General features: G+C 60.6%; 66 protein-coding genes (1 of these 66 cut by a window edge). 47 read left to right on the top strand and 19 right to left on the bottom strand.

Going from position 1 to position 54301, the window contains the following annotated elements; genetic code table 11:
• Positions 1-614 carry the beginning of a DNA mismatch repair protein MutS gene (mutS, locus tag NR164_RS26470; protein ID WP_026139756.1) on the bottom strand. Its footprint begins 1978 nt before the window's first position, so 614 of the gene's 2592 nt are visible here — the first part of the coding sequence; it begins with the start codon at positions 612-614; its stop codon lies off the left edge, out of view.
• A 197-nt stretch (positions 615-811) separates the two neighbouring features.
• Here mutS and NR164_RS26465 point away from each other — a divergent pair, with 197 nt between their 5' ends.
• From NR164_RS26465 to recX, 39 genes are all read left to right on the top strand, one after another.
• Positions 812-1546, top strand: coding sequence for an XRE family transcriptional regulator (locus tag NR164_RS26465; protein WP_026139757.1), 735 nt, complete (start codon positions 812-814; stop codon positions 1544-1546).
• A gap of 710 nt (positions 1547-2256) precedes the next feature.
• Complete coding sequence (locus NR164_RS26460; protein ID WP_017844641.1) at positions 2257-2601, top strand: phage holin family protein; 345 nt, start codon at positions 2257-2259, stop codon at positions 2599-2601.
• A gap of 20 nt (positions 2602-2621) precedes the next feature.
• On the top strand, positions 2622-3137 hold the full coding sequence (locus NR164_RS26455) for a hypothetical protein (protein WP_046484889.1): 516 nt from the start codon (positions 2622-2624) through the stop codon (positions 3135-3137).
• Positions 3138-3140: 3 nt separating this feature from the next.
• Complete coding sequence (locus NR164_RS26450; RefSeq protein ID WP_079442957.1) at positions 3141-3752, top strand: phage baseplate assembly protein V; 612 nt, start codon at positions 3141-3143, stop codon at positions 3750-3752.
• Between the two features lie 9 nt (positions 3753-3761).
• The gene (locus NR164_RS26445) at positions 3762-4094 is read left to right on the top strand and encodes a phage baseplate protein (RefSeq protein WP_017844644.1); all 333 of its coding nucleotides are present in this window, start codon (positions 3762-3764) and stop codon (positions 4092-4094) included.
• Positions 4091-5086, top strand: coding sequence for a baseplate J/gp47 family protein (locus NR164_RS26440; protein ID WP_079442958.1), 996 nt, complete (start codon positions 4091-4093; stop codon positions 5084-5086). The genes NR164_RS26445 and NR164_RS26440 overlap by 4 nt, the downstream gene beginning before the upstream one ends.
• A complete protein-coding gene (locus NR164_RS26435) occupies positions 5083-5721 on the top strand; it encodes a phage tail protein I (protein WP_046384531.1) in 639 nt (212 codons plus the stop codon). Before NR164_RS26440 ends, NR164_RS26435 begins: the two co-directional genes overlap by 4 nt.
• Complete coding sequence (locus NR164_RS26430) at positions 5718-6260, top strand: phage tail protein (protein ID WP_256823485.1); 543 nt, start codon at positions 5718-5720, stop codon at positions 6258-6260. Before NR164_RS26435 ends, NR164_RS26430 begins: the two co-directional genes overlap by 4 nt.
• Positions 6261-6368: 108 nt before the next feature.
• The gene (locus tag NR164_RS26425) at positions 6369-7220 is read left to right on the top strand and encodes a hypothetical protein (protein WP_256823484.1); all 852 of its coding nucleotides are present in this window, start codon (positions 6369-6371) and stop codon (positions 7218-7220) included.
• Entirely contained in the window at positions 7217-7489 is a 273-nt protein-coding gene (locus NR164_RS26420; RefSeq protein ID WP_128191534.1) for a hypothetical protein, read from the top strand. Before NR164_RS26425 ends, NR164_RS26420 begins: the two co-directional genes overlap by 4 nt.
• Positions 7490-7576: 87 nt before the next feature.
• Positions 7577-7750 (top strand): hypothetical protein, encoded by a 174-nt coding sequence (locus NR164_RS26415; protein WP_017844649.1) that lies wholly within the window; start codon positions 7577-7579, stop codon positions 7748-7750.
• Positions 7751-7752: 2 nt separating this feature from the next.
• Complete coding sequence (locus NR164_RS26410) at positions 7753-8919, top strand: tail protein (RefSeq protein WP_017844650.1); 1167 nt, start codon at positions 7753-7755, stop codon at positions 8917-8919.
• Positions 8919-9425: a phage major tail tube protein gene (locus NR164_RS26405; RefSeq protein WP_017844651.1), complete on the top strand. Its 507-nt coding sequence runs from the start codon at positions 8919-8921 to the stop codon at positions 9423-9425. Before NR164_RS26410 ends, NR164_RS26405 begins: the two co-directional genes overlap by 1 nt.
• Before the next feature lie 51 nt (positions 9426-9476).
• Positions 9477-10049: a phage tail assembly protein gene (locus tag NR164_RS26400; RefSeq protein ID WP_017844652.1), complete on the top strand. Its 573-nt coding sequence runs from the start codon at positions 9477-9479 to the stop codon at positions 10047-10049.
• Complete coding sequence (locus tag NR164_RS26395; protein WP_017844653.1) at positions 10046-10171, top strand: hypothetical protein; 126 nt, start codon at positions 10046-10048, stop codon at positions 10169-10171. Before NR164_RS26400 ends, NR164_RS26395 begins: the two co-directional genes overlap by 4 nt.
• Positions 10172-10176: 5 nt before the next feature.
• Positions 10177-11631, top strand: a complete 1455-nt coding sequence (locus NR164_RS26390; protein ID WP_256823483.1) for a tail tape measure protein — start codon at positions 10177-10179, stop codon at positions 11629-11631.
• The gene (locus tag NR164_RS26385; RefSeq protein WP_046384526.1) at positions 11631-12014 is read left to right on the top strand and encodes a phage tail protein; all 384 of its coding nucleotides are present in this window, start codon (positions 11631-11633) and stop codon (positions 12012-12014) included. The genes NR164_RS26390 and NR164_RS26385 overlap by 1 nt, the downstream gene beginning before the upstream one ends.
• Entirely contained in the window at positions 12007-12219 is a 213-nt protein-coding gene (locus NR164_RS26380; RefSeq protein WP_046384525.1) for a tail protein X, read from the top strand. The genes NR164_RS26385 and NR164_RS26380 overlap by 8 nt, the downstream gene beginning before the upstream one ends.
• 9 nt (positions 12220-12228) lie before the next feature.
• A complete protein-coding gene (locus NR164_RS26375; RefSeq protein ID WP_046384524.1) occupies positions 12229-13239 on the top strand; it encodes a contractile injection system protein, VgrG/Pvc8 family in 1011 nt (336 codons plus the stop codon).
• 59 nt (positions 13240-13298) lie between these two features.
• Positions 13299-13889 (top strand): hypothetical protein, encoded by a 591-nt coding sequence (locus NR164_RS26370; RefSeq protein ID WP_046384523.1) that lies wholly within the window; start codon positions 13299-13301, stop codon positions 13887-13889.
• On the top strand, positions 13886-14068 hold the full coding sequence (locus NR164_RS26365; protein ID WP_046384522.1) for a DUF2635 domain-containing protein: 183 nt from the start codon (positions 13886-13888) through the stop codon (positions 14066-14068). The genes NR164_RS26370 and NR164_RS26365 overlap by 4 nt, the downstream gene beginning before the upstream one ends.
• Complete coding sequence (locus tag NR164_RS26360; RefSeq protein WP_046384521.1) at positions 14068-15564, top strand: phage tail sheath subtilisin-like domain-containing protein; 1497 nt, start codon at positions 14068-14070, stop codon at positions 15562-15564. Before NR164_RS26365 ends, NR164_RS26360 begins: the two co-directional genes overlap by 1 nt.
• Before the next feature lie 63 nt (positions 15565-15627).
• Positions 15628-15975: a phage tail tube protein gene (locus tag NR164_RS26355; protein WP_046384520.1), complete on the top strand. Its 348-nt coding sequence runs from the start codon at positions 15628-15630 to the stop codon at positions 15973-15975.
• The gene (locus NR164_RS26350; RefSeq protein ID WP_046384519.1) at positions 15972-16268 is read left to right on the top strand and encodes a phage tail assembly protein; all 297 of its coding nucleotides are present in this window, start codon (positions 15972-15974) and stop codon (positions 16266-16268) included. Before NR164_RS26355 ends, NR164_RS26350 begins: the two co-directional genes overlap by 4 nt.
• 5 nt (positions 16269-16273) lie before the next feature.
• Entirely contained in the window at positions 16274-16399 is a 126-nt protein-coding gene (locus NR164_RS26345; protein ID WP_046384518.1) for a hypothetical protein, read from the top strand.
• The gene (locus NR164_RS26340) at positions 16399-17892 is read left to right on the top strand and encodes a hypothetical protein (RefSeq protein WP_046384517.1); all 1494 of its coding nucleotides are present in this window, start codon (positions 16399-16401) and stop codon (positions 17890-17892) included. The genes NR164_RS26345 and NR164_RS26340 overlap by 1 nt, the downstream gene beginning before the upstream one ends.
• The gene (locus tag NR164_RS26335) at positions 17879-19117 is read left to right on the top strand and encodes a DNA circularization protein (RefSeq protein ID WP_256823482.1); all 1239 of its coding nucleotides are present in this window, start codon (positions 17879-17881) and stop codon (positions 19115-19117) included. Before NR164_RS26340 ends, NR164_RS26335 begins: the two co-directional genes overlap by 14 nt.
• A 3-nt stretch (positions 19118-19120) precedes the next feature.
• Positions 19121-20158, top strand: a complete 1038-nt coding sequence (locus tag NR164_RS26330; RefSeq protein ID WP_256823481.1) for a phage baseplate assembly protein — start codon at positions 19121-19123, stop codon at positions 20156-20158.
• Positions 20159-20174: 16 nt separating this feature from the next.
• Positions 20175-20684 (top strand): phage baseplate assembly protein V, encoded by a 510-nt coding sequence (locus tag NR164_RS26325; RefSeq protein ID WP_046384514.1) that lies wholly within the window; start codon positions 20175-20177, stop codon positions 20682-20684.
• Positions 20684-21082: a phage GP46 family protein gene (locus NR164_RS26320; protein WP_046384513.1), complete on the top strand. Its 399-nt coding sequence runs from the start codon at positions 20684-20686 to the stop codon at positions 21080-21082. Before NR164_RS26325 ends, NR164_RS26320 begins: the two co-directional genes overlap by 1 nt.
• Complete coding sequence (locus NR164_RS26315) at positions 21072-22112, top strand: baseplate J/gp47 family protein (protein WP_046384512.1); 1041 nt, start codon at positions 21072-21074, stop codon at positions 22110-22112. Before NR164_RS26320 ends, NR164_RS26315 begins: the two co-directional genes overlap by 11 nt.
• Complete coding sequence (locus tag NR164_RS26310) at positions 22100-22699, top strand: YmfQ family protein (RefSeq protein ID WP_046384511.1); 600 nt, start codon at positions 22100-22102, stop codon at positions 22697-22699. The genes NR164_RS26315 and NR164_RS26310 overlap by 13 nt, the downstream gene beginning before the upstream one ends.
• 11 nt (positions 22700-22710) lie before the next feature.
• A complete protein-coding gene (locus NR164_RS26305; RefSeq protein ID WP_052735813.1) occupies positions 22711-23832 on the top strand; it encodes a hypothetical protein in 1122 nt (373 codons plus the stop codon).
• Positions 23832-24293 (top strand): phage tail assembly chaperone, encoded by a 462-nt coding sequence (locus tag NR164_RS26300; protein WP_256823480.1) that lies wholly within the window; start codon positions 23832-23834, stop codon positions 24291-24293. Before NR164_RS26305 ends, NR164_RS26300 begins: the two co-directional genes overlap by 1 nt.
• Positions 24294-24321: 28 nt before the next feature.
• Positions 24322-24879 carry a glycoside hydrolase family 19 protein gene (locus tag NR164_RS26295; RefSeq protein WP_256823479.1) on the top strand — a complete coding sequence of 186 codons (558 nt, stop codon included), beginning with the start codon at positions 24322-24324 and terminating at the stop codon, positions 24877-24879.
• Positions 24867-25367 carry a lysis system i-spanin subunit Rz gene (locus NR164_RS26290; protein ID WP_256823478.1) on the top strand — a complete coding sequence of 167 codons (501 nt, stop codon included), beginning with the start codon at positions 24867-24869 and terminating at the stop codon, positions 25365-25367. The genes NR164_RS26295 and NR164_RS26290 overlap by 13 nt, the downstream gene beginning before the upstream one ends.
• 81 nt (positions 25368-25448) lie before the next feature.
• A complete protein-coding gene (locus NR164_RS26285; protein ID WP_017844660.1) occupies positions 25449-25949 on the top strand; it encodes a CinA family protein in 501 nt (166 codons plus the stop codon).
• 83 nt (positions 25950-26032) lie between these two features.
• Positions 26033-27091, top strand: a complete 1059-nt coding sequence (gene recA / locus NR164_RS26280) for a recombinase RecA (RefSeq protein WP_017844661.1) — start codon at positions 26033-26035, stop codon at positions 27089-27091.
• An 8-nt stretch (positions 27092-27099) separates the two neighbouring features.
• On the top strand, positions 27100-27567 hold the full coding sequence (gene recX, locus NR164_RS26275; RefSeq protein WP_017844662.1) for a recombination regulator RecX: 468 nt from the start codon (positions 27100-27102) through the stop codon (positions 27565-27567).
• A 60-nt stretch (positions 27568-27627) separates the two neighbouring features.
• Here the strand turns inward: recX and NR164_RS26270 are convergent, their stop codons facing one another.
• Positions 27628-28740, bottom strand: coding sequence for a TIGR00730 family Rossman fold protein (locus tag NR164_RS26270; protein ID WP_046384508.1), 1113 nt, complete (start codon positions 28738-28740; stop codon positions 27628-27630).
• Positions 28741-29119: 379 nt separating this feature from the next.
• Positions 29120-29560 (bottom strand): PA3611 family quorum-sensing-regulated virulence factor, encoded by a 441-nt coding sequence (locus NR164_RS26265; protein ID WP_046384507.1) that lies wholly within the window; start codon positions 29558-29560, stop codon positions 29120-29122.
• A gap of 198 nt (positions 29561-29758) precedes the next feature.
• On the opposite strand from NR164_RS26265, the gene NR164_RS26260 reads away from it, so the two are divergent.
• From NR164_RS26260 to NR164_RS26250, 3 genes are all read left to right on the top strand, one after another.
• Positions 29759-30478 carry a tRNA-uridine aminocarboxypropyltransferase gene (locus tag NR164_RS26260; RefSeq protein ID WP_026139758.1) on the top strand — a complete coding sequence of 240 codons (720 nt, stop codon included), beginning with the start codon at positions 29759-29761 and terminating at the stop codon, positions 30476-30478.
• Positions 30479-30730: 252 nt separating this feature from the next.
• The gene (gene erdR, locus NR164_RS26255) at positions 30731-31381 is read left to right on the top strand and encodes a response regulator transcription factor ErdR (RefSeq protein ID WP_017844666.1); all 651 of its coding nucleotides are present in this window, start codon (positions 30731-30733) and stop codon (positions 31379-31381) included.
• 75 nt (positions 31382-31456) lie between these two features.
• Positions 31457-31819: a diacylglycerol kinase gene (locus tag NR164_RS26250; protein ID WP_017137081.1), complete on the top strand. Its 363-nt coding sequence runs from the start codon at positions 31457-31459 to the stop codon at positions 31817-31819.
• 3 nt (positions 31820-31822) lie between these two features.
• Here NR164_RS26250 and NR164_RS26245 read toward each other — a convergent pair whose 3' ends face one another.
• Positions 31823-32749 (bottom strand): LysR family transcriptional regulator, encoded by a 927-nt coding sequence (locus NR164_RS26245; protein WP_046384505.1) that lies wholly within the window; start codon positions 32747-32749, stop codon positions 31823-31825.
• 125 nt (positions 32750-32874) lie between these two features.
• On the opposite strand from NR164_RS26245, the gene fpr reads away from it, so the two are divergent.
• Positions 32875-33654 (top strand): ferredoxin-NADP reductase, encoded by a 780-nt coding sequence (fpr, locus tag NR164_RS26240; protein ID WP_017844669.1) that lies wholly within the window; start codon positions 32875-32877, stop codon positions 33652-33654.
• Between the two features lie 117 nt (positions 33655-33771).
• On the opposite strand, the gene tsaA is transcribed toward fpr, so the two are convergent.
• The 5 genes from tsaA to rimO all read right to left on the bottom strand — a co-directional run bounded on the left by tsaA (position 33772) and on the right by rimO (position 37712).
• Positions 33772-34467: a tRNA (N6-threonylcarbamoyladenosine(37)-N6)-methyltransferase TrmO gene (tsaA, locus tag NR164_RS26235; protein WP_177031376.1), complete on the bottom strand. Its 696-nt coding sequence runs from the start codon at positions 34465-34467 to the stop codon at positions 33772-33774.
• A gap of 3 nt (positions 34468-34470) precedes the next feature.
• Entirely contained in the window at positions 34471-34932 is a 462-nt protein-coding gene (locus NR164_RS26230; RefSeq protein WP_017844671.1) for a DUF1456 family protein, read from the bottom strand.
• A 68-nt stretch (positions 34933-35000) separates the two neighbouring features.
• Complete coding sequence (locus NR164_RS26225) at positions 35001-35711, bottom strand: rRNA pseudouridine synthase (RefSeq protein WP_017844672.1); 711 nt, start codon at positions 35709-35711, stop codon at positions 35001-35003.
• Positions 35712-35782: 71 nt separating this feature from the next.
• Positions 35783-36256 carry a GNAT family N-acetyltransferase gene (locus tag NR164_RS26220; protein WP_256823477.1) on the bottom strand — a complete coding sequence of 158 codons (474 nt, stop codon included), beginning with the start codon at positions 36254-36256 and terminating at the stop codon, positions 35783-35785.
• Positions 36257-36371: 115 nt separating this feature from the next.
• Positions 36372-37712 carry a 30S ribosomal protein S12 methylthiotransferase RimO gene (gene rimO, locus NR164_RS26215; protein ID WP_046384502.1) on the bottom strand — a complete coding sequence of 447 codons (1341 nt, stop codon included), beginning with the start codon at positions 37710-37712 and terminating at the stop codon, positions 36372-36374.
• A 313-nt stretch (positions 37713-38025) separates the two neighbouring features.
• Between rimO and NR164_RS26210 the strand changes: the two genes are divergently transcribed.
• From NR164_RS26210 to NR164_RS26200, 3 genes are all read left to right on the top strand, one after another.
• Entirely contained in the window at positions 38026-39927 is a 1902-nt protein-coding gene (locus NR164_RS26210) for a potassium transporter Kup (RefSeq protein ID WP_046384501.1), read from the top strand.
• 225 nt (positions 39928-40152) lie between these two features.
• Positions 40153-41259, top strand: a complete 1107-nt coding sequence (locus NR164_RS26205; protein WP_017844676.1) for an NADH:flavin oxidoreductase/NADH oxidase — start codon at positions 40153-40155, stop codon at positions 41257-41259.
• 271 nt (positions 41260-41530) lie between these two features.
• Positions 41531-41716 (top strand): hypothetical protein, encoded by a 186-nt coding sequence (locus NR164_RS26200; RefSeq protein ID WP_017844677.1) that lies wholly within the window; start codon positions 41531-41533, stop codon positions 41714-41716.
• A 59-nt stretch (positions 41717-41775) separates the two neighbouring features.
• Here NR164_RS26200 and NR164_RS26195 read toward each other — a convergent pair whose 3' ends face one another.
• From NR164_RS26195 to NR164_RS26160, 8 genes are all read right to left on the bottom strand, one after another.
• Complete coding sequence (locus NR164_RS26195; RefSeq protein ID WP_026139759.1) at positions 41776-43401, bottom strand: glucan biosynthesis protein D; 1626 nt, start codon at positions 43399-43401, stop codon at positions 41776-41778.
• A gap of 355 nt (positions 43402-43756) precedes the next feature.
• Positions 43757-45181, bottom strand: a complete 1425-nt coding sequence (locus NR164_RS26190; protein ID WP_017844679.1) for a gamma-aminobutyraldehyde dehydrogenase — start codon at positions 45179-45181, stop codon at positions 43757-43759.
• A gap of 82 nt (positions 45182-45263) precedes the next feature.
• A complete protein-coding gene (locus tag NR164_RS26185) occupies positions 45264-46073 on the bottom strand; it encodes an ABC transporter permease (protein WP_010563467.1) in 810 nt (269 codons plus the stop codon).
• Entirely contained in the window at positions 46063-46986 is a 924-nt protein-coding gene (locus tag NR164_RS26180) for an ABC transporter permease (RefSeq protein ID WP_057005800.1), read from the bottom strand. Before NR164_RS26180 ends, NR164_RS26185 begins: the two co-directional genes overlap by 11 nt.
• A 1-nt stretch (position 46987) precedes the next feature.
• Positions 46988-48022, bottom strand: a complete 1035-nt coding sequence (locus NR164_RS26175) for an ABC transporter ATP-binding protein (RefSeq protein ID WP_017844681.1) — start codon at positions 48020-48022, stop codon at positions 46988-46990.
• A 120-nt stretch (positions 48023-48142) separates the two neighbouring features.
• The gene (gene ydcS / locus NR164_RS26170) at positions 48143-49294 is read right to left on the bottom strand and encodes a putative ABC transporter substrate-binding protein YdcS (RefSeq protein WP_017844682.1); all 1152 of its coding nucleotides are present in this window, start codon (positions 49292-49294) and stop codon (positions 48143-48145) included.
• Between the two features lie 73 nt (positions 49295-49367).
• Positions 49368-50825 carry a gamma-aminobutyraldehyde dehydrogenase gene (locus NR164_RS26165; protein ID WP_017844683.1) on the bottom strand — a complete coding sequence of 486 codons (1458 nt, stop codon included), beginning with the start codon at positions 50823-50825 and terminating at the stop codon, positions 49368-49370.
• Between the two features lie 132 nt (positions 50826-50957).
• On the bottom strand, positions 50958-51869 hold the full coding sequence (locus tag NR164_RS26160) for a LysR family transcriptional regulator (protein WP_017844684.1): 912 nt from the start codon (positions 51867-51869) through the stop codon (positions 50958-50960).
• Positions 51870-52037: 168 nt separating this feature from the next.
• Between NR164_RS26160 and NR164_RS26155 the strand changes: the two genes are divergently transcribed.
• On the top strand, positions 52038-52748 hold the full coding sequence (locus NR164_RS26155; protein ID WP_017844685.1) for a tellurite resistance TerB family protein: 711 nt from the start codon (positions 52038-52040) through the stop codon (positions 52746-52748).
• 355 nt (positions 52749-53103) lie between these two features.
• Here the strand turns inward: NR164_RS26155 and NR164_RS26150 are convergent, their stop codons facing one another.
• On the bottom strand, positions 53104-53715 hold the full coding sequence (locus NR164_RS26150) for a hypothetical protein (RefSeq protein ID WP_057005795.1): 612 nt from the start codon (positions 53713-53715) through the stop codon (positions 53104-53106).
• The coding region (locus tag NR164_RS26145) for a DUF2515 family protein (RefSeq protein WP_372340304.1) at positions 53712-54301 on the bottom strand (590 nt) is incomplete at its 5' end. The genes NR164_RS26145 and NR164_RS26150, both read right to left, overlap by 4 nt.

Here is a 54301-nt window from a genome sequence, read left to right as displayed (position 1 = left end):
AAATCCCACGGCGCGCGACGCTTGGTCCCACGACGACGTTCCGCCGGCAGGTCCTTTGGCCAATCATCCGGGATCATCAGCTCCACCGGATTGATACGCTCCAGTTCCGCCAGCAGGTTCTCCCAGCCTTTGGTCTCCATCACGCTGAAGTTGCCGCTGGTGATATCCAGCACCGCCAGGCCGAACAAGCGCTCGTCGCCGAGCACTGCAGCGATCAGGTTATCGCGACGCTCATCAAGCAGCGCCTCATCACTCACCGTCCCCGGCGTAATAATACGCACCACCTGACGCTCAACCGGCCCTTTGCTGGTGGCCGGGTCGCCGATCTGCTCGCAGATCACCACCGACTCGCCCAGCTTCACCAGCTTGACGAGGTAGCCTTCCAACGAATGGTAAGGAATCCCACACATCGGAATCGACTGCCCCGCCGACTGCCCACGCGCGGTCAGGGTGATGTCCAGCAACTTGGCGGCTTTCTTCGCGTCTTCGTAGAAGATCTCGTAGAAATCGCCCATGCGATAGAACATCAACTGATCAGGGTGCTGGTTTTTCAGGCGCCAGTACTGCTGCATCATTGGGGTGTGGGAGGACAGATCGGAAGTGGTTTTACTCATCAGATAATTAGCGAATTCGTTAAAAGGAGTGGCAAAGGGGGCGCTTGGCCCGGCTGATTTTGCGATGGCGGCAAGGTTAACACGCGAGGTCGACCCTTCGCAGGCCTGCTCAAAAGACACGGTAAGTGCATAAAAAATGCATGGTCAATGCAAATTAGCATTTGCCAAGCTTCAAATCTGTCGTCACTATCCGCTTTATGCAAAAACGCAACGTTTCTATCGTCTTAAGAGAATTGCTGGACCGCGACCGGATCTCCCCCACGGAGCTTCACCGGCGTACCGGCGTGCCTCAATCCACGCTGTCCCGGATCCTCAGCGGCAAGATCGTTGACCCCTCGGACAAGCACATTTCGCGCATTGCCGAGTACTTCCGCGTCAGCACCGACCAACTGCGCGGGCGCGCGGCGGTGGGCGTTTCGCGGGATGAAGGGCGCGACCCGATGCATTCGGAACTCAAGGACATAAGCCTGTGGGATGACGACACCCCCGTGAATGACGACGAGGTGTCGATCCCCTTTCTGCGTGAGGTTGAATTGGCTGCTGGATCAGGAAGATTCGTCATCGAGGAAAGTGAGAAGGCCAGCCTGCGGTTCGGCAAGCGCAGCCTGCGGCATAACGGTGTGCAGTTCGACCAGGCCAAGTGTGTGACGGTGCGCGGCAACAGCATGTTGCCGGTGCTGCGTGATGGCGCGACGGTGGGGGTGAATGCGGGCAAGAGTGCGATTGGCGACATCGTCGATGGCGACTTGTACGCCATCAATCACAATGGTCAGTTGCGGGTCAAACAGCTCTATCGCCTGCCTTCCGGGATTCGCCTGCGCAGTTTCAACCGCGATGAGCACCCGGACGAAGACTACAGCTTCCAGGACATCCAGGATGAACAGATCAGCATCCTCGGTCATGTCTTCTGGTGGGGCATGTACGCCCGTTAACCTTTTTGTGTAAGACGAAGCCCGCCAATCAGCGGGTTTTTTTTCGTCTGTAGAAAGGCATCAAACCCTTTGCCAGCAAGGCTTCCAATGCATCAGTGCATTTGTTCGGTAAAAATAAATGCATTTGTGCATTGACTGTATATGCATACATGCATATTCTTTGTCTCAAGCCGGCCAACAAGGCTCGGTGGAGGCGGCAAGGATGCTGCCAGGAACGACAAGGAAGGCATGCAACATCGGCACGGACGCCATCGAAGCGATGACAGGGATGCCAGGTAACACCGGCAAGGATGCCGACGCTCTTTAGTTTCACCGTTTTACAAGAACAGGCAGCGATGAACCGGCCTTGACGGTTCAGAGGGTTGGCAACTGACCCGGGTGTGCAGCGTAAAGCACCAGAAGCAGTTATCCGGCAGACAGGGATCGTGGTCGGAAAAACATTGAGGAAAGATCCGTACCGCGCCAGTAGCGCCGAAAGATCGAGTACCCAGCCTCACCCATACTGTTCCTTTTGAAGGCGTCTTTTGTCGCCATGTGGCATTGCCGCTCAACAACAGCCACTCCTCACAAGAGGATCGTATGGGTGAGGCTGGGCACAGGACCGCATTACTGAAAAGCCCGGGCGACCGGGCTTTTTGGAATGCCTACCTATAAATGGATTTACCCAAACGCCGGCATTTTGCCGGCATTGCTCAGCCAGGAGGCGTGACATGACAAACGAGCAGCAAGCGTTAGCGGAAATGCCTATCTGGCTGGTGATCGTACTGGCGCTGATCGGCGGAGTTTCTGGCGAAATGTGGCGCGCCGACAAGGAGGGCGCCCGTGGTTGGTCGCTGATCCGGCGCCTCGCGTTGCGGTCCGGGGCGTGCATGGTCTGCGGGGTCTCGGCGTTGATGCTGTTGTACGCCGCCGGCATGTCGATCTGGACCGCCGGCGCCCTCGGCTGCCTGACAGCCATGGCCGGTGCAGACGTCGCCATTGGCCTTTATGAACGTTGGGCGGCCAAGCGCATTGGCGTCGACGAGGCCCCGCCCTCCCGCCCGGATCAGCAGTAACCGCTGCAAGGACGCGACTGATGACATCTATCGAAAAACCTTCCCAACTGCCCATCGCAATTGGCGAAGCGCTCAAGGGCGCCTTCCCACAATTGCGTGTGGGCAACCACCAGGACTTCCAGGGCACCGGGGATAAAACCGGCGTGCTGATTACCGTGGAACGCAACGGCCCCGGCGTTCGATCCCTTGAAGGACGTAAGGCCCATGCACTGTCGGTGTCACTCATGGCCAGGGTTGTCAGTGGTTCGGCGCCTTACGACGCCTGCGACCTGGCCAGTCAATTGATGGATTTGGCCCTCGATAATCGCTGGGGCCTGCCGTCGGACCAGTGTGACCTGCCAAGCGCCATCGTCGCGGCGCCGACCCTACAGGGCAGTGCCGAAACCGACTACGACAGTTGGACAGTGTCCTTCACCCAAAACATCTACCTCGGCCCGCCGATACTCGAAGATCCCACCGGAAAACCGCTGTTTGCCTGCACGTGGGAAGTCTCGAATATCGACGATCCTGACCAATACCGACCTTTGCAGGAGTAGTCCATGTTCGATGCTTTGTTACGCATGCAACTGGGACCGATCGTCGAGCGCCTGGCGGAAATGGAGGCCCAGCTCGAAGACCTGTACCGACGCGCTGAAAGCTTTTGTCGGATCGGCATATGCCAGCAGGTCGACGCCGCCAGCAATACCTGCATCGTCAGCCACGGCGATTTGCTTACCCCGGCGATTGGTTTTTTCAACCCCAGCGCGGGGGCGCAGACCGAAACGCGCATCCCGTCAGTGGGCGAGCAATGTTTGTTGCTCAACTATGGCGGTGGGGAAGGCGCTGCGCAGTCGGTAGCGCTTTTCGGCCTCAACAGTAGCCTGTTTCCGCCGGTCTCCAGCGTTGCATCGTTGACCCGGCGCCGCCACCAGGACGGAACGCAAAGTGACTATGACGACGCCAGCCACACATTCAACTGGACCAACGGGCCCACCGTGTTCAGCGGTTCCCGCGAACAGATCGAGGCGAAGGTCGGGGCCGCCACGCTGCAGATGAGCGCCAAGCACATCACCTTGCAACTCGGCGCCGTCGGTGTGCTGCTGGATGCCGGCGGCGTGCATTTGAGCGGCCCGCTGGTGGATCACCAAGGCCGCGTGATCAGCACCGCATAAGGATTTGCCATGATCGGAATCGATAGGAATACCGGGGCAGCGGTCGATGACTGGCTGCAATTCGTACAGCGTGCCACCCGAGCGCTGACCACCCCCGTGGGCACTCGCCAGAAGCGCCCGTTGTACGGCTCGCTGATCCCCCAACTGCTCGGGCAGAACCTCGGCGACGACCTCTTGATCCTCGCCCAAAGCCACGCCGCCAAAGCGTTCTACAACGTCGAGAACGGCATCGCCGACTTTCAACCCCAGGTCATCGTCGCCAGTCGCCAGGGCGCCGGTCTGTTGCTGCGGTTTGCCGGCACGTGGAAAAACCGCCAACAATCCTTCGAGGTCATGACATGAGCATGCTGATCCCTGGCCAAAACCAACTGGCGGAGCCGGCTATCATTGCCGTCGACGCGTTCGAGCCGTTGCTGGCGCAATTCAAGGCGTTCGTCATCGACTACGTCGCCGCCCGCGCGCCACAAAGTGCCGCCAAACTCAAGGTCAGCCTCGATAACGAAAGCGAACTGCTGAGCCTGGCCCTGGAAGCGTTTTGCGTGCGTCTGCAAACCCACGAACGCCAGTACAACGCACGCATCAAGCAGATGCTGGCGTGGTGGGCCACCGGCAGTAACCTCGACGCACGCCTGGCCGATATGGGCCTGGAGCGCCAGCTGCTGGACCCCGGCGACCCGGCGGCCTTCCCGCCGGTGCCGCCGACATTGGAAAGCGACGACGACGCACGCTTGCGCTATTACTTGGCGCCCCACGCGCCGGCGGCGGGTTCTCGCATGCAGTATCGCCGCGAGGTGTTCACCCTCGGCGAACGACCTGCGGTCAATGTAGAAAGCGCGACACCGGGTGTGGTCAAGGTCACCTACACCTTCGACCCGGATGGTTATGCGGCTCAGGTCAAGGATGGCAGCGGCCGACGCACCGCCCCCGGTGAGGTGATGGTGACGGTGCTCTCCAGGGACGGCGATGGAAGCGCTTCCGCCGATTTGCTTGACGGCGTGCGCAGACATTTCGCACGCCCCGATGTACGGCCGGAAACTGATCTCGTCACTGTCCAAAGTGCGCAGATCCAACGCTACAAGATTCGCGTGGTGGCCAAGATCAACGCCGGCCCGGACTCGGGCCTGACCCAAGTGGCCGCGCAACGCTTGCTGCAAACCTACGCCGAATCCTGTCACCGCCTGGAAGGGCGCGTCGACCCGAGCTGGATCGACTACGCCATCCACAGTGCCGGAGCGGCGCAGCTGCAAATCCTCGAACCGCTGGCACCGATTGTCTGCTCGGCGTTCCAGGCGCCGTATTGCACGGGTGTCGAGGTGGAGGTACGCACGCTATGAGTGAGCCCAAACCGAGTCTGTTGCCCGCCAATAGCTCACCGCTGGAAAAAGCGTTGGACCTGGGGTTTGGCAGGTTGCTCGAGCGGATTATGCCGCCGTTTCCGGCCTTGATGAACCCGCTGCAAACACCCTCCGAATTCCTTCCTTACCTGGCCGCCGACCGAGGCGTCAGCGAATGGGACGCGGATGCCAGCGAAACGGAAAAGCGCCTCACCGTGGGCTTGTCCTGGCAGATCCAGCGCCAGGCCGGCACGCCCAAGGCTTTGAGCTATGCGGTGGAGTCGCTGGGTTTCAGCCCCAACATCAGCGCCTGGTATCAACAGCGGCCGCAGGGCGTGCCTTACACCTTCGATGTGCAGGCGATCATCGGACGCAGTTGGTCCAGCGGTGACCATAACCGATTGATCCGCCGTATCAACGCCGCGAAGAGCGAGCGCGACCAGGCGACGATTACCGTGGTTCACCAGACACAAGCACGCCTTGGCCTGACCGCGATTGTCCACGCCCCGTTTAACGACAGCGAGTTAAGCCTGCAAGGCGCGTTACCCGAACTTGCCTTGGGCGCTCGACTTAACAGTGCTGGCGTTGCCCGGCACTACACCATTAACGACTACGACCTCAGGGCGCAGCCATGACAGATGACATTACGCGCCTGGTGCGCTTCACCTCCAAGGGTTTGGATGAAGTGCTGCAGGCAAAGAACCAGGGCTTGAAAGGCGAAATCACCCACATCGGCGCCGGCACCGGCCGCTACAACCCAGACGGCACGGAAGTGGCCTTGCGTGACGAGCGCCAGCGGGTGGCGATTGTGGATTACGAGGACTTGGGCGAGCGCCAACTCAGGATGGCCGCGCTGTTCGATGGCGATGGCGAGTATGAGATTGGTGAGTTCGGTTTTTACCTCGCCAGTGGGACGTTGTTGGCGGTGTATTCGGTCGCTGGGAAGTTGCTGACGTATAAAGCGGCTGCGGCTCGGGTGCTGCAGAAGTTTACGTTGGATGTTTCGCCGTTGCCGGCGGAGAGCGTGACGGTGGCGGTGGGATCTGAAAATTTGAATATCCTATTGATTGATGAGTTGGCTGCCATTTCCGCTGCAAATATCGACAATATGACTCGAGGTCTAAGTGTTCTATTTCGGGTGATGGCTTTGGAGGCGAAAGCTGACGCGAGGTGAGTGTGGGGGCGGAGCTGAAAAGGTAAGCCTGCAACTAATGGCTTTAGAGTTGGTGGCGGTATTGAATGATGAACTTGGAAGTTAACAGTGGAATAAGGAGATTAAATTTTGAGTGCAGAACAACAAATTGCAGCGCTTGTAAGTGCTGCGAACGGTTTGACCGCTGCGGTAAATAATAAGGTTGCAGAGATTGATAGTTCGGTGTTGGCTGCGGTTCGCATGATTCCCAATATGTCGAAAGAGTTATTTGTCGATGCCGTGGATGGCAGCGATGTCGCGCTCGGTACGGCCTCGGCACCTTTGAAGACAATCGGCGAAGCAATGTCTAGGACGGGAACAGTACCCTATGTGATGATTAACTTGAAAGCCTCCCAGTCACATGAGTTTTCAGGCCAAAGTGAACAGTATTGCTATCGAGTAGTATCAAATAAGGTTGTCTTTGCACGTTGGGGGAGTGGTAGTAATCCTGTGTTCACTCCGAGAGTTGGTGAATTCTCGCCAGGCACCTCAAATCTGCACTTTATCTCGCTTGAGGGGGGCTCTGTTTACTATCGAGCAGTAGACATCGTTATGCCGACGGTCTTGAAGTCAGGAACTTCGGGTTGGTATTATTTTGGTTCGTCACTTTTCTATCGAGGTCACGGCCTGGAGTCGACAGTACAGGGGGTGGTTTCATTCTCGGGTTCAATACTTCGGTTGGGCGTAGGTAATATTTTTTACTCTGGGTATACGGCAAACTATCGTGTTGATATTAATATGACGACGATTGATACTGCTGTCTCAAATTCCTTTGCGGATCTCACAGGTGGCACGATGGTGCTCTCGACTATAGCCTCTACGATAACAGGGAGCAAAACGTGGGCGCATTTGGTAAAGGGTGTAGTGCGTGACTCGCGTGGAAGCTTGTCCAATTTCCTTAGTAATATTGGCAGTGTTGTGGCGGATGGAGGGCAGCAATGATCAAGGAATTTAAATTTGGCGGTCAGACAACTTACAATGCTACCGCTCAGCAATTGTTGGATATGGGTTTTTTGCAGTCGGATATTGATGCTGCCTTAAAGGCGCAAGACATTGCCGATGTAGACTTTAATCGGCGCCTGGCTTATCGGACTGACTCTGATCCGCTTTATATGGAGTGGCAGTATGACCAGACCGAAACCAAAGAAAAAGAATGGCGTGCGAAGATAGCGGAAATCAAGGCCCGCTTCCCGTTGCCGGAACACAAATAGCCCCTCACCGCGAAAGCGGTTTTTTTTCGTCTCCCCAAAGCCCCTCCCGCAGGGGCTTTGGTGTTTTCCACCCGGAGAATTCAACACATGCCCACTCGCCAAACCTACACCGTCCTAATCCCATTCCCCACCGGCGCCGGCCATTGGTCCACCGCCGGCCAGGAACTGGAACTGCTGGACGTCGAAGCATCCGCCCTGCGCACCGCTGGCCGCTTGGAACTGACCAGCGTCCTCAATACCACCCCCAAGAAGGCTGAATAATCATGGCTGAGGTTTTGAACTTCGAGCACAACGGCATCACTGTGAACGCAACTGAGTCCCCCGAGGCCATGGGTGGCCTGGGGGATAACGTGATCGGCCTGGTCGGCACCGCGCCGAATGCCCACGCGTCGATCCCGAAAAACGCCCCGTTCCGCATCAACAGCTTCACCACCCAGGCGCTGCTGGACCCTACCGGCAGTGAGGCGGGCACGCTGTTTCAGGCGGTGTACCAGATCCTCAAAGTGGTCAAGGTACCGGTCTACGTGGTGATCGTGGAGGAGGGCGCCACCCCGGCTGACACGATCAACCATGTGATCGGCGGTAACGAACCGGTCACCGGGCGCAAACTTGGCCTGGCGGCCCTGAGCAGTGTGCCGGAAGACCTGACCATCATCGGCGCCCCAGGCTTCACCGGCACCAAGGCCGTGGCGAGCGAGTTCGCCGCCTTCGGCAAGCGCATCAAGGCCCGTGTGGTGCTGGATGGCAAGGACGCTTCTGTTGCCGATCAGGTGACCTACAGCGGCGAACTGGGCGGTGCCGATCTCGGTTTCGACCGCTGCCTGCTGGTACACAACATGCCGTCGGTGTACTCCAAGGCCGCGAAGAAGAACGTGTTTCTTTCGCCGTCGTCCCTGGCCATCGCTGCACTGGCCAAGGTCAAGCAGTGGGAAAGCCCGGGTAATCAGGTGACCTTCGCCGAGGACGTTTCCCGCGTGGTCGAGTACAACATTCTCGACACGTCCACCGAAGGCGACCTGCTCAACCGCTACGGCGTGAGCTACTACGCCCGCACCATCCTCGGCGGTTTTTCGCTGCTGGGTAACCGCTCCATCACCGGCAAGTTCATCAGCTACGTCGGCCTGGAAGACGCCATCAGCCGCAAGCTGGTCAAGGCCGGCCAGAAGGCCATGGCCAAGAACCTCACCAAGTCCTTCATGGACCAGGAGGTCAAGCGCATCAACGATTGGCTGCAAACCCTGGTCGCCGACGAAACCATCCCCGGCGGCAGTGTGTACCTGCACCCGGAGTTGAACAGTGTCGAGAAGTACAAGAACGGCACCTGGTTCATCGTTATCGACTACGGCCGTTATGCGCCCAATGAACACATGATTTATCAACTCAACGCCCGCGATGAAATCATCGAGCAGTTCCTGGAGGACGTTCTCTAATGTTTACCAACCGAGTCAGACAGGCCATTGCGGCCACCCTCCAAGGCCTGCCGCTGTCCGCGACCGTGGAAGAGTTCACCCCGCCGAAGATCGAGTTCGACATGGAGTCCATGTCCGGCGGGCGCTTCATTGCCGAGGAAATGGCCAAGAGCGGCAAAGTGCTCAACGCCAAGCTGATCCTGCAAGGCGCCGGCCCGGAAATCATGCTGGCCCTGGGCGTGCGGATGGGGGACGACATTCTGCTGAACGTGCGTGAAGCCGGCCAGGATCAGGACGGCAAGACCTACTTCACCTACCACACAGTGGGCGGCAAGCTCAAATCCCTGGAGGAGGCAAAGCTGAAGATGGGCGAGAAGGCCACCACCACGCTGGAGCTGTCCTGCCGCACCTATAACCGCCTGGAAAACGGCATTTCGGTGATCGACATCGACGTGCGTACCCAGAAGTTCGTCCTCAACGGCGTCGATATTCTGGGCGACGCCCGCCGCGCGGTGTTGATGCCGTAACCCCGCGGGGGCGGGTTCGCTCGCCCCCATACTTGACCAAGGAATTGCCCCATGGCCTGGATGCCACCGCTGCACCTCCTGCTGGCCCCGATCACCGCCGACACCGGCGCGACGATCGAGCAGGTGCAACTCAAACCGCTGTACTACGCCGCGCAAAAAGACGCGCTGGCCCGGGCCGGTGATGACGAGGACGACCAGTTCTTCGAACTGGCGAAACTCGCCACCGGCCTGTCGGAAAAAGAGCTCGACCAACTCAAGCGCCCGGACTACGTAAGCATCGCCCAATACGTACATGAAATGTCGACGCGCCCGGCGTCATTCTTCCTGCAAGCGCCCGAAGCTGCGACCCACGACCGGCCCGTCCACTTGCTGTTGCCCCTCGACGCGGCCGGCCGCACCTGGACCGAGCTGCCCCTGGAAATGCCCGCCCTGCGCGCGACCAAAGTGATGAAAAAACTCGCCACCAACAAAGAGCGCGCCGAGTTCATCACCGCCCACTGCACTGGCCTGATGATCCCCGACCTGGCCGGCCTGACCGTGCCTGACTGGACGGAATTGCAGGAGCGCATCGATGATTTTTTAAACAAACCGGCGGACTTCTTTCGGAGCGCGACATCGAAGTGATCCTCGACGTGGTGCCGCTGATTTACTCGGTCAATGAAGCGGAAATCCTCGACTGGGACGCCGGAAAAGCACTGCGCCGCTACGACATCGCGATCACTCGCCTTGGCGTCAAACAGGAGTAAGCGGGATGCAAGAGACTCAATTTGCGACCAGGCTCGCCCAGGAAGATAGGCACTGGTTGATTGGCGATGCGGACCTCGGCAGTGTGCTGGCGCCGTTCTACGCGGGCCTTGCAGCGCCAGTGAACCTGGATGCGGCGCCGCAACCGCAGCCTCAGTTGGAACTCAGCGCGGCGCTGGTCACCGTCAGTGTCGACCTCAATGCGTTAGCGCTGGAGCAAGTGCGGCTGCGCGAGACGTTGGAGACGCTTAACAGTACGTTGTTCATTAACGGCCATTCGCTGGAAACCAAGGCGGTTGATGTCACGTCGGTTCCCGCGAAAAACCAGCAGAAAGAGCCTGCTTCATCGACAGGCTCCTGGACAGATAAGGGGTTGGAGTACGGAGCGAATGCCGCGAAATTTGTCGGGAAGGAACTGCTCACCAGTCTGTGGGATACGGCCAAAAGCAGAGTCTCTGGCAAAGCGGTGGATGCAATCGCCGAGCGATTTCCTAACGCCGGTAAGTGGCTTAAAAACGATAAAAGCAAGGACGGCTGCTGCCCCGGCTCACCTGTTCCAGGCCCGGCCAGCCCCAGCATTTACCTGCCACCTGACTATCGCCGCACGGAAGAGAAGAAAACCTCTGGCAAGAAACCTGGAAAGCTTCGTACGTGGCTGCGAACGGCGTCGGACAGGTTGGGCAATGGGGCGGGCTACCAACCGCGGGTGGGCTTTCAGGCCGTACCGACGACTCAAGGTGCCGTGAGCAGTGCTCAGCGTTTGAGTGGCAACGCAGGCAAACGACTCGGTCTGATCGATGCGTTGGAGAGGGCACCGGTCGAGAGACCGGGGGTAGCCAGTAGCCCATCGCCTAAGCCTGTTCCTCCCGCAATGTCCACGCCATACCCTGCGCCTGCGCCTGCGCCTGCACCGAATACACCGCATGCCCCAACGTCCCGTCTGGCCGCTGCGATGACCCGGCTGGAGTCCGCTGGCGCCCGCCGTCTTGGCCCGTTGAGGTACGCCGATACGGCCTACGATGTCGTTCAAGGCCTGCGCACCGGTGATACCAAAGCCATCGCCTCTGGCCTCGGCGTTGCTGGCGGCACCTGGGCCGGAGCCTCGGCAGGCGCCGCCATCGGCACGATGATTTTCCCTGGCGTCGGCACCGCCGTAGGCGGCGTTATCGGTGGCTTGCTCGGCGGCGAGGCGGGCACCTGGCTGGGTGACAAGCTGTTTCGCTCAAACGATCGTCTGCCCGCGCCCAATGCCGTCAGCAAGGAACTCAACACCGCCCGCACTGATAACGTGCAGGTCACGATCGCACCAAGCATCCAGATCACCGGCATTACCCCCGCCGATGCCCAGCAAGTCGTCAACAAGGTGATCCAAGCCCTGCAATTCCAATGCATGCCGATGGTCACCGACACCCTCGGCATCCGGCGCAACGCGGCACTGACCGACCCTTCAGGAGGCGATTGATGCGACAACAAATGGTACTGGGCGATTTTATTTTTGGCCTGTCCCGAGGGTTCGCGTATTCCACGCTGATTCGCAACAGTGATGGTGGCTGGGCCGACCTGACGATCATTGCCAGCAAGTCGCAGTCACGCCAGAACGGCCAGAAGCTGGAAAAACTCACGTTCGGCGGCACGGCGATGCACGCCGTGGGCATGCAGCGCCTGGACGAACTGCGCGCCTTGCAAAACGCTCGGGCGCCGTTGCCTCTGGTCGATGGTATCGGTCGCAACTGGGGCCTGTGGCGGATCAATTCGCTGGTGGAAAACCAGCGCAATGTGATCGATGACGGTACCGCCATGGTTATGGCCTGGACCCTTGAGCTGGAGGAATTCGTCAATGCGTAGAGTACGAAGTATTGCCGGTGATTCGGTCAACCTGCTGCTCTACCGCGAGCTGGGTCGTTGCGATGACGCGGCGGAAGAAACCCTCTGGCGGCTGAACCCCGAGCTTGCCGAATATGGCCCGGTGCTGCCGGCCGGCGTGTGGGTGGTCATCCCTGAACTGGCGACGCGGCCGGATGCCATGCGTCCCGTTTCAGCCTGGGATTGAGGAGGCGGCATGGCACAGGGATATACGCCCATCGTGGAGTTCTACGGCGCCAACGCGGCGCTGCTCAATCAACGCCTGATGCACTGGAGCCACACCGATGCCGCCGGCATGCAGACAGATCGACTGGAACTGACCCTTAATATCGAGGGCCTGGAAGGCCTGCCCAGCCTGAGCGGCAAGATCGGCATGCGGGTCGGATATCAGGAATCGGGGCTGGTGGAAAAAGGCGAGTTCGTCATTACCCAGCGCACGCCGGTGTTGTTTCCCATGCGCTTGATGATCGTCGCGACGGCTGCGCCCTTCAGCGTGGCGGACGCCAGTGGCTATCGTCAGCGTCGCTCCGCCAGTTACGGGCCGACGACGCTGGGGGCATTGTTCCGGCAGTTGGTCAGCCGCCACGGTTATTCACCACGTGTGGCGCCTGCGCTGGACGGTATTGCGATTGCTCATATCGACCAGTCCAACGAAAGCGACATGGCGTTCATCACTCGCCTGGCCAAGTGTTATCGCGCGGTGACCAAGCCGATCAACGAACTGTATGTGCTGGCTGAAGCCGGGCGGGTCAACTCGCTCTCCGGCCGGTTGCTACCGGAGGTGAAACTGTCTGTCACCCAGGATAACCGCCCCGGTGAATCTGCCTTCATCACCGCCAGGCTCGATGAAACATCCCGCTCGAAATACATGGGCAGTCGCGTCAGCTGGTGGGATGCCGCAGCGGGCAGGCAGCACGTGGTGCAGGTCGGCATCGCGCCGTTCAAGACCCTGCGCCAGCGTTACCAGAACGAAGCGCAAGCGCGTGCCGTGGCTGAGGCGGAACTGCGCCGTGTCGGGCGTGAGGGCCTGACGCTGATGATCGACTGCCCAGGCAACCCGCTGTTGGCCGCCGAAGGGCTGTTGCTGCTGGATGAGTCCTGGCCGTCCTATATGCAGGGGCGATGGTCGATCACCCAGGTTACCCATGTGGGCGACCCGGCAACGGGTTACCGCAGTTCGATTATCGCCGGTGGCCTGTCGGTGTAGTCGCAACACCTTTATTCAAACCCGCTCCCGAGTGGGTTTTTTATTGCCTGGTGAACCCCATGAAAATCACCCCATTACTGACTCATCTGCGTGAGCATTGCCCGGCCTTCAATCAACAGATCCGCGCCGGGCTTGATCTCGACGCTTTGCAAGGCCTGCCGGTACTCAGTGGCCCGCAGGCGGTGGTTACGCCGATCTGCGACAAAGCCAGCCCCAACCTCGCACAAAACACCACACGCCAACGCCTGCGCGAGGGTTTCGGCGTGGTGCTGGTGCTGGACCTGGTGGAAGGCCAGCAGGCCCAGGCCATGGACCAACTGCACAGCCTGCGCGCTGAGGTTTGGCGTGCGCTGGTCGGCTACAAGCCCGAGCGTCTGTACGAGCCGATCCAGTACGAGGCAGGCGAGTGGCTGTTGCTCAATAAAACGCGGGGACTGTACCGCCTGCGTTTTTTTACCGAGTTCCAGCTGGGGCGCAACCTCAGCTCGCAGCCAGCGGAAACCTGGCACGAGCTGGAGCTGGACGCTTTGCCGTCCTTCAACGGGGTGACGGTGCGGGTCGATGCCATCGACCCGGCCGACCCCAACCTGCAACGCCCAGGCCCCGATGGGCGCCTGGAACTGACGTTTTCTGCCGAGGTAACCCCATGAGCACACGCATCACCGTACTGCCGGTTGCCGGCCGTGCCGTACCCGACCCCGAAGCTGGCGACTTGTTGCCGGCGGCAGGGCGTGAAGTCCCGGACAACGCCTGGTGGCGTCGACGTCTGGCCGATGGCGACATCACAACCAACACCGTGAAAACGGCAAAACCACAGGGAGACAAATAATGGCGATTGGATTCAGTCACATTCCGGCGGACATTCGTGTGCCGCTGTTCTATGCCGAGATGGACAATTCGGCAGCCAACAGTGCCCAGTCGACTTTGCGTCGACTGATCGTGGGCCAGGTCAATGACAGTGTTGCGGGCGCCGAGGCTGGCAGCCTGGTGCTGGTCTCCAGCGTGGCCATGGCCAAGCGTATCGGTGGCCAGGGTTCAATGCTGGCGTCGATGTACGAGACCTTTCGCAAAAGCGATCCGGTGGGCGAGATCTGGTGCCTGCCGTTGCAGAGCACCGCAGGCACTGCGGCAAAGGCCGACCTCAAGCTGTCTGGTACCGCGACCCAAGGCGGTGTACTCAGTCTGTATATCGGTGGTGTGCGGGTGCAGGCTGCTGTGGTCACTGGTGCAACGGCAGCGGTAGCGGCCAGCGCGCTGACCCTGAAAATCAACGCCAGCGCCGATTTGCCGGTCACGGCTATCGCAGCCGAGGACACTGTCACCCTGACCGCCAAATGGCGCGGCGACAGCGGCAACGACATTAATTTGCAACTTAACCGCCTGGGCCAGACCAACGGCGAGGAGGTCCCTGATGGCCTGACCGCGACCCTCGGCAAGATGGCAACCGGCAGTGGTGTACCCGATCAACTCGCCGCACTGGCGGCGTTGGGTGATGAGCCCTTCGAGTTCATCTGCATGCCCTGGGCCGATACGGCGAGCCTCAACGCTTGGCAAGCGGTGATGGACGACAACAGCGGCCGCTGGTCGTGGGCCAAGCAACTGTTCGGTCACGTTTATACCGCCAAGCGTGGCACCGTCGGTACCTTGGTCGCGGCGGGGCAAGCGCGTAATGACCAGCATGTGACCATTCAGGCCATGGAACCGGGTGTGCCGCAACCGTTCTGGGTGCAGGCCGCGGCACTGGCCGCGCGCACGGCGGTGTTCATTTCGGCCGATGCCAGCCGTCCAACCCAGAGCGGCAGCCTGCCCGGTCTCGACCCGGCCGCCGCCAGCGAGCGTTTCACCCTGACCGAGCGCCAGTCGCTGCTCAATTACGGTATTGCCACGGCTTACTACGAGGGTGGCTACGTGCGTATTCAGCGGGCGATTACCACCTACCAGAAGAACGCGTTCGGCCAGGCCGACAACTCCTACCTGGACAGCGAAACCCTGCACCAGTCGGCCTTCATCGTACGCCGCTTGCAAAGCGTGATTACCAGCAAGTATGGGCGCCACAAACTGGCCAGCGACGGCACGCGCTTTGGCGCCGGCCAGCCGATCGTGACCCCGAGCACGATCCGCGGTGAGTTGATCGCCCAGTACGCCAAACTCGAACTGGAAGGGCACGTGGAAAACGCTGAGTTGTTCGCCGAGCACTTGATTGTCGAGCGCGACAGCCAGGACCCGAGCCGCGTCAACGTGCTGTTCCCGCCGGACTATATCAACGGGCTGCGGGTATTTGCGCTGCTCAATCAATTCCGTTTGCAGTACGACGCGGCGGTCTGAGCCCCGCGTTTGCGCAACTGATTCCAGCCCGCCGTGTGCGGGCTTATTTTTGGGAGAAACATCATGGGTCAACTGATTGCGGGCACCTGCTACGTCAAAGTGGACGGCGCTCAACTGACCATCAGCGGCGGCTGCGAAGCGCCGTTGATGGCCGTCAAACGGGAAACCGTCGTGCCAGGCTTCTATAAGGAAACCGACATTGCGCCGTCGTTCAAAGTCAGCGCGCTGCACACCCCGGATTTTCCGTTGAAGCAACTGATCGCCGGCACCGACATGACCGTCACTTGCGAATTCAACAACGGCAAGGTTTACGTGCTGGCCGGCGCCTACTTGGTTGAAGAACCGGTGGCCAAGGGTGACGACGCGGTGATCGAGCTGAAATTCGAAGGTATCAAGGGGACCTGGCAATGACCGACACCGTGACGTTGCACGTGGCCATTGAGGCCCACGGCGAGGCCCTGAACGAACTCACCCTGCGCCGCCCGACCGTGCAGGAAGTGCGGGCGATCAAGGCGCTGCCTTACAAGATCGACAAGGGCGAAGACGTCACGCTCGACCTCGACGTCGCCGCCAAATACATCGCGGTCTGTGCGGGTATTCCGCCGTCATCGGTCAACCAGTTGGACCTGGTTGACTTCAACGCACTGAGCTGGGCGGTCGCCGGTTTTTTCATGAGTGCGGCGCAAGCACCGTCGCCGAGCTGATTGCGGTGGCCTACGACCTGGCCTGGTTCTGGAAGGTTGACCCCGAACAGATGCTGGCCAGGCCTTTGGATGTGCTTCGGGAGTCTCTGGAGCATGCGCAACGGATCAATGCGATGCAGCAGGTGCAGTGATGGCAGAGGCTCAGAAAATAGAAAACACCGCAGTGCGACTGAAAGGTATCGACGAGCTGTCGCCCAAGCTGGCCGCGCTGCGTGAGACGGTTGGGCGTTTCAAGCGGAACGTGGAGCAGACCGGTCTCGGTAAACTGGATATTTCCGGTTTGCTCAAGGGCGGTGGCCTGGCGGCGCCATTTGTCAGTGGAATTGCGTCAGTCCTGGCGTTCAAGAACGAAGTGGCTGACGTTGGTGCGGCGGTGAATACCAGCGTGCCCCAAGCCGCCGCGCAGGGGCTGAAGCAGTTCAGTGCGTCCATGGATCAGGTTTCCATGGCCTTTGGTACAGCGTTGTTGCCAGCCGTGACGGCGGTTGTCGTTGGTCTTGAACCTTTGTTGACGACGGTCGCGCAAGTGCTCACCGACAACCCACAACTGGTACAGGGCCTGGCAGCCGGCGCGGTAGCCTTTACCGCCATTCAGGCAGCGATCACCGGAGCGTCCCAGGCGTTGGGGCTGATGCAGTTGGCGCTCGGTGCCAATCCGATTGTGCTGGTGGCTGTGGGGATTGCGGTGGCGGCGGGTTTGATCGTCGCACACTGGAAACCGATTTCGGCGTTTTTCATCCGCCTTGGCGACAGCGTCGCAACGGCGGTGTCGTCCATGGGTGAGGTACTCAAAACCTTGTTTTCCTGGTCGCCGCTGGGGCTCATCATCGCCAATTGGACACCCTTGACCGGTCTCTTCTCGGCTATCTGGGATTTGCTCAAGGCATTGAGTGTGCCGGTCGTGGAGTTTATGAAGGGCATGTTCCGTTGGTCACCCTTAGGGCAAATCATCGCGAACTGGGGCGTTATCAGTGAGGTTTTTTCGGCCATCTGGAGTGATTTCAAGCGCTCGGCCCTGGCCGCGTTCGCGGTTGTTGGCGCGTTGTTCGATTGGTCGCCCATGGAGAAAGTCGCAGCAGTCTGGGGCGCGGTCACCGATGTGTTCGCGTCGATCTGGAGCAATCTGAAGCTGCAAGCTTTGGCGACATTCGCCGTGTTGGGCCACGTGTTTGATTGGTCGCCGATGGAACAATTACAGACGTTGTGGGCGCCGGTGTTGACGTGGTTCTCGGGGCTTTCGGAAAAGCTCCAGGTCATCATTGCGCCCATCAGGAAGTTGTTGAATGGCACGTTTGGGGAGGCAATCAACAGCCTCACCGGCGGTGTGGTGGAACTGACGACTCAACAGAAGGAGCGCAACGCTGAAAGTGCGAGCGCTCCCTCGGTGTTTCGCAAAGGGCCGGCCCCTTGGGTATCGCCGTTGGCCGCCACTTCCTCTTCGCTGCTGCAACAAACCGCTGCCAATAACCGTACCCAACTCAATGGCGACCTGCGCGTCAGTTTCGACAACGCACCGGCCGGCCTGCGGGTCGCCCAACCTCAAACCAATCAGCCCGGCCTGAGCGTAACGCCTCGCGTCGGTTACCGTTCCCTGTCCCTTGGAGGCTCCAATGAGCTGGCGTGATCGTTTGTTGCCGGCGTCGTTTCGAGGCGTCGGGTTTTGGGTCGACCAGGCGAAAACCCCGGTCGGCAAGAAAGGCCAGTTGCATGAATATCCCCAGCGTGATCTGCCGTTTTTCGAAAGCCTGGGCCAACAGTCCAGGGTGCATGAGCTGACGGCATTTGTGGTCGGCACCGATTGCCTGGAGCAGCGTGACCGGTTGCTCAAGGCCCTGGAGGAAGGCGCCGGGGAGCTGGTGCATCCGTGGCTGGGACGGTTGCCGGTCAAGGTCGGTGAGTGCGAGATGACCCAGACTCGTCAGGACGGTGGGCTGGTCACTTTTGCCCTGAAGTTCTACCCCGACGAACCCTTGAAGTTTCCCACGGCCGCGATCAACACCCGTCAGCAATTGCAGGTATCGGCGGACAGTTTGCTGGGGGCGGCAGTGTTGCGTTTCGAGCAGGCGATGGCGTTGGTCAAGCAGGCGCGGGTCGGCATACAGGCGCTGCGCAATGGCCTGGCCGAGGTGTTCCAGGTGATCGAGCAGCAGTTCAAACCGTTGATTGCGTTGTATGCGGACTTGAATGCGCTGGTCAAAGGTATCAAGGAACTGCCTCGGGAACTGAGCGCCGAGTTCAAGGGTTTGCTGGGTGATGTTAAAGAGCTGGGTGAGTTTGCCCGCAGCGGCTATCGCGGCATGTTGAGCAACCTCTCCCAGCAGGTGGATGCGGCGCGGCGGGTCGATACACCCCGGCTGACCACCGGCAAGGACAGTGTGGCGGCTGCCCAGGCCACCGCCAACCTGGTGCAGGACGCGCTATGGGTGCAGATTGCCCATTGGCTGGCCGACATGCCGGTGGCGAGCAAGGCGGTCACGCTGACGACCACGCCTTCCCTGGCGCAACAGGCCGCGCAACCGGTGCAACGTCGCGAAGTGCCGGTGGCCGATGATGTGCTGGTGCTGCGCGATCAACTCAACGAAGCCCTCTGGCAAGCCGCCCTCAAGGCCGATGTCGGGCATTACGTGGCCCTGAACACCCTGCGCCAGCAGTTGTTCGCGCACCTCACGTCGGTGGCCTCATCTGGCGTGCGGCTGGTCAACCTGACGCCGATGCGCAGCATGCCGGCGCTGGTTTTGGCCTATCAACGCTTTGGTGATGCGACGCGTGTGGGCGAGGTGGTGCAGCGCAATCGCGTGGCCCATCCGGGTTTCCTGCCGCCGGCCGATCTGCAAGTGGTCAGGGAGTAAGCCATGAACGAGCTGGACAATACCGTCACCCTGAGTGTTGACGGCCTGGACTATGGCGGGTGGAAAAGCGTAGAGATCAGCGCCGACCTGGAGCGCCAGTTCCGCACTTTCAGTCTCAACATCACCTGGCAATGGCCCGGCCAGACCTTGACCGCGCCGATCAAACCCGGTGCCCGCTGCCAAGTGCGCATCGGTTGTGATCTGGTCCTGACCGGTTTTGTGTTCCAAGCGCCTGTCAGCTACGACGGCACGCACATCAGCCTGAGTATCGATGGCGGCTCATTGACCCAGGACCTGGCGGACTGCGCCGCAATCAACCGGCCTGGTCAGTGGCGCGGACAAAATCTGCTGAGCATCGTCCGTGCCTTGACGGCGCCCTACGGCGTGCAGGTCATCAACGAAATTGCCGAGACCCAACGCTTGCACACCCACAGCATCGTGCCGGGGGAGACGGTGTTTCAATCCATCGACCGTCTGCTGACGCTGTATCGCGTGTTCTCCACCGATGACGCGCAGGGCCGCCTGGTGCTGGCCCAACCTGGCAGCGCAGGGCGTGCCACGGATGCACTGGAACTGGGTAAGAACATTCTCTCGGCCAATGCATCGATGGATTACAGCTCGGTATTTTCCGAGTACCGAGTGATCGGCCAGCACAAAGGCGGCGATCAGCAGACGGCGGCAGCGGTGAGTGAGGTGTCGGGGACTTCTCTGGATGCCAGGGCCGCGCGAAAACGGGTCACGGTGATCAATGAGCCGACGCAACTCACCCCCGAACTGGCCCAGCAACGCGCCGATTGGGAGCGGGCTACGCGCGTTGGCAAGGCCCGGGCCACCACCTACCGCGTGCAAGGCTGGCGCCAATCCAACGGTGACCTGTGGCGTCATAACATGCTGGTGCGGGTGGTCGATCCGGTGCTGGGGTTTGATCAGGACATGCTGATCTCCAAGGTCACCTGGTCGCTGTCCGAACAAGGTTCGATCACCACCCTGCAGGTCGCGCCGCCTTCCACGTTCGACGCCATTCCGTCCCCTCCTGCCTGATAATCAAGGAATGTCCATGAGCCTACTGACTCGCCTGCTGGCGCGCGGCACTGTCGTGCTCGCCCACTCGGCCTCTAAGCTGCAATCGCTGCAAATGCGCCTTACCGCTGGCGAAGTGAACGACGACATGGAGCACTTCGAACCCTACGGATTCACCAGCAACCCGCTGGCGGGAGCGGAAGGCATTGTCACATTCCTGGGCGGTGACCGTTCCCACGCCGTGGTGCTGGTGGTGGCCGACCGACGTTACCGGCTGCAGTCCCTGGCACCGGGTGAAGTCGCGATCTACACCGACGAAGGCGACAAAGTGCACTTCAAGCGCGGGCGTGTGATTGAGATTGAAACCGGCACGCTGAACATCCGCGCCAGCAGCGCGGTGAATTTCGACACGCCGACGCTGACCCAGAGCGGCAAGATCATTTCCCAGGGCGACCAGATTGCCGGCGGCATCAGCCAGATGCAGCACGTACATGTGGGCGTGCAGGCCGGCAATGATCAGACCGGTGCGCCGGCGGGAGGGCAGTGATGTTTGTATCGGACAATTTGAAAAACGCCCTGACCCGCGCGGTGCTGATCAGCCTGTTCACCTGGCGCCGTGCCGCACCCGATGACGCTGTCGAGGATGACGAGCGCTTTGGCTGGTGGGGCGACAGTTTCCCTGCGGTCGCCGATGACCGCATCGGCTCCAGGTTATGGCTGCTGCGGCGGGTCAAGCTGACCCGGCAGACGCAGCTGGATGCCGAATTTTACGCCCGCGAGGCCCTGCAATGGCTGATTGATGATGGTCATTGCAGCGTCATCGAAGTCCTCAGCGAACGCCTCGATGCCCAGCGCCTCAACCTGCGCACGCGGTTGACCCTGGCCGATGGCGAGCGCCTGGACATCAACCCTGATAACAGTTGGCAGGTGATCTATGCCGTTTGAAACCCCTTCGCTGCCGGTGCTGATCAACCGCACCCAAAGCGACCTGGCCGGCGATTCGCTGCGCCAGTCCGATGCCCAGGTCCTGGCGCGCACCCTCAGTGGGGCGGCGTTCGGCCTGTACGGGTATCTCGATTGGATCGCCGAGCAGATCCTGCCGGATACCGCTGATGAGTCCACGTTGGAACGCATCGCCGCGCTGCGGTTGAACCAACCGCGCAAGACGGCGTTGGCGGCCAGTGGCAGCGTCAGCTTTACCGCCGGTGCGGGCGCGGTGCTGGATGTGGGCACGGTGCTGCAAGCCAGCGATGGGCGCGGCTTCAGTGTCACCACTGCCGTTACTGCCCATGCTGGCGTCAATACCGCCATCGTACAGGCGATTGACGCCGGCACCCTGGGCAACGCCGACGCGGGCTTGAGCCTGTTGGCGGTCCAGCCACTGCAAGGGATCGGTTCGACGTTTACGGTGCTGGCACCGGGGCTGACGGGTGGCCTTGCTCGGGAAAGCCTGGAATCGCTACGGGTGCGGGTGATTCGTTCCTATCGTGTGATTCCCCAGGGCGGCTCGGCCCGGGACTACGAGACCTGGGCGCTGGAAGTAGCGGGCATTACGCGCGCCTGGTGCCGTGGCAACTACCTGGGGCCGGGCACGGTCGGGCTGTTCGTGATGCGTGACGATGACCTGCAACCGATTCCCAATGCTGCGCAATTGGCGGCTGTGCAGGCACACCTCGAACCCTTGCGACCGGTCACGGCGGATGTGTATGTGCTGGCGCCGCTGATGAAACCGGTGACTTATCAACTCCGACTCACCCCCGACACGAGCGCAGTGCGTGCTGCGGTCGAAGCTCAGTTGCGCGACCTGCATAACCGCGAAGCCGGTTTGGGGGAGACGCTGTTGCTCAGTCATATCGCAGAGGCCATCAGCAGCGCCAGCGGTGAGACCGACCACCTGCTGGCGAGCCCCGTGGCGGACGTCAGCGCGGCCGATAACCAACTGCTGGTGTTTGGAGGTATCACATGGCTGGAATGAGAAGCGCCGAGCAATACCAACAGCAGTTGGTGTCGCTGCTGCCCAGCGGCCCAGCCTGGGACTTGGAGGCGTTGCCGCAACTGGGCCAGGTACTCGATGGCATCGCCATTGAGCTGGCACGCATTGACGCTCGTGCCTGGGCCCTGCAAAACGAGATGGACCCGGCCACCGTCAGCGAACTGGTGCCGGAATGGGAGCGGGTGATGCAACTGCCCGACCCATGCCTGGGCCCCAATCCGCTGTACGACGATCGCCGCCTGGCCGTGCGCCGACGCTTACTGGCCGTGGGCAGCCAGCGCGCCGCCTACTACCTCGAAATCGCCCGCAGCCAGGGCTACCCCGACGCCAGCATCTCCGAACACCGCGCCCCCCGCATGGGGCGCGCACGCTTTGGTGCTTCGCGCTTCGGCACCTGGCAGGCCCACTTCATGTGGACCCTCAACACTGGAGGCCGCCAACACCTTGGTCGCCGCTTCGGCGCCAGCTATTGGGGCGAACGCTTCGGTGTCAACCCAGGCAGCGCCCTGGAATGCCTGATCCATCGCAGCGCACCTGCGCATACGCGGGTGTACATAAATTATGACTAGGAGATAGAGGAATGGATTATCCAAAGAGTGTGCCCAGCGTCGGGCTGGTGAATGGGAAATTTGTGGATGAAAACCCGGTGACGGGTACGCCGGGGAGTTTGGTGCCGGCGAGTTGGGGCAATGGGGTGACCCAGGAGATTTTGAATGTGCTGGCGGCGGCTGGGATTACGCCGGAGGAGCAGAAGACGGATCAGCTTGCCCTGGCGTTGAGTGTTTTGAATGACTGGGTGAAGTTGAAGAACAAACCGACGACGTTGGCTGGGTATGGGATTACGGATGCCCTGCAGGTGGGGCGTACAAGCAGGCAGCGGCCTAGTTTGTCTGCGATGGACTTGACTGATGCGGGGACGGGGCTGGGTGGGGCTTTAGAGATTCGAGAGGCTCAAGAGGTGGGTGCAACCCAGACGCGTTATGAATATGCACCTAAAATCCTCTTTCATTGGCAAGGGCTGGTCGCTAAAAGCCTGGCTATGAATTCCGATGGTGAGTTGGCGTGGGCCGGGCAGAAGCTTTGGAATGCTGCAAATTTCAATCCGGATGGTAAAGCCAACAAAGCGACAACACTTGCGGGCTACGGAATCACCGATGGCCTGTCGCTGGGCTCCGGCGGCCTTCTTGCTACGCCCGCACCCGTCCAGGGGAAAATTTCTGACCTGTCTTCCAGCCAGTTTGTTACAGCTACCGACGGGACGTCCGACAAACCTGCTGCATTGAGTTATGGCTCCGGGCTCCATGTGAAGTATCCCGGTGGCAAATACGGCTTCGATCTTTTGTCGGGCATCACCAATGAGTGGTTCGGGGTTCGTAAGGTTGCGGAAGATGGGAGCGGCGTCTGGCGTGCGTTGTGGCATGACGGAAATTTTAATCCTGCCGTCAAAGCCGATAAAGCCACGACGCTGGCAGGGTATGGAATCACCGATGGGGTCTCGGCCCTGAGTTTCCTTAAACCTGTCGCAGGACAATGGGTTCTATTGGGCGGAAGTGGTGTGCTTCCCGCTGGCGGGACGTGGGCCTTTTACTGCACTAATTATAATGGCAACGGCGCGGCACTCGGTGGTAACGCCGGTGTTGCAGCCGGAGGGACTGCCACCGGTAACGGAAACTGTGTTGGCTTTGCATGGAGGATCCAGTAATGGACAACAAAGCAACGGTTGAGGCCGTCGATACTGCCTCGTCTATGTCTTACAAGATTGAAGATATCTACCTGAAGAACGATGGCAGTTATCTCGTTACTCTGGATGGCTATCCATATCACGCTACCGAGGCTGAAACATCAGAGGTTTATTACGCAGTACGTTCTTTGATTGATTCTGGTGTGCAGTGTCAGGCTTACACCCCGCCAGTCACCTCCGATGCCGAGATACAAAGAAATGAACGCCTGTGGCGCGATGCGGAAATTCAGCGCGTCAGTTGGCTGCGCGAGCGCCACCGTGACCAGTTGGACATGGGATTGAAGGCCGCACTATCGAGTGAACAATTCAGCGCATTGCTGGATTACATCCAGGCACTGCGCGACTGGCCTCAGGTCGATAGTTTTCCGGCCACTGCCAAGCGACCCGTCACATTGCCCTGGCTCGCTGCAATCACCCAATGATAAGTCCTGCACTCAGGAGTGAATGCCAATGTTGATAGCACTTGATCAACTTCTCCAAGTACTGCCAGGAGCCCGCCTTAGAGCGGGTTTTTTTTTACCCTCTTTAAACACCGCGATCGCTAAGTTTGAAATTGATCGTCCCAAACGCACCGCCGCCTTCCTCGCCCAAATTGGCCATGAATCCGGCGAATTGCGCTACGTCCGCGAACTGGGCAGCGATCAATACCTGAGCAAATACGACACCGGCAGCCTGGCCGTTCGCCTGGGCAACACCCCCGAAGCCGACGGCGACGGTCAGAAGTACCGGGGCAGGGGGCTGATCCAGATTACCGGGCGTCGCAATTACCTGGCATGCAGCCAGGCGCTGTTTGGCGACGATCGTTTGTTGCTGCAACCGGAACTGTTGGAACAGCCGCAATGGGCCGCCGAATCCGCCGCCTGGTTCTGGCACAGCAACGGCCTGAACGAACTGGCGGACAACGACCAGTTCACCACCATCACTCGGCGTATCAACGGCGGGCTCAATGGTTTGGAAAACCGCCTGCAGCTGTGGGCACGGGCGAAGGCGGTGTTATGCGTTTCCTAGGGGCTTGGCGCCTGATCGGTGTGTGCCTGTTGGTGGCGCTGACTTGGCAGGTGCAGGCCTGGCGATTGGGTGCGCAGATGGAGCGGCAATCAACTGCCCATGCCCAGGCGCTCAGTCAGCAAAATCAGGCGGCCTTGCGTCAACAACAGGCCGAATACGACAAACGGCTGGCGCTTGAGCAACAAATCAGCGCCATTGACCAACAACATGCTCGGGAGTTGAGCGATGCACAACGTCATCAGGCCGCTCTGCGCGATCGCCTGGCCACTGCTGATGTGCGGTTGTCAGTCCTTCTCGACGCCAGCGACAGCGCCAGTGGTTGCGCAATGCCTGCCGCCACCGCCGCCGGCGGCGTGGTTCATGCAGCCACGCGAGCCCGACTTGACCCGGCGCATGCTCAGCGAATTATCGCCATCACCGACGACGCGGATAACGCCGTGATCGCCTTGCGCGCCTGTCAGGCGTATGTGCGGGCCATCGTGCGTTAGTGTCTTGATGCACGCTGCAACTTGCATGGCCGATGGGCTCATGTAGGGTAGGCCAATGCCCGCTCATTCCAGGAGACCTCCGTGAAAGAAATCACCCAACTGGCCGCTGAACTGGGTCGCCGTCTACAGGTGCTCAATGCCCACGTCACCACCGCCGAGTCCTGTACCGGCGGCGGCATCGCCGAAGCCATCACGCGCATACCGGGGAGTTCGGCGTGGTTCGAGGCGGGATATGTCACCTATTCCAACCGGCAGAAAACTCGGCAGCTGGATGTGCCGGAGGCACTGTTCGGCAAAGTGGGGGCGGTCAGCCGCGAGGTGGTGGAGGCCATGGTCAGGGGCGCCCAGGAAAAAAGCCTGGCGCGCTTTGCCGTGGCGGTCAGCGGCGTGGCCGGGCCTGATGGCGGCTCGCCGGAAAAACCGGTGGGCACGGTATGGCTGGCGTTCGGCGTGGGTGACGAGGTCACGGCCGAGCGCCAGCACTTCCCCGGCAACCGCGATGAGGTCCGCCGACAAACGGTAAAGGCCGCGCTAGAGGGCTTGTTGCGACGAGCTGCAGCAGAAATAGAAAATCAGGGGTAGGCGATCTCCGATCTTTGTGGAACAATACTGTCTACTTATACAGGTGTTGGCCGTCAGGCCTTATTGATTACGTGAGGACTTTAATGGACGAGAACAAGAAGAAAGCCTTGGCTGCGGCCCTGGGTCAGATCGAACGTCAATTCGGCAAGGGTGCCGTAATGCGTATGGGCGATCACGACCGTCAGGCGATCCCGGCTATTTCCACTGGCTCTCTGGGTCTGGACATCGCGCTCGGCATTGGCGGCCTGCCAAAAGGCCGTATCGTTGAAATCTACGGTCCTGAATCTTCCGGTAAAACCACCCTGACGCTGTCGGTGATTGCCCAGGCGCAAAAGATGGGCGCGACCTGCGCGTTCGTCGACGCTGAGCACGCCCTGGACCCTGAATACGCCGGCAAGCTGGGCGTGAATGTTGACGACCTGCTGGTTTCCCAGCCGGACACCGGTGAGCAAGCCCTGGAAATCACCGACATGCTGGTGCGCTCCAACGCCATCGACGTGATCGTGGTCGACTCCGTGGCGGCCCTGGTGCCAAAAGCTGAAATCGAAGGCGAAATGGGCGACATGCACGTCGGCCTGCAGGCCCGTCTGATGTCCCAGGCGCTGCGTAAAATCACCGGTAACATCAAGAACGCCAACTGCCTGGTGATCTTCATCAACCAGATCCGGATGAAGATTGGCGTCATGTTCGGCAGCCCGGAAACCACCACCGGTGGTAACGCGCTGAAGTTCTACGCGTCGGTCCGTCTGGACATCCGCCGTACCGGCGCGGTGAAGGAAGGTGACGAGGTTGTCGGTAGCGAAACCCGCGTCAAAGTCGTTAAGAACAAAGTGGCCCCGCCATTCCGTCAGGCTGAGTTCCAGATTCTCTACGGCAAGGGTATCTACCTGAACGGTGAGATGATCGACCTGGGCGTGCTGCACGGTTTCGTCGAGAAATCCGGTGCCTGGTATGCCTACAACGGCAGCAAGATCGGTCAGGGCAAGGCCAACTCGGCCAAGTTCCTGGCGGACAACCCGGATGTCGCCGCCGCGCTTGAGAAGCAGATCCGCGACAAGCTGCTGACCCCCGCGCCGGACGTGAAAGCTGCAGCCAACCGTGCGCCGGTTGACGAAATGGAAGAAGTCGACACTGACGTCTGAAGCAAACGATGACCGTTGTGCTGGATACACTCGTCGCCGTTCGGCGCACTGCGATGGACCTGCTCGCGCGTCGCGAGCATGGTCGAGTCGAACTGACGCGTAAACTGCGTCAGCGCGGTGCGTCCGCCGAGATGATCGACACTGCCCTCGACCGGTTGACGGAAGAAGGGCTGTTGTCGGAAGCCCGTTACCTCGAAAGTTTTGTGTCCTACCGAGCGCGCTCCGGCTACGGTCCCGCGCGAATTCGTGAAGAGCTGAGCCAGCGCGGCCTGCAACGCGCCGACATCGACCTCGCCCTGCGCGAGTGCGGTATCAGCTGGCAGTCACAGCTGGAAGATACCTGGCGTCGCAAGTTTTCTGGGCATCTTCCGATTGATGCCAGGGAACGCGCGAAACAAGGGCGCTTCCTGAGTTATCGCGGGTTTTCGATGGAAATGATCAATCGGTTGTTCAGCGGTCGGGACATGGACGACTGAACAACGCAAAAAATAAAAGGCCCGCTATGAAAATAGCGGGCCTTTTTTTTTGCTCAAAAATCACGCCGGCTCCGGCGCCACCCGTTGTTGTGTCTTGCCCTGAGCCTGCGCCCAGTTCTCCGGCAAGTTGATGTAGTCCACCAACTCCCGCAACCGGCCCTGATCACGCCCGTTGAAGTTGAACACCAGTCGCGTCAGATGACTGAACTGCGGCTCATCGTGCTCTTCTCCGGTGTAGGCGAGCTGCTGAAAGTCTCCACTCAGTCGCAGGCTGGCGAACTCTTTTTGCACCTGAGCCAGCGCCCGCTCACTGAGCGGATGATTCATACGTATCACAAACTCACGCTTCAGCCAGCGGGTAGAGTGGAAGTTGGCATAAAACTGGTTGATCTCGTCCACCGCAGCTTCAGCGCTGTACACCAGGCGCATCAGCTTCAGGTCGGTGGGCAGCACATAGCGATTGGCTTCCAGCTGGCTGCGGATAAAGTCCAGGGCGCCTTGCCAGAAACCGCCACCTGGTGCATCGAGTAACACCACCGGCACCAGTGGGCTCTTGCCGGTCTGGATCAGCGTCAGTACTTCAAGCGCTTCATCCAGGGTGCCGAAACCGCCGGGGCACAACACCAGCGCATCGGCCTCCTTGACGAAGAACAGCTTGCGCGTAAAGAAGAAGTGGAACGACAGCAGGTTCTCGGTGCCGTCGATGGTCGGGTTGGCATGCTGTTCGAACGGCAGGGTAATGTTGAAGCCCAGGCTGTGCTCCAGGCCGGCACCTTCGTGGGCGGCGGCCATGATCCCGCCGCCGCCGCCGGTGATCACCATCAGATCGGAGCGCGCCAGTGCCGCGCCCACTTCCCGGGCCAAGGCATAGAGCGGGCTTTCCACCGGCGTGCGCGCCGAGCCGAACACCGTGACTTTGCGCCGCCCCTTGAACTGTTCCAGCACGCGGAAGGCGTGGTCCAGTTCGCGGATGGCTTGCAAGGTGATTTTGGCGTTCCAGCGGCTGCGGTCGTCCTGTGCCATGCGTAGCGCGGTGAGGATCATGTCGCGATAAAGGGGGATATTCGGGCTGTTGGGTGCGATCAACTGGAGTTGAGCTTCGACCTGCTGCGTGAGGTCGACCCCGTTTGCTTCAAAATGCTGGAGCAGGCGGTCATTCGGTTCGTAAGGCATTCAACTTCTCCTTCTTCACAGAGCCTGGGCGGGCGGCGAAATATTCGTCCGTGGCCACGACACTGCATGTGTCGCTGCATGCCCATGGCATTGCACAGTGTTCGCCAAGCGGCAAAGCGCGACTCTGTATGTTCCTTGTGATTTAAAAACCTTTGCACTGCACATGGCAGGAGGACAACTCTGTTTTGCCCTGAAAATGTTACAGAACAGCATGGGAACTGGGCTGAGCGGGTTGTGGGAATGAGACGATCATGGGCCGAAAAACCCTTGGCTGGCAACCGCTTATTGGTCTCACGTCACAGCGTGCAGCGTTCGGCGGCAAACACAAACGAGGGAATTGCGCGCCACTGGACAGCAGCGCGCGGGGGGCATGCGCGAGTTACTTTTTCTTCTTCGCCGCAGTCGGTGCCGGGCAGTCTGCTTCGACGAATTTCACCGAAGCCACCGGGCGGTTGGTCTTGTTTTCGGTGATCTCGTAGCGCATCACCGCGCCCTTGGCCATCAGCTCGCGGTAGCCGTGGTTCAGGCACACGCTTTGTCCGAGCTGGAAATACACCGCCTTGGGGTTGGCACGCATCTGTTCGGCACGATCGGGCAGCACGCTGAGGTGATCGATCAACTGCATGCCTTCAACGGTGTAGGCCACTTCCAGGGTTTTTTCATCGATTTCCCGGGGCAGGTCTTTGTTGCTTTCAGCCGCGACGCTTTGCAGCTTCTTGTTCATTTGGGCCTCCAGCAGCGAGGCCGCCTGGGCGCCAACAGGCAAGACCAGCGCGAGGGCGACGGATGGGGCGACAAGACGCAGCATGGAACGCAGCATGAAACTCTCCTGATTCGGTTACTGGTGCATAGACCAGCCACTGGGCTGTGCGTTCAGTGGCGCGCAATTATAGGTGAGCCCTGGCCGGTACAGCCAGGCGTATTGCTGGGAAGTGCGTGTGGCTCTGGTAAACTGCGGCCACTTAAGCCTTCCTCGAGTTCCCCCAGTGTCGATTTTCCTTTCCGTGCGGCGCATCCGATGAGCCACGCCGTCTCTCGTCTGCGTACCCAGCGCCTGGCGCGCGCCATCAGGCCTTTCGTCAATCGGGGTTCGCGTGCCGAGCGCTGCCCCGGCTGCCGGGTGATCCCCGCGTATTGCTTGTGTGCCTGGCGGCCCAAGGTCCAGGCCCGGTCTGCGATGTGCCTGTTGATGCACGACGTCGAACCGATGAAGCCCAGCAACACCGGCTGGCTGATCGCCGATGTGATTGACGACACCAGCGCGTTTGCCTGGTCACGCACCGAGGTCGACCCCGGGCTGCTCACTTTGCTGGCTGATCCGCAGTGGCAGCCCTACATCGTGTTCCCCGGCGAATTCGTCGCGCCGGAACGGGTTGTCAGTGAGGTCAAGGTGGGGGAGGGCAAGCGCCCGCTGTTTATCCTGCTGGACGGCACGTGGAGCGAAGCGCGCAAGATGTTCCGCAAAAGTCCCTATTTGGAGCATTTGCCGGTCCTCAGCCTGGCCCCCGAGCAGCTGTCGCGCTACAAACTGCGTCGTTCCAAGCGGGATGATCATTTCTGTACCGCCGAAGTCGCCGCGCTGTGCCTGGAGCTGGCCGACGACGGCGCGGCCAGCGAAGTGCTGGACGCTTACCTCGACGTGTTCAGCACCCATTATCTGGCCGCCAAGTTCCAGTTACCGCTGGACTCGACGGATATCGTCCATACTCGTCTAGCGCCCTACATCCCGGCGGTATAACCAGACGACGTTTGCATGATGGCACCGTAAATCCGACAACCGCTAAACTGCCCATTGGCGTAGTGCTTGACCACCCAGGCTACGCTGGGCATGCTGGGCGCCGATCAGGGCGCAACCGTGAATTTCCAACGTCGTTTCAGGTGCTTTTGACGTTGAGCATGCCCTGTGGTGATGGCTGCCTGGCCGTTACCTTGTGTATTGGCGAACCCTGAACCCATCAGGGCTGCCATAAAAAACAGGATCATTTAATCAATGGCCACATACGAAATCCTGATAGCTGATGACCACCCGCTGTTTCGCAGTGCGCTGCATCAGGCAGTAACGCTGGGCTTGGGCCCCGATGTCCGTCTGGTTGAAGTGGCCAGCATTGCCGAGCTGGAAACCCGCCTCACCGAAAAATCCGACTGGGACCTGGTGCTGCTCGACCTGAACATGCCTGGCGCCTATGGGTTTTCGGGGCTGGTGCTGTTGCGCGGGCAATACCCGCAGATTCCCGTGGTGATGGTCTCGGCTCAGGAAGAAGCCGATGTAGTGGTGCGCTCCAAGGAGTTTGGCGCCAGCGGTTTCATTCCCAAGTCGAGCTCCATGGAAGAGATCCAGAAAGCCGTGCGCGCGGTGCTGGAGGGCGATGTGTCCTGGCCGCCGCAAGCGTTTGAAGAGATCAACGTGTCCGACGAAGCGAAGGCTGCCCGCGATGGCCTGGCCAGCTTGACGCCCCAGCAGTTCCGGGTGCTCACCATGGTCTGCGAAGGCTTGTTGAACAAGCAGATCGCTTACGAGTTGAGCGTGTCGGAAGCGACCATCAAGGCCCATGTCACCGCGATCTTTCGCAAGCTGGGGGTGCGAACGCGAACCCAGGCGGCGTTGCTCTTGCAACAACTTGAGTCAATTTCGCAGCATTAAGCTATTGTCGATTCACGCTTTTTTGACTTCGCGTGATCTAGTTTTCCCACTTCTTTGGTTCAGTTGCCTACATCTATGTCGCCTTTCAAGGGTCAAACCGGTATCAAACGTATCTTCAACGCAGGGGGCTATTCCCTGGATGGCCTGCGCGCAGCCTTCACCGGTGAGGCGGCCTTCCGTCAGTTGGTGTTGCTGAACGTCATCCTGATCCCGCTGAGTTTTTTCCTGCATGTCAGCCGCGTCGAACGGGCGCTGTTGATTGCGGTGTGCCTGCTTGCGTTGATCGTCGAGTTGCTCAACTCGGCCGTGGAAGCGGCCATCGACCGCATTTCCCTGGACCGTCACCCACTGTCGAAAAACGCCAAGGACATGGGCAGCGCCGCGCAATTCGTGGCACTGACCATGATCACCCTGGTGTGGGCCGTGATCCTGATCTAAGCCTCAGGCAATGTTCGGCAGCACGATTTCGTCGCTGCGCTGAACCCCGGCGGTGAAGGCGCGGCACAGCTCGAGAAACTCGCGCATCGCCGAGGTTTGGTACTTTTGCTTGTGCCAGATGAAGTAGAACTGCCGGGCCAGGTCCAGGTCCGGGGTTTCTACCGGTACCAGGCTGCCGCGGCGGAAAGCATCGCGCAGCGCCAGCCGGGAAATGCAGCCAATCCCCAGCCCCGACTCCACCGCACGCTTGATCGCTTCGGTGTGTTCCAGCTCGAGGCGAATGTTCAGCGCGCTGCGATGATGGCGCATGGCCTGATCAAAGGTCAGGCGCGTGCCCGAGCCCTGTTCGCGCAGGATCCACGCTTCGTGGGTCAATTCTTCCATGCTGGCGACACCGCGCTGGGCCAGGTGATGCTGAGGCGCGCAAAATACCACCAGCTCATCTTCCACCCAGGTCTGCACTTCGATATCCGGGTGGCTGCAGTCGCCTTCGATTAGACCCAAGTCAATTTCATAATGCGCAACCTGGTGCACGATATGTGCAGTGTTCTGCACGTGCAGCTTCACCTGGCTCTCGGGGTGCTGCTGCATGAAGCTGCCGATCAGCAGCGTGGCCAGGTAATTGCCGATGGTCAGCGTGGCGCCGACGGCCAGTGAACCGAAGCCAGACTTGCCGTTGAGCAGGTCTTCGATCTCCTTGGCCTGGTCCAGCAGGGCTACCGCCTGGGGCAACAACTGACGGCCGAGGGCGTTGAGGCTCAGGCGTTTACCCGCCCGGTCGAACAACTGACAGCTGGATTGACGCTCCAGCTCGGTGATTGAGGTGCTGGCGGCGGATTGAGATAAGGCCAGAAGGCCAGCAGCGCGTGAGACGCTTTCCTGCTGGGCGACGGCGACGAAGACTTGCAGCTGACGGAGAGTAAATCGCATATCGATATAACCGATAACCCTTATCTTAATAATCCAGTTAACAGATATTGTCGCCGCCATTAGAATGCTGTGCAATTGCGCACTTATCATTTTGGCGCAGACCCATCTCCAGGAGTCCCCCGTACATGAGCAACATGAACCACGAGCGTGTCCTCAGTGTTCATCACTGGAACGACACTCTGTTCAGCTTCAAGTGCACCCGCGATCCGGGCTTGCGCTTCGAGAACGGTCAGTTCGTGATGATCGGCCTGCAACAACCCAACGGCCGCCCGCTCATGCGCGCTTATTCGATTGCCAGCCCGAACTGGGAAGAGCATCTGGAGTTCTTCAGCATCAAGGTGCCTGATGGCCCGCTGACCTCCCAGTTGCAGCATCTGAAGGAAGGCGACGAGATCATCATCAGCAAAAAACCGACAGGCACCCTGGTGCTTGACGATTTGAAGCCGGGTAAACACCTGTACCTGCTCAGCACCGGTACCGGCCTTGCGCCATTTATGAGCGTGATCCAGGACCCGGAAACCTACGAGCGTTTCGAAAAAGTGATCCTGTGCCACGGCGTGCGTTACGTCAACGAAGTCGCCTACCGCGAATTCATCACCAAGCACCTGCCGCAGAATGAATTCTTCGGCGAAGCCCTGCGTGAAAAGTTGATCTACTACCCCACCGTGACCCGCGAACCGTTCGAAAACCAAGGCCGTCTGACCGATCTGATGCGCAGTGGCAAGCTGTTCCGCGATATCGGCCTGCCACCGATCAACCCCCAGGACGACCGCGCCATGCTGTGCGGCAGCCCAAGCATGTTGGACGAGACCAGCGAAGTGTTGAACAGCTTCGGCCTGAAAGTTTCGCCACGCATGCGTGAGCCGGGTGACTATCTGATCGAACGCGCCTTCGTCGAGAAGTAAACGAGGTCAAAAAAATGTGGGAGGGAGCTTGCTCCCGATTGCTGAGTGTCAGTCAATGCATCCGGTGACTGACCCGCCGCTATCGGGAGCAAGCGCCCTCCCACATTGGTTTTTGGTTTATTTAGCTGCAATCACTTCCAGCACACAGATGACGCCCGTCTCGGGATAGTGCCAGCGCACATCCACGTCCCAGAACTGCGCGCCATATTCCCGCTCGGGCCCGGGCGTCTGATAGGCCGGCCGCGGGTCTTGTGCCAAACACTGTTCGATCAACGCCACCAGCGGTTCAGCAAGGCGCTGAGCGTGGCCTTGCGCCTGGTGCAGAGCCGTCTTCAGCCACTGCACGGGAATCAGTGGCGGCGTGCCATTGGCGATGCCGTTGGTGGCGTTGTCGACAATGTCGGCATACGGCACATACGGCTTGATATCCAGCACCGGCGTGCCATCGAGCAGATCGATCCCGGAGATCCACAACCGGCCCGGTTCGACCTTGTCCAGCTTCACCACCGACTGGCCAATTCCGTTGGGCCGATGGGTCGCACGGGTGGCAAACACGCCCATGGACTTGTTTCCGCCCAGACGGGGCGGGCGCACTTTCAGACGGGGTTTGTCTTCCAGGGCCTGGTGGAACAGAAACAGCAGCCACACATGGCTGACCTGCTCCAGGCCCTGCACCGCCTCGCCGTGGTCGAACGGCGCGACCAGCTCCAGCACGCCGCGGGCGGCAGGCGCCAGTTGCGGTTGGCGCGGGATGGCGAACTTCTCCTTGAAGCAGGAGCGCACGAAGCCGACGGGCGAGACCTGGTAACTCATGGCTTACGCGCGAACCCGCAGGGTCAGGCCCTTGAGGAAGTTGCGCAGCAACTGGTCGCCGCAGGTGCGGTAATTGGTGTGGCCGAACTTGCGGAACAGCGCGCTCAGCTCAGGCTTGGACACCGGGAACTCGGCAGCCTTGAGGATGGCGTGCATGTCGTCTTCCTTCAGTTCGAAGGCCACGCGCAGCTTCTTGAGGATGATGTTGTTGGTCACCGGGGTTTCGATCGGTTGCGGCGGACGGCTGTCGTCCTTGCCGCGCTTGAAAATCACCAGGCCGTCAAGGAAGTGCGCCATGACCTCGTCCGGGCAGAACACAAAGCCTTCTTCCTCGTCTTTCTTGAGGTAAGTCAGCAGGTCTTCCTTGGTCACGTCCATGCCGCCGAGTTTGATCAGCTCGACCATCTTGTTGTCGCTGATGTCGAGCATGTAGCGCACGCTGCGCAGTACGTCGTTGTGAATCATGGTGGGCAATCCTGGTTTTCAACGGTGGACACCGCCCACGCAGGCGGTGTCGAAAAAGGGGGAGTGGCTCAGAACTTCTCTTTGCCGGACAGGTAACGCCATTGGCCGACCGGCACCTTGCCGATGGACACGCCACCGATGCGGATACGACGGATGGCGATGACTTTCAAGCCGACAGCTTCGCAGAACAAGGCGATCACCCCCGGTTGCGGGTTTTTCATCGCAAAGCGCAGGCGGTTTTCGTTCTGCCAGCTGGCTTTCACCGGCGGCAGCTCTTTGCCTTTGTAGGTCAGGCCATGGTTGAGGCGGTTCAGGCCGTGAGCAACCATGTCACCTTCGACCTCCACCACGTATTCCTGCTCGATCTTGGCGGCATCGGCGGTCAGTTTGCGCAGAATCTTCCAATCCTGGGTGAACACCAGCAGGCCGCTGGCCTTGGCTTGCAGGTCAGCGCTGGCGGTCAGGCGCAGGAAGTGGCCCTTGAGCGGGCGCTTGCTGAAGCGGTGTTCTTCCGACAGCGTTTCGGCGCTGATCGACGCCATTGCCGTCTCGGCATCCACGCCCACCGGCGCGTGCAGCAGGATGGTCACAGGCTCTGGCGCGGTGGCCTTGGCCTCGGGGTCCAGTTCGACCTTCTGGGTGGTGACCTTGAACTGTGGCTCGTCGATCACTTCACCGTCCACCGAGACCCAGCCGCCTTCGATAAACAGCTCAGCCTCCCGACGGGAGCAACCGACCAGTTCGATAAGGCGTTTGGAGAGGCGTATGGGGTCAGTCATGACAAGGGCCGTAGCAAAAGGGGGCCGCTATTGTACCTGTGTGGGCGCGGTTAATCCCGGCCCCATTTCATTTAGCCCTGACGCGCCTCTTGCTGCACCTGGCGCAAACGCATGTGCAGCAGCGGATAAGGCTGCCCCAGGCCATCATGCTCCGTGCGGCCGATGACTTCAAAGCCTTGCTTGAAGTAAAAGCCCAGCGCCTGCGGGTTCTGTTCGTTGACGTCCAGCTCATCGGCGTTCATGCGCTCGAGCGCGTAACGCAGCAATTGCCGGCCGAGGCCCTGGCCACGGTGCTGCGGGTCGATGAACAGCATCTCGACCTTGCCCGCGGCCACCCCGGCGAACCCGGTGATGCGCTGGCGCGTGTCCTTGGTGCAGATCAGCATCACCGCATCGAGGTAGCGGGTCAGCACCAGGTTTTTCAGCAGCGTGATGTAGCTGTCCGGCAGAAAGTCATGGGTGGCGCGCACCGACGCCTCCCAGATCCGCGCCAACTCGGCGTAGTCGCTGGTTTTAGGGGTGTGGATAACCGAATGCTGACGCATGCCCGCTGCCCTTTGTGGATGTTCGGTGTCGATGGGCAAAACGATAGACCTAAAAAAGCCCCGCATCTTGTCCAGAAGCAGGGCTTTTTCACTTTTTTATCCGCGCCTGATGCGATCAGTCGCGCTTTTCGGCCCACAGGTCGTATTCGTCGGCATCGGTCACCGTACACCAGACCTTGTCGCCGGGTTTCAAACCGCTGGCATCGTCGATAAATACGTTACCGTCGATTTCCGGCGCGTCGAAGAAGCAGCGGCCTACGGCGCCTTGCTCGTCGACTTCGTCGATCAGCACTTCGATTTCCTTGCCGATGCGCAGTTGCAGGCGCGCCGAGCTGATCGCCTGCTGGTGCGCCATGAAGCGCTCCCAACGGTCTTGCTTGACGTCATCCGGTACTACGGCCAGGTCCAGCAGGTTGGCCGGGGCGCCTTCGACCGGCGAGTACTGGAAGCAGCCGACGCGGTCCAGTTGGGCTTCGGTCAGCCAGTCGAGCAGGTACTGGAAGTCTTCTTCGGTTTCGCCCGGGAAGCCGACGATGAAGGTCGAACGGATGATCAGTTCCGGGCAGATCTCGCGCCAGTTCTTGATGCGCGCCAGGGTCTTGTCTTCGAAGGCCGGGCGTTTCATGGCCTTGAGCACTTTCGGGCTGGCGTGCTGGAACGGGATGTCCAGGTACGGCAGGATCTTGCCGGCGGCCATCAACGGGATCAGCTCGTCCACGTGCGGGTACGGGTACACGTAATGCAGGCGCACCCACACGCCCAGGCTGCTGAGGGCTTCGCACAGCTCGGTCATGCGGGTTTTCACCGGCGCACCGTTCCAGAAACCGGTGCGGTATTTCACGTCGACGCCGTAGGCGCTGGTGTCCTGGGAGATCACCAGCAGTTCTTTAACGCCGGATTTGACCAGGCGCTGGGCTTCGTCCAGCACATCGCCCACCGGGCGGCTGACCAGCTTGCCGCGCATCGACGGGATGATGCAGAAGCTGCAACTGTGGTTGCAGCCTTCGGAAATCTTCAGGTACGCGTAGTGGCGCGGGGTCAGCTTGATGCCTTGCGGCGGCACCAGGTCGATCAGCGGGTTGTGGTCCTGGCGCGGCGGCACCACTTGATGCACGGCGTTGACCACCTGCTCGTACTGCTGCGGACCGGTCACGGCCAGCACGCTCGGGTGTACGTTGCGGATATTGCCTTCTTCCACGCCCATGCAGCCGGTGACGATGACCTTGCCGTTTTCCTTGATGGCCTCGCCGATCACTTCCAGGGATTCCGCCTTGGCCGAGTCGATGAAGCCACAGGTGTTGACCACCACCACGTCCGCGTCCTGGTAAGTGGACACGACGTCATAACCTTCCATGCGCAGTTGCGTCAGGATGCGTTCGGAGTCGACCAGAGCCTTCGGGCAGCCCAGGGAAACAAAGCCGACCTTGGGGTTGGCTTTTGCGATGGTGGTGGACATGTCTAACCTCGGTATTGAATGACGCCGCCAGTCGGGCACGACAAGGCGGTAGACGGGCACTTAGCGCGCTCGTAAAAGAGCATGCTTTTGTGCCTCTGATCAAAAAGTGCGCAATTCTAGCGACGGGCAACGCACTTGACCAGCTTTATGCAGGGAAATACGACGAGTGCTGCGCTATGCTTCGCGCCGTTGCGAACGGGTGAAATCCTTGGGTCAACAAAACGTCTGTTACGAGAAGTAAAACAGCGCATGCTAAGGTCAGCTTAGATGCGTTGTTTATAAGAGACCTCAGGTCATAGGGCAGGAGTGGTTGATGGGTCAGGCAAGTAGTCAGGCAGCGGGTGCCGAGCATTCCAATGCCAAGCCGATTGGCATGCTGGTGGCAGCGGTCGGGGTGGTTTATGGCGATATCGGGACCAGCCCGCTCTATACCCTTAAAGAGGTGTTCGGTGGAGGGTATGGGGTTCAGGTCAACCAGGACGGAGTCTTCGGGATCCTGGCGCTGATCTTCTGGTCGCTGATCTGGGTCGTTTCGATCAAGTACGTGTTGTTCATCCTGCGCGCCGACAACCAGGGCGAGGGCGGGATCATGGCCCTCACTGCGTTGGCGCGGCGAGCGGCGTCGCCGTATCCGAAGCTGCGTTCGGTGCTGGTGATTCTCGGGTTGATCGGCGCTGCGCTGTTTTACGGCGACAGCATGATCACCCCGGCAATCTCGGTGCTCTCGGCGGTAGAAGGCCTGGAACTGGCCTTCGAAGGGCTTGAACGCTGGGTCGTGCCGCTGTCGCTGGTGGTGCTGGTGGGGCTGTTCCTGATCCAGAAACATGGCACCGACCGTATCGGCAAGCTGTTCGGGCCGGTCATGGTGTTGTGGTTCCTGGTGCTGGCGGGCCTGGGCGTGCATGGCATCAGCCAGCATCCGGAAGTGCTCAACGCATTGAACCCGGTGTGGGGTGTGCGTTTCTTCATGGTCCACCCTGGCATGGGTGTGGCGATTCTCGGCGCCGTGGTGCTGGCATTGACCGGTGCCGAAGCGCTGTACGCCGACATGGGCCACTTCGGGCGCAAACCCATTGCCCGTGCCTGGTTCGCCCTGGTGCTGCCGGCGCTGGTGCTCAACTATTTCGGCCAAGGTGCGTTGCTGCTGGAAAACCCCGAAGCGGCGCGTAACCCGTTCTACCTGCTCGCACCGAGCTGGGCGCTGATTCCGTTGGTGGTGTTGTCTACCCTGGCCACGGTGATTGCGTCCCAGGCGGTGATTTCCGGCGCGTTCTCCCTGACCCGTCAGGCGATCCAACTGGGTTACATCCCGCGCATGCACATTCAGCATACGTCCAGCGCCGAACAGGGCCAGATCTATATCGGCGCGGTGAATTGGTCGCTGATGGTCGGCGTGATCCTGCTGGTGCTGGGCTTCGAGTCGTCCAACGCACTGGCTTCGGCCTACGGCGTGGCGGTGACCGGCACCATGCTGATCACCAGCATCCTGGTGTCGGCAGTGATGCTGTTGCTGTGGAAATGGCCACCGGTGTTGGCGATTCCGGTGCTGATCGGTTTCCTGTTGGTCGACGGGCTGTTCTTCGCCGCCAACGTGCCGAAAATCGTCCAGGGCGGTGCATTCCCGGTATTGGCGGGGATTGTGCTGTTTATCCTGATGACGACGTGGAAACGCGGCAAGGAACTGCTGATGGACCGCCTCGACGAAGGCGGCCTGCCGCTGCCGATCTTTATCAGCAGTATCCGCGTGCAGCCGCCCCATCGCGTGCAGGGCACCGCGGTGTTCCTCACCGCGCGGCCCGACGCGGTGCCCCATGCGCTGTTGCATAACCTGCTGCATAACCAGGTGTTGCACGAGCAAGTGGTGTTGCTGACGGTGGTCTACGAAGACATTCCCCGCGTCCCCGCCGCACGGCGCTTCGAGGTGGATGCCTACGGTGAAGGGTTCTTCCGCGTGATCCTGCACTTCGGTTTCACCGACGAGCCGGACGTGCCCGAAGCGCTGAAGCTGTGCCACCTGGATGATCTGGATTTCAGCCCGATGCGTACTACGTACTTCCTCAGCCGCGAAACGGTCATCGCCTCGCGCATCAAAGGCATGGCCCGTTGGCGCGAAGGCTTGTTCGCGTTCATGTTGAAGAACGCCAACGGCAACCTGCGGTTCTTCAAACTCCCGGTCAACCGGGTGATCGAGCTGGGTACCCAGGTCGAAATGTAAGCGGTTGTTGGACGGGAGCCGGCAATCGGCTCCCGCTTTGTCTTCTGAACCCTGTGCAATCCCCCGTTGTCGACTAGGCTCTAAGCACTGTTGTGTAGGAGCGGGCTTGCCCGCGAAAAACCTTAACGGTAACGCGTCGATCCTGGATAAACGCGGCACCCATGAGGCTTTCGCGAGCAAGCGCGCTCCTACAGAAGTGCCCAAAAAGCCAAGAAGAGGTGCGCCATGAGTCAGTTGCTCGAACCGTATACCCTGCGCCAATTGACCCTGCTCAATCGCATTGCCGTGTCGCCGATGTGCCAGTACTCCAGCGTCGATGGCCTGGCCAACGACTGGCACCTGGTCCACCTCGGCAGCCGCGCTGTCGGCGGGGCGGGGCTGATTTTCACCGAAGCCACCGCCGTGACCGCCGAGGGCCGTATCACCGCCGAAGACCTGGGCCTGTGGAACGACGCACAGATCGCCCCGCTGCAACGCATCACGCGCTTTATCACTGCCCAGGGCGCCGTGGCCGGGATTCAACTGGCTCACGCCGGGCGCAAGGCCAGCACCCATCGGCCGTGGATCGGCAAACACGGCAGCCTCAAGCCGCAAGACGGCGGCTGGGTGCCGGTGGGGCCCTCGCCGATTGCCTTTGACCCGAACCACACGCAGCCCAGGTCGCTGGACGAGGCGCAGATCGAGCAAGTGATCGCCGACTTCGTCGCCGCCGCCAAGCGCGCGTTGACCGCCGGTTTCAAAGTGGTGGAGATCCACGCCGCTCACGGTTACCTGCTGCATCAATTCCTCTCGCCCATCAGCAATCAGCGTCAGGACCAGTACGGCGGCACCTTTGAAAACCGTATCCGCCTGGTGCTGCAAGTCACCGAAGCGGTGCGCGAAGTCTGGCCGCAAGACCTGCCGCTGTTTGTGCGGGTGTCAGCCACCGATTGGGTGGAGGACGGCTGGAACCCTGATGAAACCGTGGAACTGGCACGTCGCCTGAAAGCTTTGGGGGTCGACCTGATCGACGTGTCCTCCGGCGGCACCGCCGCCAACGCCGAGATCCCCATCGGCCCCGGCTACCAGACGCGGTTTGCCGAGCGTGTGCGCAAAGAGTCGGGCATCGCTACCGGCACCGTGGGCATGATTACCGAGCCGGCCCAGGCCGAACACATCCTGCGCACCTGCCAGGCCGACATCATCTTCCTCGCCCGCGAGCTGTTGCGTGACCCGTATTGGCCATTGCATGCCGACGATGACCTGGGCGGGCGCAAGGCGACCTGGCCGGCCCAGTACCAGCGGGCGACCCATCGGGAGCAGCCGATTCATGAGTCTGATCTCAGGGATTGAGCCTTCTTAGGTTCCAACAAAACCCACCCTTATCCGGTGGGTTTTTTTTGCCAGGAGCTGTGGGATAGGGCTGTAGGTATTTATTCCTGACCCAATTATTTAAGTGAATACTCTAAAAAAATCCCACACGTCATGAGATTGTTTCTACGCTTAGAGTACGCCTGATTTCTGGCCCAGGGAGCCAGTCGGTTTGTCTACCGAGGCATTGCGCTTCACGGCAGGCGGGTAATGGGCACACGGAGTTTTTGATCGATATCAGGAGAAACAGTCCATGGCCAAGTCCTATGGTGTAGCGGGTGTGGTGGCGTCTTTTCTGACCCGCAGGGTGTCCTTGCGTGCCCGAAGGTTGAGTTCCGATGAAGCTGAATTGCTCGCACAGTATCGCGCCCTGACCGAGAACGATCAGGTGGCGATGCGCTATTTGATTGGGGCGATGAAGAGTGTGTCGCGGTTCTGAGCGGGCTGTGACCCCATGTGGGGGCGGGCAAGCCCGCGCTCACATGGTCGGTCACGGTGTCAGGTGTATTTACGCTGCTCCGGTGCCGGCGGGAAGTACTGATACAACCAGGTTTCACTCAAGGTGCGGTCCTGCGTGCGGATAAACAGGCGCAGTTCCACTGGCTCCACGCTGTCGCTGGTCGGGTACCAGTCGAAGAGGATGCGATAGCCCTTGATGCTGTCGAGCACCAGCACGCTGAAGTCTTTCACCTCGCCGTGGGAACAGGTCACCACCGGCTCGATCCCGGTGCCGGCTGCCAGGCGATCCAGGCCGCCGCCCTTGAAGTCCACGGCAAACCGCCGCGCCCAGACTGGCGGGTAATGTTCGCCCGGTGCCCAGCCTTCGGTGAAGCCGCCCATGCCTGAACGCGTGGCGTCGACTTGCGCCAACGGCGTGCTCACTGGTGGCAGGGCGCTCCAGTACAACTTGTAGCCATAGTTGAGTGAATCACCGGCGGCCACCGGTTTTTTCGGGGTCCAGAAGGCCACGATATTGTCCAGGGTCTCGCCGGTGGTCGGGATCTCCAGCAGGTCGATCGAGCCTTCGCCCCACGCGGTGGTCGGTTCGACCCACAGGCTTGGGCGCTTGCTATACCAGTCGACGGTGTCCTGGTAGCTGGCGAATTCATGGTCGGTCTGCACCAGGCCGAAGCCTTTCGGGTCGGTGTCGGCGAACGCATTGAATTGCAGCTTGGCCGGGTTGTTCAGCGGGCGGCAGATCCACTCGCCGTTGCCGCGCCACATTGCCAGGCGGTCCGAGTCGTGGATCTGCGGGTGGATGGTGTCGCACATGCGCCGCTCGTGGGTGCCGCAACTGAACATGCTGGTCATCGGCGCGATGCCCAGTTGTTCGATGGCGGTGCGCGCATTGATATGGGCGTCGATTGCCATGACCACCTGGTTGGCCTGGCAGTCGATATCGAAACGGTAGGCGCCGGTGGCGCTCGGCGAGTCGAGCAGGGCGTAGACCACAAAGCGCGTGGCATTTTTATCCGGGGTTTCGAACCAGAACTGCGTGAAGTCGGGGAATTCCTCGCGCTTTTTCGCGTAGGTATCGATCGCCAGGCCGCGTGCGGAAAGGCCATATTGCCCCGTGGAATCCACCGCGCGGAAGTAACTGGCGCCGAGAAACGACAGCACGTCATGGCGATCCAGTTCCGGCGCTTTGAACAGCTTGAAGCCGGAGAAACCCAGGTCGCCGGTCAGTTGTTGGGTGTCGACCGTGGTTTTTTCATAGTTGAACAGCGAAGGGCGGAAATGCACTTCGCGGGCCTCGCGGGTCGTGGGGTCGACGGCGTGCATGCGAACGGGCGTCTTGAAGCCCATGCCGACGTGGAAAAACTGCACGTCCAACTGGCCGTTCACTTCCTTCCACAGCGAGTGTTTGCCGTCGTAGCCGATGGCGTTGAAATTTTGCGGGGTCATGGTCGCCAGGGTGGGCGGCAGCACCTGTTTGGTGTCTTTATACGCGGTCCCGGCGAGTTGCCTGGCCTGGGTCTTCAGCGTTTCGAAATCGAACGCCACGGCCTTGCCGTCGGCGGCGCGGTTCCCGGCCCAGGCTTGCGCAGCCAACAGGCCGCTGGCCGATAAACCGGTGTAAGCCGCAATGGCCATGGACGCTTTAAGCAAATTCCTGCGGTGCATAGAGACAACCTGTCGTGAGCAAATCCCGCGCCGGCCCTGGCGCGTGCTGGATCAAAGATAACGGTTCGGACATGCCTTCGGCCAAACGCAACGGACATTAAACAGACGCCGCATAGCTTAAGCGGTTCGATGGCGTAGGAAAAATGATTGATGGCGGGATGATGGCTTGGCAAATGAGACAAGACATTTCCGGGCTTTGAGTGAGCACATTACCCAGGAATTATGAAGATCCAATGTGGGCGGGGGCTTGCTCGCGACAGGCGCCTGGACACCGCGTTTAATCGGATGCCCCGCATTATCGTTGGCGTTCTTCGCGAGCAAGCTTGCTCCTACAGTCAAGGTATCAGGGCGAGCTTCAGTGCTTGAACATCACATGGCGCACGGTGGTGTAGTCCTCCAGCCCGTACATGGACATGTCCTTGCCATACCCCGACAGTTTCTGACCGCCGTGAGGCATTTCGCTGACGAGCATGAAGTGGGTGTTCACCCAGGTGCAGCCATATTGCAAGCGCGCAGCCAAGCGATGGGCGCGTCCCACGTCGGCGGTCCATACGGATGACGCCAGACCGTAGTCCGAATCGTTGGCCCAGCCCAGCACCTGTGCCTCATCGGCGAACTTGGTCACCGACACCACCGGCCCGAACACCTCGCGGCGCACGATTTCGTCGTCCTGCTGCGCATCGGCCAAAACCGTCGGCTCAAAGAAGAAGCCATTGCCTTCCACCGCCTTGCCACCAGTCACCAGACGGATATGCGGCTGCGCCACGGCACGTTCGACGAAACCGGCCACGCGGTCGCGGTGTTGCGCGGTGATCAGCGGGCCCAGCTCGGTGGTCGGGTCATCCTGCAAGCCGTACTTGATACTGGCGACTGCCGCGCCGAGCTTCTCGACGAACGCGTCATAGATTTCCGCTTGGGCATAGATACGGCACGCCGCGGTGCAATCCTGGCCGGCGTTGTAGAAACCGAAGGTGCGGATGCCTTCCACCGCCGCGTCGATGTCCGCGTCGTTGAAGATGATCACCGGCGCCTTGCCGCCCAGTTCCATGTGCATGCGCTTCACGCGGTCGGCGGTGTTGGAAATGATGTTGGCGCCCGTGGCGATGGAGCCGGTCAGCGACACCATGCGTACTTTCGGGTGGTTCACCAACGGGCTGCCCACGGTGGGCCCACGGCCGAAGACCAGGTTGAGCACGCCGGCCGGGAAGATCTCCGACGCCAGTTCGACCATACGCAACGCGGTCAGCGGGGTTTGTTCCGACGGCTTGAGCACCACGGTATTACCGGCGGCCAGGGCTGGGGCGATTTTCCAGGCGACCATCATCAGCGGGTAGTTCCACGGGGCGATGGAGGCGATCACGCCCACCGGATCGCGGCGGATCATCGAGGTGTGGCCCGGCAGGTATTCACCGCCGGCCGAGCCGCTCATGCAGCGGCTGGCACCGGCAAAAAAGCGGAACACGTCGGCAATCGCCGGGATCTCGTCGTTCAGTGCGGCGCTGTAGGGTTTGCCGCAGTTGTCCGATTCCAGCTTGGCCAGTTCTTCGCCGTGGGCTTCGATCACGTCCGCCAGTTTCAGCAGCAACAGCGAGCGATCCTTGGGCGTGGTCTGTGACCAGCTTTCAAACGCTGCATCGGCGGCCCGCACGGCGGCGTCGACCTGGGCTTCGCTGGCTTCGTTGATTTCCACCAGCACACGGCCCAACGCCGGGTTGAATACGGCCTGCGCCGGGCCTTCGCCTTTGACCAGTTGGCCGTTGATCAAGAGTTTGGTTTGCATGGTTCACTCCTCCAAAAAACTGTTGTTATTGCCCTGAAGAAACCGGCTCTGAGTGTGGGGGGGCACTTCTCCAATACCCACATTATTTACCGCCACTGCCTGCCACGCTTTCACCGCCGCGGGTCAGGTAATAGGCACCCAGAATCGGGAACATCGTCACGATCATCACCAGCATCGCCACCACGTTGGTCACCGGCACATCCCGTGGGCGACTCAACTGGTTGAGCAGCCACAGCGGCAAGGTGCGCTCATGCCCGGCGGTGAAGGTGGTGACGATGATTTCGTCGAATGACAGCGCAAACGCCAGCATGCCGCCGGCCAGCAGCGCCGAGCCGAGGTTGGGCATGATGATGTAGCGGAAGGTCTGCCAGCCGTCGGCGCCCAGGTCCATCGAGGCTTCGATCAGGCTGTGGGAGGTGCGGCGCAAGCGGGCGATGACGTTGTTGTAGACGATCACCACGCAGAAGGTCGCGTGGCCGACGATGATGGTGAACATCCCCGGCTCGATGCCCAGCGTCTTGAACGTCGCCAGCAGGGCGATACCGGTGATGATCCCCGGCAGCGCGATCGGCAGGATCAGCATCAGCGACACGCCTTGCTTGCCGAAGAACTCGCGGCGATACAGCGCGGCTGAAGCGAGGGTACCGAGGACCATGGCGATCAGGGTAGCGATCGCCGCGATCTGCAGCGACAGCTTGATCGCTTCGAGCACGTCCGGGCGGGCGAACGCCACGCTGAACCACCTCAGGGTGAAGCCCTGGGGTGGAAAGCTGAATGCCGCCTCTTCGGTGTTGAAGGCGTAAAGGAAGATGATCAGGATCGGGAAGTGCAGAAACACCAAGCCGCCCCAGGCCGCGATCTTCAAGCCGATGGATGATTTCTCAGAGTGCATCGAAGGCCCCCAGACGTTTGACGATGGACAGGTAAACCGCGATCAGTACGATCGGCACCAGGGTGAACGCCGCGGCCATGGGCATGTTGCCGATGGCACCTTGCTGGGCGTACACCATGCCGCCGACGAAGTAACCCGGCGGCCCGACCAGCTGCGGCACGATGAAGTCGCCCAGGGTCAGCGAAAACGTAAAGATCGAACCGGCGGCAATCCCCGGCACCGACAGCGGCAGGATCACCTGCATGAAGGTCTGGCGCGGCTTGGCGCCCAGGTCCGCCGAGGCTTGCAGCAACGACGGCGGCAAACGCTCCAGCGACGCCTGGATCGGCAGGATCATGAACGGCAGCCAGATGTAGACGAACACCATGAACCGCCCCAGGTGCGAGGTGCTCAAGGTGCTGCCGCCCACGCCGGGGATTCCCAGCACGAACTGCAACAGCGGCTCCAGCCCCAGGTGCTGCACAAACCATTGCGCCACGCCGCCCTTGGCCAGCAGCAGGGTCCAGGCATATGCCTTGACGATATAGCTGGCCCACATCGGCATCATCACCGCGATATAGAAGAACGCCTTGGTCTTGCCCGTGGTGTAGCGCGCCATGTAATAGGCGATGGGGAAGGCGACGATGGCGCTGGCGAGCGACACCACAATCGCCATGCTCAGGGTGCGCAGGATGATGTCGAAGTTCGACGGCTGGAACAGTGCGGCAAAGTTGGCCAGGGTCAGGTCCGGCGTGACCGCCATGGTGAAGTCATCGAACGTGTAGAAGCCTTGCCACAGCAAGGTCAGCAACGAGCCCAGGTAGATCGCGCCGAACCAGATCAGCGGCGGTATCAGCAGCATTGCCAGGTAGAGGTTGGGTCTGCGATACAGCAGGTTGGAAAACCTGCGCATCGGCGCTTGGGTCAGGCTCATGTCACACCTCGCCTGCGTGGTCGGTCAGGGTGGTCATGGCGGCCCGCGCCCAGCGTGCAGTGATGGGCTGGCCGACCTGATAGCCGTTGCTGATGTCCAGCCACTGGTTATTCGCCTGGCTGATGTTCAACGCCTGGCCGTTCGCCAGTTTCAGTTCGTAGCGGGTGGCGCTGCCCTGGTACTGGATGTCATGCAACAGGCCGCTGATTTCCACTTCGTCGGCCGCCAGCGGGCCTTCGGCAAAGCGCACGTGCTCCGGGCGGATCGAGAACGGCTGCGGGCTGCCGCTGAGGCGCTGGGCCAAATCGCCGCGAATCACATTGGAGGTGCCGACGAATTCGGCGACGAACGCGGTGGCCGGTTTCATATAGAGGTTGCGCGGGGTGTCGACCTGTTCGATGCGGCCCTTGTTGAACACGGCCACGCGGTCGGACATCGACAGCGCTTCGGTCTGGTCGTGGGTCACGAAGATAAACGTGATGCCGAGCTGGCGTTGCAGCTTTTTCAGCTCGCTTTGCATCTGTTCGCGCAGCTTGAGGTCGAGGGCACCCAGCGGTTCATCCAGCAGCAACACGCGCGGGCGATTGACTAGCGCGCGGGCCAGGGCGACCCGTTGGCGCTGGCCGCCGGAGAGCTGCACCGGCTTGCGCTCGCCGTAGCCGCCGAGGGCGACCATGGTCAGGGCTTCTTCGGCGCGGTCGAGGCGTTCGGTCTTGCCCACGCCTTTGACTTTCAGGCCGTAGGCCACGTTGTCGCGCACATTCATGTGGGGGAACAGCGCGTAATCCTGGAATACCGTGTTGACGTCACGCTGATACGGCGGCAAGCCGGCGGCTTCCTCGCCATGAATCCGGATCGAGCCTGCGCTCGGTTGCTCGAACCCGGCGATCAGGCGCAGGCAGGTGGTCTTGCCCGAGCCGGAAGGGCCGAGCATGGAAAAGAACTCGCCGTCCTGGATATCGATGGAAACCCGGTCAACGGCTTTCACTTCGCCGAACTGACGGGAAACGTGGGTGAATTGGACTGCAAGCGTCATGGTGCGGTGCTCCCAAAAGGCGCGGGTCGTCGCAGCGGCCCGGCCTGGACTTCTGAAAAAACAGAACATCGGTGAATGTGCTCAATGTGGGAGGGAGCAAGCCCCCTCCCACAGGGGGGATTAGCGCCCGCCCATGATCGCAATGTAATCCTGGGTCCAGCGACTGTACGGCACGAACTTGCCGCCCTCAGCCTGCGGGGTTTTCCAGAAGGCGATCTTGTCGAACTGGTCGAAGCCGTTGGTCTTGCAGCCCTCGGCGCCGAGCAATTCGCTACCGGTGCAGGCCGCCGGCACCGCCGGCAGGGAGCCGAACCAGGCGGCGACATCGCCCTGGACCTTCGGCTGCAGCGACCAGTCCATCCATTTGTAGGCGCAGTTCGGGTGCTTGGCCTCGCTGTGCAGCATGGTGGTGTCGGCCCAGCCGGTGGCGCCTTCCTTGGGAATGGTCGAGGCAATCGGCTGCTTCTCGTTGATCAGGCCGTTGACCTGATACGGCCAGGCGCTGGAGGCGACCACGCCTTCGTTCTTGAAGTCACTCATCTGCACGGTGGTGTCGTGCCAGTAGCGGTGGATCAACGGTTGCTGTGCGCGCAACAGGTCGAGCACGGCTTTGTACTGGGTTTCGGTCAGCTCGTAGGGGCTCTGGATGCCCAGCTCCGGCTTGGTCGACTTGAGGTACAGCGCCGCATCGGCGATGTAGATCGGGCCGTCGTAGGCTTGCACGCGGCCTTTGTTCGGCTTGCCGTCCGGCAGGTTCTGCGCCTCGAACAGCACATTCCAACTGGTGGGCGCGGTCTTGAACACGTTGGTGTTGTACATCAGCACGTTCGGCCCCCACTGGTACGGAGTACCGTAGGTTTGCTGGCCGACCACGTACCACGGCGCGTCTTTCAGGCGCGGGTCGATAGTCTTCCAGTTGGGAATCAACGCGGTATTGATCGGCTGCACCCGCTTGCCGACGATCAACCGCAGCGACGCATCGCCTGACGCGGTGACCAGGTCGTAACCGCCCTTGGCCATCAAGCTGACCATTTCGTCAGAGGTAGCGGCGGTTTTCACATTGACCTTGCAGCCGGTTTCCTTCTCGAAACCTGTGACCCAGTCGTAAGCCTTGTCGCTTTCGCCCCGTTCGATATAGCCGGGCCAGGCGACGATATCCAGCTGGCCTTCGCCGGCGCCTACCGCTTTGAGCGGTTCGGCGGCCTGCAGGCTGGCGCTGGCCAGCAGCGCGGTGGTCAGGGCACTGAGCAGTGCGGTCTTATGCGCGGACATGGGGAATCCCTCTTCTTTAATTATGGTCGGGGCAGTTTTTTGCAGCCGGTGACGCTTGAGCTTAGTTGTTGTTTTAAAGGTGCTGGCCGTGGCGAGCCATGATGTGCCGCACCACGCTGTAGTCCTGTAGCGAATCGCTGGACAGATCTTTGCCATACCCGGAGCGCTTCAAGCCGCCGTGGGGCATTTCGCTGACCAGCATGAAATGGCTGTTGATCCAGGTGCAGCCGTATTGCAGGCGCGCCGCGACCTGCATGGCCTTGTCCAGGTTCTGTGTCCACACCGACGAGGCCAGGCCGTATTCGGAGTCGTTGGCCCAGTCCACCGCTTGTTCCAGTTCGTCGAAGCGGGTCACGGTGACCACCGGGCCGAACACTTCGCGCTGGACGATTTCATCACTTTGTTTACAGCCGGCGAGCAAGGTCGGCTGATAAAAGAAGCCCGCGCCGGAATGCACGGCGGCGCCGGTGACGCGTTCGATATGCGGCTGGCCGAGGGCGCGTTCGACAAAGCTGGCGACGCGGTCGCGCTGGCGCGTGCTGATCAGCGGGCCGAGTTCGTTGTCGGCATCGCGCTTGCCGGCAAAGCGCAGGCTGCTGACCGCCGCGCCCAGGTCGGCGACCAATTTGTCGTGAATCCCCGCCTGGGCGTAGATGCGGCACGCGGCGGTGCAGTCCTGGCCGGCGTTGTAGTAACCGTAGGCGCGCACGCCTTCGACCACGGCTTGCAGGTCGGCGTCGTTGCACACAATCACTGGCGCCTTGCCGCCCAGTTCCAGGTGCGTGCGTTTAAGGGTTTTCGACGCGGCTTGCAGGATCTTTTGTCCGGTGACGATATCGCCGGTCAACGACACCATCCGCACCTTCGGGTGGCTGACCAGATGGCTGCCGACGCCTTCGCCGCCGCCGCACACAATGTTGATCACCCCGCGCGGCAACAACTGGTTGAGCGCTGGAGCTAGGGCGAGGATCGACAGCGGCGTGTGTTCCGACGGCTTGAACACCAGGGTATTACCGGCGGCCAGGGCGGGGGCGATCTTCCACGCGGCCATCATCAGCGGGTAATTCCACGGCGCAATCGAGGCCACCACGCCAATCGGGTCACGCCGCACCATGCTGGTGTAGCCCGGCAGGTATTCGCCGCTGAGCTGGCCGGTCTGGCAGCGCACGGCGCCGGCAAAGAAGCGGAACACATCGACGGTGGCGCTCAAGTCATCCTGGCGGGCCAGGTGCAACGGTTTGCCGCAGTTCAGGGATTCGAGGCGGGCCAGGTAGTCGGCTTGGTGCTCGATGGCATCGGCGATGCCCAGCAGAATGTTCGAACGTTGCTGCGGCGTGGTGCGGGACCAGCCGGCAAATGCGCGGTGGGCGGCGAGGATCGCGGCTTCGACCTGTTCGATGCTGGCTTCGGCGATCTGAGTCAGCACTTCGCCCGTGGCTGGGTTGAGAATCGGTTCGACAAAGCCCTGGCCCTGGACCAGTTCGCCGTCGATCAGCAACGCAGTGAGCAGCGGGGTGGGCGCAGCGGACATTTTTCGCGATCTCTTTTCTTGTGTGGCCATGGGCGTTCTCTTACAAGGCGCCCGACTTTCTCTTATGGATGCACAGAGACTAGAGGTCAGGCGCGAGGTCAACAAATACTAAATACTGAATGCAGCATTCGATTAAATAGATGGCTTGCGTGGGTGCGGCTGTTCCCGCGCCACGGTCAGGAACGGGTCGACCAGCGCCGGGCGCGCGGTGCCACGGCGCCAGGCGAGGCCGACGTCGAGGGTCTGGCTGAGGTCGGCGATGGGGCGCGCTTCGATAATGTCGCCCTCCAGGGACCAGGGGCGGTAGGTCATGTCCGGCTGGATCGACACGCCCAGGCCGGCGGCCACCAGGCTGCGCACGGCTTCGGTGGAGGCGGTGCGCAAAGTGACGTGTGGTTGCAGGCAGGCAGAGGCCCACATGCGTTGAGCGTTGTGGCCCATTTCGTCGACGTTCAGCTGAATCAACGGCTCACGCGCCACATCGGCCAGGTTGATGCTGTCGTGCTCCAGCAGCGGATGTTGCGCCGGCAGCCACAGGCGGTGGGGCGAATGGGTGAGTACTTCGGTCTGCAGGGCGTGGCGGTCTTCGAGGTTGGAGAGGATCAACACGCCCACATCGATCTCGCCGCTGACCAGCAAATGCTCGATGTACGGGCGCTCATCCTCCATCACGCGGATTTCCACATTGGGGTAGGCGCGTTGGAAGCGGGTGAGCAGGTCGGCCAGGTAATAACCGGCCACCAGGCTGGTCACGCCGACGATCAATTGCCCGGCCACCTGGTCGGTGCTCTGCTGCAGGCTGCGCTTGGCGTTGTCGACGGTGGCCAGGATCAAGTGCGCCTGGCGCAGGAACTGATGGCCCTGGTGGGTCAGGGTCATGCCCTTGGCGTGGCGGTTGAACAGGTTGACGCCGATTTCCTGCTCCAGTTGCTGGATCGCCAGGGTCAGGGTCGACTGCGAAATAAACGCGGTTTGCGCAGCGGCGGAGATCGAACCGGTCTCGGCCACGGCGATGAAGTGGCGGATCTGACGCAAGGTCATCATGCTGGAATTACCAGTGGGGTGTTTTTATCGATTTGCTCGAGTGTATATCGATTTAACCGAAGGATAGCCGCGTTACATCTGGAAGCACTCTAGATCGGGGTTTTTTGGCGCTAAGTTTTACGCTGGGAGTCTATTGGTCTTATGAACCCTGGTGTCTGGAGGCTACGCATGAATACCCGTGGATTACTCGAACAACTGCTCAAGTCTGGTCAGGACATGTTGCAGAACAAGGCCGGCGGCCAGCGCAAATCCGACGACAAAGGCGCGCTCGGCGGCCTGCTCGGCAGTGGCGGGCTCGGCAGTTTGCTCGGCGGCGCTGGCGGCGGGGCCCTGGCCGCTGGGGCCATGGGCCTGCTGCTGGGCAATAAAAAGGCGCGCAAATTCGGCGGCAAGGCCCTGACCTATGGCGGGTTGGCGGCATTGGGCGTGATCGCCTACAAAGCCTATGGCAACTGGCAGGCGCAACAGGCCAGCGCGCCCCAAGGCGAGCCGCAGACCATCGACCGCCTGCCGCCAGCCCAGGTCGAGCAACACAGCCAGGGCATCCTCAAGGCGTTGGTGGCGGCGGCCAAGGCCGACGGGCATGTGGATGAGCGTGAGCGCGCGCTGATCGAAGGTGAATTCAACAAGCTGGATAACGACCGTGAATTGCAAAGCTGGCTGCACGGCGAGCTGAACAAACCCCTCGACCCGGCCGACGTGGCGCGGGCCGCCGGCACCCCGGAAATGGCCGCCGAGATGTACATCGCCAGTGTGATGCTGGTGGATGAGGAGAACTTTATGGAGAAGGCGTACCTGGATGAGCTGGCGCGGCAGCTCAAGTTGGAGCCCGGTTTGAAGGTTGAATTGGAGAAACAGGTGCGCCAGGCGACGCTTTAGGGATCGTTCCTCCTCATAAATGTTCTGGCGCGACCGCAAGCAGGTCTCAAGTGAGCCCAACCCCCGGTCCTCACCTTCAAGGGCGATGTCCACTTGGGTGATGCGAAAGCCCGTCAAACCGCCGACGACGGTCCCGCCAGCGGTGGTCTTGGCTCCTCGGGTAATCAAATAGCGGCGCATGCCAGCGATGTCCTTTTGTTAGCAGGGACCAGCACGCTAGGCTCGGCGAGAAAAGCCTGGTAGTCGGACGCTGTAGGTTGGTTCTGTGAAAGGGTGCCTCAGGCCACCCTCTAGGCATGCCTGCGCACGATGAAGATCGTTCTCACGTTCTGTGGAAACGATTTAACAAATCTATTTATGGCAGCCCCCACGGTCTGGATAATTCCAGTGTAATGAGGTACCGCTCTTCTGTGGGATGCCGATAGTCCTTGAAGCGCCCAACTACCAACATGACTTGGTATTTGTTTTCTGCCCGCCAGTAAGACTTGCCACCCCGGTTCACATTTCGCAATCGAGCACGCCATTCAGGTGTGTCGGCGAATGGAGGGTTGGAGGCGACTCGGATGGGCAGCCAGCCGGCATTGCTCCATTGTTTTTGCAAATACAGCACGACGTTGAGGGTGTCATCGAGCAATAGCGGTTCGATTTGGGGGGACATGCGGATACTACCAACGCGCTCCTTGTCGAAACTTACCGCGAGGAAGCGGGCAGGCGGGGTAACGAATCCATATTGAGGGTCTATGAAGCGTAGACGGGCGTCGGACTTTGGTAGCCTCCCCCATATTTCTCCGGGAATAGCAGGGGCGATTGCTGCACTGGAGCGCTGACGCATGTCTTCCCAAGGCTCCCCAAGCATCAGTGCGATTTCTGGCGTACTGGTGAAGAAACGTATCATTCCTACCAGTAGTACGGCAGCGAACAATACAAGTGCGGCATGTCGCCAGTTTACTTGTGAGAGCCGGTTCATCGCATGCCCCGACCTGCAGCGACATCATCCAGCGCTTGTTCGATTCGATGCCGCTCACCGCTATTTAACAGCTTGTCAAATTGCGCCGCGGCCTTGAGCACAAAGGTCATGCGTTGATCGATATCGGCCAAGTTGGCGATGGGGTTGTTGCTGAACTCAATGACCCTGCCGTCATCAACAGAGCGGCATTGGCTTGCCAGCGTTAGCTCAATGGCCTGTGCTGCTCCGGACGGTATGCCCGTGACGTATGAAAGATGGTTGCTACGTAGCAGAGCCACTAATTTTTGGTCGGTATACATGGTTGGCTGAAGGATATTTTGCTGTTCATGCCAAGCCAGATACTTAACACTTTCGGCGATATTTCCTTCGTCAATGGCCTGAAAGGCTTGCAGAATGTAGTCGTGGTCAAGCCCAAACCTTAAATTTTCCTGCCCCACCGGCCACAACACCCGCTGCAGCCCATCCTCAAAAATGTTCTGGCGCGAGGACAGGCAGGTCTCAAGCAACCCCAATCCCCGCTCCTTATAAAACGCATGCAACGGAAACACATCCAAAAACAGCGTGGTATTGCCCATCGCCATCATCT

It is taken from the genome of Pseudomonas sp. Pse79 (assembly GCF_024519615.1).
In the GTDB taxonomy this organism is placed as follows: domain Bacteria; phylum Pseudomonadota; class Gammaproteobacteria; order Pseudomonadales; family Pseudomonadaceae; genus Aquipseudomonas; species Aquipseudomonas veronii.
The sequence above is the reverse complement of the archived record's forward strand: the minus strand, read 5'-3'. Positions and strand labels throughout refer to the sequence as shown.

Excerpts from the sequence above, each read along its gene's own strand:
- NR164_RS26465 (WP_026139757.1), top strand. The coding sequence starts at position 812 with ATGCAAAAACGCAACGTTTCTATCGTCTTAAGAGAATTGCTGGACCGC.
- NR164_RS26460 (WP_017844641.1), top strand. The coding sequence starts at position 2,257 with ATGACAAACGAGCAGCAAGCGTTAGCGGAAATGCCTATCTGGCTGGTG.
- NR164_RS26455 (WP_046484889.1), top strand. The coding sequence starts at position 2,622 with ATGACATCTATCGAAAAACCTTCCCAACTGCCCATCGCAATTGGCGAA.
- NR164_RS26450 (WP_079442957.1), top strand. The coding sequence starts at position 3,141 with ATGTTCGATGCTTTGTTACGCATGCAACTGGGACCGATCGTCGAGCGC.
- NR164_RS26445 (WP_017844644.1), top strand. The coding sequence starts at position 3,762 with ATGATCGGAATCGATAGGAATACCGGGGCAGCGGTCGATGACTGGCTG.
- NR164_RS26440 (WP_079442958.1), top strand. The coding sequence starts at position 4,091 with ATGAGCATGCTGATCCCTGGCCAAAACCAACTGGCGGAGCCGGCTATC.
- NR164_RS26435 (WP_046384531.1), top strand. The coding sequence starts at position 5,083 with ATGAGTGAGCCCAAACCGAGTCTGTTGCCCGCCAATAGCTCACCGCTG.
- NR164_RS26430 (WP_256823485.1), top strand. The coding sequence starts at position 5,718 with ATGACAGATGACATTACGCGCCTGGTGCGCTTCACCTCCAAGGGTTTG.
- NR164_RS26420 (WP_128191534.1), top strand. The coding sequence starts at position 7,217 with ATGATCAAGGAATTTAAATTTGGCGGTCAGACAACTTACAATGCTACC.
- NR164_RS26415 (WP_017844649.1), top strand. The coding sequence starts at position 7,577 with ATGCCCACTCGCCAAACCTACACCGTCCTAATCCCATTCCCCACCGGC.
- NR164_RS26410 (WP_017844650.1), top strand. The coding sequence starts at position 7,753 with ATGGCTGAGGTTTTGAACTTCGAGCACAACGGCATCACTGTGAACGCA.
- NR164_RS26405 (WP_017844651.1), top strand. The coding sequence starts at position 8,919 with ATGTTTACCAACCGAGTCAGACAGGCCATTGCGGCCACCCTCCAAGGC.
- NR164_RS26400 (WP_017844652.1), top strand. The coding sequence starts at position 9,477 with ATGGCCTGGATGCCACCGCTGCACCTCCTGCTGGCCCCGATCACCGCC.
- NR164_RS26390 (WP_256823483.1), top strand. The coding sequence starts at position 10,177 with ATGCAAGAGACTCAATTTGCGACCAGGCTCGCCCAGGAAGATAGGCAC.
- NR164_RS26385 (WP_046384526.1), top strand. The coding sequence starts at position 11,631 with ATGCGACAACAAATGGTACTGGGCGATTTTATTTTTGGCCTGTCCCGA.
- NR164_RS26380 (WP_046384525.1), top strand. The coding sequence starts at position 12,007 with ATGCGTAGAGTACGAAGTATTGCCGGTGATTCGGTCAACCTGCTGCTC.
- NR164_RS26375 (WP_046384524.1), top strand. The coding sequence starts at position 12,229 with ATGGCACAGGGATATACGCCCATCGTGGAGTTCTACGGCGCCAACGCG.
- NR164_RS26370 (WP_046384523.1), top strand. The coding sequence starts at position 13,299 with ATGAAAATCACCCCATTACTGACTCATCTGCGTGAGCATTGCCCGGCC.
- NR164_RS26365 (WP_046384522.1), top strand. The coding sequence starts at position 13,886 with ATGAGCACACGCATCACCGTACTGCCGGTTGCCGGCCGTGCCGTACCC.
- NR164_RS26360 (WP_046384521.1), top strand. The coding sequence starts at position 14,068 with ATGGCGATTGGATTCAGTCACATTCCGGCGGACATTCGTGTGCCGCTG.
- NR164_RS26355 (WP_046384520.1), top strand. The coding sequence starts at position 15,628 with ATGGGTCAACTGATTGCGGGCACCTGCTACGTCAAAGTGGACGGCGCT.
- NR164_RS26350 (WP_046384519.1), top strand. The coding sequence starts at position 15,972 with ATGACCGACACCGTGACGTTGCACGTGGCCATTGAGGCCCACGGCGAG.
- NR164_RS26340 (WP_046384517.1), top strand. The coding sequence starts at position 16,399 with ATGGCAGAGGCTCAGAAAATAGAAAACACCGCAGTGCGACTGAAAGGT.
- NR164_RS26335 (WP_256823482.1), top strand. The coding sequence starts at position 17,879 with ATGAGCTGGCGTGATCGTTTGTTGCCGGCGTCGTTTCGAGGCGTCGGG.
- NR164_RS26330 (WP_256823481.1), top strand. The coding sequence starts at position 19,121 with ATGAACGAGCTGGACAATACCGTCACCCTGAGTGTTGACGGCCTGGAC.
- NR164_RS26325 (WP_046384514.1), top strand. The coding sequence starts at position 20,175 with ATGAGCCTACTGACTCGCCTGCTGGCGCGCGGCACTGTCGTGCTCGCC.
- NR164_RS26320 (WP_046384513.1), top strand. The coding sequence starts at position 20,684 with ATGTTTGTATCGGACAATTTGAAAAACGCCCTGACCCGCGCGGTGCTG.
- NR164_RS26315 (WP_046384512.1), top strand. The coding sequence starts at position 21,072 with ATGCCGTTTGAAACCCCTTCGCTGCCGGTGCTGATCAACCGCACCCAA.
- NR164_RS26310 (WP_046384511.1), top strand. The coding sequence starts at position 22,100 with ATGGCTGGAATGAGAAGCGCCGAGCAATACCAACAGCAGTTGGTGTCG.
- NR164_RS26305 (WP_052735813.1), top strand. The coding sequence starts at position 22,711 with ATGGATTATCCAAAGAGTGTGCCCAGCGTCGGGCTGGTGAATGGGAAA.
- NR164_RS26300 (WP_256823480.1), top strand. The coding sequence starts at position 23,832 with ATGGACAACAAAGCAACGGTTGAGGCCGTCGATACTGCCTCGTCTATG.
- NR164_RS26295 (WP_256823479.1), top strand. The coding sequence starts at position 24,322 with ATGTTGATAGCACTTGATCAACTTCTCCAAGTACTGCCAGGAGCCCGC.
- NR164_RS26290 (WP_256823478.1), top strand. The coding sequence starts at position 24,867 with ATGCGTTTCCTAGGGGCTTGGCGCCTGATCGGTGTGTGCCTGTTGGTG.
- recA (WP_017844661.1), top strand. The coding sequence starts at position 26,033 with ATGGACGAGAACAAGAAGAAAGCCTTGGCTGCGGCCCTGGGTCAGATC.
- recX (WP_017844662.1), top strand. The coding sequence starts at position 27,100 with ATGACCGTTGTGCTGGATACACTCGTCGCCGTTCGGCGCACTGCGATG.
- NR164_RS26270 (WP_046384508.1), bottom strand. The coding sequence starts at position 28,740 with ATGCCTTACGAACCGAATGACCGCCTGCTCCAGCATTTTGAAGCAAAC.
- NR164_RS26265 (WP_046384507.1), bottom strand. The coding sequence starts at position 29,560 with ATGCTGCGTTCCATGCTGCGTCTTGTCGCCCCATCCGTCGCCCTCGCG.
- NR164_RS26260 (WP_026139758.1), top strand. The coding sequence starts at position 29,759 with ATGAGCCACGCCGTCTCTCGTCTGCGTACCCAGCGCCTGGCGCGCGCC.
- erdR (WP_017844666.1), top strand. The coding sequence starts at position 30,731 with ATGGCCACATACGAAATCCTGATAGCTGATGACCACCCGCTGTTTCGC.
- NR164_RS26250 (WP_017137081.1), top strand. The coding sequence starts at position 31,457 with ATGTCGCCTTTCAAGGGTCAAACCGGTATCAAACGTATCTTCAACGCA.
- NR164_RS26245 (WP_046384505.1), bottom strand. The coding sequence starts at position 32,749 with ATGCGATTTACTCTCCGTCAGCTGCAAGTCTTCGTCGCCGTCGCCCAG.
- fpr (WP_017844669.1), top strand. The coding sequence starts at position 32,875 with ATGAGCAACATGAACCACGAGCGTGTCCTCAGTGTTCATCACTGGAAC.
- tsaA (WP_177031376.1), bottom strand. The coding sequence starts at position 34,467 with ATGAGTTACCAGGTCTCGCCCGTCGGCTTCGTGCGCTCCTGCTTCAAG.
- NR164_RS26230 (WP_017844671.1), bottom strand. The coding sequence starts at position 34,932 with ATGATTCACAACGACGTACTGCGCAGCGTGCGCTACATGCTCGACATC.
- NR164_RS26225 (WP_017844672.1), bottom strand. The coding sequence starts at position 35,711 with ATGACTGACCCCATACGCCTCTCCAAACGCCTTATCGAACTGGTCGGT.
- NR164_RS26220 (WP_256823477.1), bottom strand. The coding sequence starts at position 36,256 with ATGCGTCAGCATTCGGTTATCCACACCCCTAAAACCAGCGACTACGCC.
- rimO (WP_046384502.1), bottom strand. The coding sequence starts at position 37,712 with ATGTCCACCACCATCGCAAAAGCCAACCCCAAGGTCGGCTTTGTTTCC.
- NR164_RS26210 (WP_046384501.1), top strand. The coding sequence starts at position 38,026 with ATGGGTCAGGCAAGTAGTCAGGCAGCGGGTGCCGAGCATTCCAATGCC.
- NR164_RS26205 (WP_017844676.1), top strand. The coding sequence starts at position 40,153 with ATGAGTCAGTTGCTCGAACCGTATACCCTGCGCCAATTGACCCTGCTC.
- NR164_RS26200 (WP_017844677.1), top strand. The coding sequence starts at position 41,531 with ATGGCCAAGTCCTATGGTGTAGCGGGTGTGGTGGCGTCTTTTCTGACC.
- NR164_RS26195 (WP_026139759.1), bottom strand. The coding sequence starts at position 43,401 with ATGCACCGCAGGAATTTGCTTAAAGCGTCCATGGCCATTGCGGCTTAC.
- NR164_RS26190 (WP_017844679.1), bottom strand. The coding sequence starts at position 45,181 with ATGCAAACCAAACTCTTGATCAACGGCCAACTGGTCAAAGGCGAAGGC.
- NR164_RS26185 (WP_010563467.1), bottom strand. The coding sequence starts at position 46,073 with ATGCACTCTGAGAAATCATCCATCGGCTTGAAGATCGCGGCCTGGGGC.
- NR164_RS26180 (WP_057005800.1), bottom strand. The coding sequence starts at position 46,986 with ATGAGCCTGACCCAAGCGCCGATGCGCAGGTTTTCCAACCTGCTGTAT.
- NR164_RS26175 (WP_017844681.1), bottom strand. The coding sequence starts at position 48,022 with ATGACGCTTGCAGTCCAATTCACCCACGTTTCCCGTCAGTTCGGCGAA.
- ydcS (WP_017844682.1), bottom strand. The coding sequence starts at position 49,294 with ATGTCCGCGCATAAGACCGCACTGCTCAGTGCCCTGACCACCGCGCTG.
- NR164_RS26165 (WP_017844683.1), bottom strand. The coding sequence starts at position 50,825 with ATGTCCGCTGCGCCCACCCCGCTGCTCACTGCGTTGCTGATCGACGGC.
- NR164_RS26160 (WP_017844684.1), bottom strand. The coding sequence starts at position 51,869 with ATGATGACCTTGCGTCAGATCCGCCACTTCATCGCCGTGGCCGAGACC.
- NR164_RS26155 (WP_017844685.1), top strand. The coding sequence starts at position 52,038 with ATGAATACCCGTGGATTACTCGAACAACTGCTCAAGTCTGGTCAGGAC.
- NR164_RS26150 (WP_057005795.1), bottom strand. The coding sequence starts at position 53,715 with ATGAACCGGCTCTCACAAGTAAACTGGCGACATGCCGCACTTGTATTG.